54 protein-coding genes (2 of these 54 only partly in view) are annotated in these 57,066 nt (G+C 69.2%); 39 read left to right on the top strand and 15 right to left on the bottom strand.

The window, feature by feature from the left end; genetic code table 11:
• A protein-coding gene (locus FB475_RS34440; RefSeq protein ID WP_185759566.1) for an SAM-dependent methyltransferase crosses the window boundary here: on the bottom strand, positions 1-448 show its 5' portion. It extends 572 nt beyond the left edge of the window; 448 of the gene's 1,020 nt are visible here — the first part of the coding sequence; it begins with the start codon at positions 446-448; its stop codon lies off the left edge, out of view.
• 131 nt (positions 449-579) lie between these two features.
• Here FB475_RS34440 and ilvD point away from each other — a divergent pair, with 131 nt between their 5' ends.
• Positions 580-2,430 (top strand): dihydroxy-acid dehydratase, encoded by a 1,851-nt coding sequence (ilvD, locus tag FB475_RS34435; RefSeq protein WP_141862365.1) that lies wholly within the window; start codon positions 580-582, stop codon positions 2,428-2,430.
• On the opposite strand, the gene FB475_RS34430 is transcribed toward ilvD, so the two are convergent.
• Genes FB475_RS34430 through FB475_RS34420 form a run of 3 tightly spaced genes read right to left on the bottom strand, consistent with a single transcriptional unit; the run spans position 2,427 to position 3,686 of the window.
• Positions 2,427-2,729, bottom strand: a complete 303-nt coding sequence (locus tag FB475_RS34430) for a type II toxin-antitoxin system PemK/MazF family toxin (RefSeq protein WP_141862363.1) — start codon at positions 2,727-2,729, stop codon at positions 2,427-2,429. The genes ilvD and FB475_RS34430 overlap by 4 nt on opposite strands.
• A gap of 9 nt (positions 2,730-2,738) precedes the next feature.
• A complete protein-coding gene (locus FB475_RS34425; protein ID WP_141862361.1) occupies positions 2,739-2,972 on the bottom strand; it encodes a ribbon-helix-helix domain-containing protein in 234 nt (77 codons plus the stop codon).
• Positions 2,973-3,014: 42 nt separating this feature from the next.
• Entirely contained in the window at positions 3,015-3,686 is a 672-nt protein-coding gene (locus FB475_RS34420) for an LON peptidase substrate-binding domain-containing protein (protein ID WP_141862359.1), read from the bottom strand.
• Positions 3,687-3,787: 101 nt separating this feature from the next.
• Here FB475_RS34420 and hisD point away from each other — a divergent pair, with 101 nt between their 5' ends.
• From hisD to hisH, 4 genes are read left to right on the top strand one after another with little or no spacing between them, the layout of a single operon-like run.
• Positions 3,788-5,101 carry a histidinol dehydrogenase gene (gene hisD / locus FB475_RS34415; protein WP_141862357.1) on the top strand — a complete coding sequence of 438 codons (1,314 nt, stop codon included), beginning with the start codon at positions 3,788-3,790 and terminating at the stop codon, positions 5,099-5,101.
• Complete coding sequence (locus tag FB475_RS34410) at positions 5,101-6,219, top strand: histidinol-phosphate transaminase (protein WP_141862355.1); 1,119 nt, start codon at positions 5,101-5,103, stop codon at positions 6,217-6,219. Before hisD ends, FB475_RS34410 begins: the two co-directional genes overlap by 1 nt.
• A complete protein-coding gene (gene hisB / locus FB475_RS34405; protein ID WP_141862353.1) occupies positions 6,216-6,815 on the top strand; it encodes an imidazoleglycerol-phosphate dehydratase HisB in 600 nt (199 codons plus the stop codon). The genes FB475_RS34410 and hisB overlap by 4 nt, the downstream gene beginning before the upstream one ends.
• Entirely contained in the window at positions 6,812-7,453 is a 642-nt protein-coding gene (gene hisH / locus FB475_RS34400) for an imidazole glycerol phosphate synthase subunit HisH (RefSeq protein WP_141862351.1), read from the top strand. The genes hisB and hisH overlap by 4 nt, the downstream gene beginning before the upstream one ends.
• Here hisH and FB475_RS34395 read toward each other — a convergent pair.
• Both FB475_RS34395 and FB475_RS34390 read right to left on the bottom strand, forming a co-directional pair.
• Entirely contained in the window at positions 7,450-7,863 is a 414-nt protein-coding gene (locus FB475_RS34395; RefSeq protein ID WP_141862348.1) for a ferritin-like domain-containing protein, read from the bottom strand. The two genes, hisH and FB475_RS34395, sit on opposite strands and share 4 nt — an antisense overlap.
• Complete coding sequence (locus FB475_RS34390; RefSeq protein ID WP_141862346.1) at positions 7,860-8,417, bottom strand: cell division protein FtsK; 558 nt, start codon at positions 8,415-8,417, stop codon at positions 7,860-7,862. Before FB475_RS34390 ends, FB475_RS34395 begins: the two co-directional genes overlap by 4 nt.
• Before the next feature lie 149 nt (positions 8,418-8,566).
• Between FB475_RS34390 and rimP the strand changes: the two genes are divergently transcribed.
• From rimP to FB475_RS34350, 8 genes are all read left to right on the top strand, one after another.
• Entirely contained in the window at positions 8,567-9,088 is a 522-nt protein-coding gene (gene rimP, locus FB475_RS34385; RefSeq protein ID WP_141862344.1) for a ribosome maturation factor RimP, read from the top strand.
• Between the two features lies 1 nt (position 9,089).
• A complete protein-coding gene (nusA, locus tag FB475_RS34380) occupies positions 9,090-10,082 on the top strand; it encodes a transcription termination factor NusA (RefSeq protein ID WP_141862342.1) in 993 nt (330 codons plus the stop codon).
• Complete coding sequence (locus FB475_RS34375; protein WP_420359241.1) at positions 10,083-10,457, top strand: YlxR family protein; 375 nt, start codon at positions 10,083-10,085, stop codon at positions 10,455-10,457.
• Between the two features lie 136 nt (positions 10,458-10,593).
• A complete protein-coding gene (gene infB, locus FB475_RS34370; protein ID WP_141862340.1) occupies positions 10,594-13,776 on the top strand; it encodes a translation initiation factor IF-2 in 3,183 nt (1,060 codons plus the stop codon).
• Positions 13,777-13,872: 96 nt separating this feature from the next.
• Entirely contained in the window at positions 13,873-14,328 is a 456-nt protein-coding gene (rbfA, locus tag FB475_RS34365) for a 30S ribosome-binding factor RbfA (protein ID WP_141862338.1), read from the top strand.
• A 1-nt stretch (position 14,329) separates the two neighbouring features.
• Entirely contained in the window at positions 14,330-15,220 is an 891-nt protein-coding gene (truB, locus tag FB475_RS34360; RefSeq protein WP_141862336.1) for a tRNA pseudouridine(55) synthase TruB, read from the top strand.
• Between the two features lie 33 nt (positions 15,221-15,253).
• On the top strand, positions 15,254-16,096 hold the full coding sequence (locus FB475_RS34355) for an LLM class flavin-dependent oxidoreductase (protein ID WP_141862334.1): 843 nt from the start codon (positions 15,254-15,256) through the stop codon (positions 16,094-16,096).
• Between the two features lie 20 nt (positions 16,097-16,116).
• Positions 16,117-17,013, top strand: coding sequence for an NAD-dependent protein deacetylase (locus FB475_RS34350; protein ID WP_185759565.1), 897 nt, complete (start codon positions 16,117-16,119; stop codon positions 17,011-17,013).
• Positions 17,014-17,053: 40 nt separating this feature from the next.
• On the opposite strand, the gene FB475_RS34345 is transcribed toward FB475_RS34350, so the two are convergent.
• The gene (locus tag FB475_RS34345) at positions 17,054-18,058 is read right to left on the bottom strand and encodes an SGNH/GDSL hydrolase family protein (RefSeq protein ID WP_141862332.1); all 1,005 of its coding nucleotides are present in this window, start codon (positions 18,056-18,058) and stop codon (positions 17,054-17,056) included.
• A 129-nt stretch (positions 18,059-18,187) separates the two neighbouring features.
• Between FB475_RS34345 and FB475_RS34340 the strand changes: the two genes are divergently transcribed.
• The 4 genes from FB475_RS34340 (at position 18,188) to FB475_RS34325 (ending at position 23,347) form a co-directional block, all read left to right on the top strand.
• Complete coding sequence (locus FB475_RS34340) at positions 18,188-19,159, top strand: bifunctional riboflavin kinase/FAD synthetase (protein WP_141862330.1); 972 nt, start codon at positions 18,188-18,190, stop codon at positions 19,157-19,159.
• 116 nt (positions 19,160-19,275) lie between these two features.
• On the top strand, positions 19,276-19,548 hold the full coding sequence (gene rpsO, locus FB475_RS34335) for a 30S ribosomal protein S15 (RefSeq protein ID WP_337678231.1): 273 nt from the start codon (positions 19,276-19,278) through the stop codon (positions 19,546-19,548).
• Positions 19,549-19,826: 278 nt separating this feature from the next.
• Complete coding sequence (locus tag FB475_RS34330; RefSeq protein WP_141862326.1) at positions 19,827-22,037, top strand: polyribonucleotide nucleotidyltransferase; 2,211 nt, start codon at positions 19,827-19,829, stop codon at positions 22,035-22,037.
• Positions 22,034-23,347 carry a M16 family metallopeptidase gene (locus FB475_RS34325; protein WP_141862324.1) on the top strand — a complete coding sequence of 438 codons (1,314 nt, stop codon included), beginning with the start codon at positions 22,034-22,036 and terminating at the stop codon, positions 23,345-23,347. Before FB475_RS34330 ends, FB475_RS34325 begins: the two co-directional genes overlap by 4 nt.
• Here the strand turns inward: FB475_RS34325 and FB475_RS34320 are convergent.
• Positions 23,337-24,209, bottom strand: a complete 873-nt coding sequence (locus FB475_RS34320) for a LysR family transcriptional regulator (protein ID WP_141862322.1) — start codon at positions 24,207-24,209, stop codon at positions 23,337-23,339. The genes FB475_RS34325 and FB475_RS34320 overlap by 11 nt on opposite strands.
• 79 nt (positions 24,210-24,288) lie before the next feature.
• On the opposite strand from FB475_RS34320, the gene FB475_RS34315 reads away from it, so the two are divergent.
• A complete protein-coding gene (locus FB475_RS34315; RefSeq protein WP_238332620.1) occupies positions 24,289-25,467 on the top strand; it encodes an MFS transporter in 1,179 nt (392 codons plus the stop codon).
• Here the strand turns inward: FB475_RS34315 and FB475_RS34310 are convergent.
• Positions 25,445-26,566 carry a cytochrome P450 gene (locus FB475_RS34310; protein WP_141862320.1) on the bottom strand — a complete coding sequence of 374 codons (1,122 nt, stop codon included), beginning with the start codon at positions 26,564-26,566 and terminating at the stop codon, positions 25,445-25,447. The two genes, FB475_RS34315 and FB475_RS34310, sit on opposite strands and share 23 nt — an antisense overlap.
• On the bottom strand, positions 26,563-27,189 hold the full coding sequence (locus FB475_RS34305; protein WP_141862318.1) for a hypothetical protein: 627 nt from the start codon (positions 27,187-27,189) through the stop codon (positions 26,563-26,565). Before FB475_RS34305 ends, FB475_RS34310 begins: the two co-directional genes overlap by 4 nt.
• A 78-nt stretch (positions 27,190-27,267) precedes the next feature.
• Between FB475_RS34305 and FB475_RS34300 the strand changes: the two genes are divergently transcribed.
• From FB475_RS34300 to FB475_RS34245, 12 genes are all read left to right on the top strand, one after another.
• A complete protein-coding gene (locus FB475_RS34300; RefSeq protein ID WP_202878679.1) occupies positions 27,268-27,885 on the top strand; it encodes a TetR/AcrR family transcriptional regulator in 618 nt (205 codons plus the stop codon).
• Positions 27,886-27,910: 25 nt separating this feature from the next.
• Complete coding sequence (locus tag FB475_RS34295; RefSeq protein ID WP_185759564.1) at positions 27,911-29,662, top strand: ABC transporter ATP-binding protein; 1,752 nt, start codon at positions 27,911-27,913, stop codon at positions 29,660-29,662.
• Positions 29,659-31,386: an ABC transporter ATP-binding protein gene (locus tag FB475_RS34290; RefSeq protein WP_141862314.1), complete on the top strand. Its 1,728-nt coding sequence runs from the start codon at positions 29,659-29,661 to the stop codon at positions 31,384-31,386. Before FB475_RS34295 ends, FB475_RS34290 begins: the two co-directional genes overlap by 4 nt.
• 270 nt (positions 31,387-31,656) lie before the next feature.
• Entirely contained in the window at positions 31,657-33,237 is a 1,581-nt protein-coding gene (locus tag FB475_RS34285; RefSeq protein ID WP_238332619.1) for a peptide ABC transporter substrate-binding protein, read from the top strand.
• Positions 33,234-34,160, top strand: a complete 927-nt coding sequence (locus FB475_RS34280; RefSeq protein ID WP_141862310.1) for an ABC transporter permease — start codon at positions 33,234-33,236, stop codon at positions 34,158-34,160. Before FB475_RS34285 ends, FB475_RS34280 begins: the two co-directional genes overlap by 4 nt.
• Positions 34,153-35,046, top strand: a complete 894-nt coding sequence (locus FB475_RS34275; RefSeq protein WP_141862308.1) for an ABC transporter permease — start codon at positions 34,153-34,155, stop codon at positions 35,044-35,046. The genes FB475_RS34280 and FB475_RS34275 overlap by 8 nt, the downstream gene beginning before the upstream one ends.
• Positions 35,043-36,038, top strand: coding sequence for an ABC transporter ATP-binding protein (locus FB475_RS34270; RefSeq protein WP_185759563.1), 996 nt, complete (start codon positions 35,043-35,045; stop codon positions 36,036-36,038). The genes FB475_RS34275 and FB475_RS34270 overlap by 4 nt, the downstream gene beginning before the upstream one ends.
• Positions 36,035-37,027, top strand: coding sequence for an ABC transporter ATP-binding protein (locus FB475_RS34265; protein WP_141862306.1), 993 nt, complete (start codon positions 36,035-36,037; stop codon positions 37,025-37,027). Before FB475_RS34270 ends, FB475_RS34265 begins: the two co-directional genes overlap by 4 nt.
• A gap of 24 nt (positions 37,028-37,051) precedes the next feature.
• Positions 37,052-38,863, top strand: coding sequence for a hypothetical protein (locus FB475_RS34260; RefSeq protein ID WP_141862304.1), 1,812 nt, complete (start codon positions 37,052-37,054; stop codon positions 38,861-38,863).
• A gap of 37 nt (positions 38,864-38,900) precedes the next feature.
• Positions 38,901-39,647: a 4-hydroxy-tetrahydrodipicolinate reductase gene (gene dapB, locus FB475_RS34255; protein ID WP_202878678.1), complete on the top strand. Its 747-nt coding sequence runs from the start codon at positions 38,901-38,903 to the stop codon at positions 39,645-39,647.
• A gap of 1 nt (position 39,648) precedes the next feature.
• Positions 39,649-40,092 (top strand): hypothetical protein, encoded by a 444-nt coding sequence (locus FB475_RS34250; protein WP_141862300.1) that lies wholly within the window; start codon positions 39,649-39,651, stop codon positions 40,090-40,092.
• A 102-nt stretch (positions 40,093-40,194) separates the two neighbouring features.
• Positions 40,195-42,666 (top strand): ATP-binding protein, encoded by a 2,472-nt coding sequence (locus tag FB475_RS34245; protein ID WP_141862298.1) that lies wholly within the window; start codon positions 40,195-40,197, stop codon positions 42,664-42,666.
• A 371-nt stretch (positions 42,667-43,037) separates the two neighbouring features.
• Here the strand turns inward: FB475_RS34245 and FB475_RS34240 are convergent, their stop codons facing one another.
• The 3 genes from FB475_RS34240 to FB475_RS34230 all read right to left on the bottom strand — a co-directional run bounded on the left by FB475_RS34240 (position 43,038) and on the right by FB475_RS34230 (position 46,647).
• Positions 43,038-44,735: an alpha/beta hydrolase gene (locus FB475_RS34240; RefSeq protein ID WP_141862296.1), complete on the bottom strand. Its 1,698-nt coding sequence runs from the start codon at positions 44,733-44,735 to the stop codon at positions 43,038-43,040.
• A gap of 103 nt (positions 44,736-44,838) precedes the next feature.
• A complete protein-coding gene (locus FB475_RS34235; protein WP_238332618.1) occupies positions 44,839-45,441 on the bottom strand; it encodes a GNAT family N-acetyltransferase in 603 nt (200 codons plus the stop codon).
• A gap of 18 nt (positions 45,442-45,459) precedes the next feature.
• The gene (locus FB475_RS34230) at positions 45,460-46,647 is read right to left on the bottom strand and encodes a DUF418 domain-containing protein (protein ID WP_238332617.1); all 1,188 of its coding nucleotides are present in this window, start codon (positions 46,645-46,647) and stop codon (positions 45,460-45,462) included.
• A gap of 165 nt (positions 46,648-46,812) precedes the next feature.
• Between FB475_RS34230 and paaA the strand changes: the two genes are divergently transcribed.
• Genes paaA through paaE form a run of 5 tightly spaced genes read left to right on the top strand, consistent with a single transcriptional unit; the run spans position 46,813 to position 50,312 of the window.
• On the top strand, positions 46,813-47,736 hold the full coding sequence (gene paaA, locus FB475_RS34225) for a 1,2-phenylacetyl-CoA epoxidase subunit PaaA (RefSeq protein ID WP_141862292.1): 924 nt from the start codon (positions 46,813-46,815) through the stop codon (positions 47,734-47,736).
• On the top strand, positions 47,733-48,014 hold the full coding sequence (gene paaB / locus FB475_RS34220; RefSeq protein ID WP_141862290.1) for a 1,2-phenylacetyl-CoA epoxidase subunit PaaB: 282 nt from the start codon (positions 47,733-47,735) through the stop codon (positions 48,012-48,014). The genes paaA and paaB overlap by 4 nt, the downstream gene beginning before the upstream one ends.
• On the top strand, positions 48,011-48,745 hold the full coding sequence (gene paaC / locus FB475_RS34215) for a 1,2-phenylacetyl-CoA epoxidase subunit PaaC (RefSeq protein WP_141862288.1): 735 nt from the start codon (positions 48,011-48,013) through the stop codon (positions 48,743-48,745). Before paaB ends, paaC begins: the two co-directional genes overlap by 4 nt.
• Positions 48,739-49,227, top strand: a complete 489-nt coding sequence (paaD, locus tag FB475_RS34210; protein ID WP_141862286.1) for a 1,2-phenylacetyl-CoA epoxidase subunit PaaD — start codon at positions 48,739-48,741, stop codon at positions 49,225-49,227. The genes paaC and paaD overlap by 7 nt, the downstream gene beginning before the upstream one ends.
• On the top strand, positions 49,227-50,312 hold the full coding sequence (gene paaE, locus FB475_RS34205; RefSeq protein ID WP_141862284.1) for a 1,2-phenylacetyl-CoA epoxidase subunit PaaE: 1,086 nt from the start codon (positions 49,227-49,229) through the stop codon (positions 50,310-50,312). The genes paaD and paaE overlap by 1 nt, the downstream gene beginning before the upstream one ends.
• A 68-nt stretch (positions 50,313-50,380) precedes the next feature.
• Here paaE and argG read toward each other — a convergent pair whose 3' ends face one another.
• Positions 50,381-51,814 carry an argininosuccinate synthase gene (gene argG / locus FB475_RS34200; RefSeq protein ID WP_141862282.1) on the bottom strand — a complete coding sequence of 478 codons (1,434 nt, stop codon included), beginning with the start codon at positions 51,812-51,814 and terminating at the stop codon, positions 50,381-50,383.
• Positions 51,815-51,934: 120 nt separating this feature from the next.
• On the opposite strand from argG, the gene FB475_RS34195 reads away from it, so the two are divergent.
• The 4 genes from FB475_RS34195 (at position 51,935) to FB475_RS34180 (ending at position 56,609) form a co-directional block, all read left to right on the top strand.
• Positions 51,935-52,729 (top strand): metal-dependent hydrolase, encoded by a 795-nt coding sequence (locus tag FB475_RS34195; RefSeq protein ID WP_238332616.1) that lies wholly within the window; start codon positions 51,935-51,937, stop codon positions 52,727-52,729.
• A gap of 197 nt (positions 52,730-52,926) precedes the next feature.
• The gene (gene dapA, locus FB475_RS34190; RefSeq protein WP_141862280.1) at positions 52,927-53,853 is read left to right on the top strand and encodes a 4-hydroxy-tetrahydrodipicolinate synthase; all 927 of its coding nucleotides are present in this window, start codon (positions 52,927-52,929) and stop codon (positions 53,851-53,853) included.
• The gene (locus tag FB475_RS34185) at positions 53,850-55,544 is read left to right on the top strand and encodes a ribonuclease J (protein ID WP_141862278.1); all 1,695 of its coding nucleotides are present in this window, start codon (positions 53,850-53,852) and stop codon (positions 55,542-55,544) included. Before dapA ends, FB475_RS34185 begins: the two co-directional genes overlap by 4 nt.
• Positions 55,545-55,577: 33 nt before the next feature.
• On the top strand, positions 55,578-56,609 hold the full coding sequence (locus tag FB475_RS34180; protein ID WP_141862277.1) for a LacI family DNA-binding transcriptional regulator: 1,032 nt from the start codon (positions 55,578-55,580) through the stop codon (positions 56,607-56,609).
• Here the strand turns inward: FB475_RS34180 and FB475_RS34175 are convergent.
• Positions 56,563-57,066, bottom strand: partial view of a hypothetical protein gene (locus tag FB475_RS34175; RefSeq protein ID WP_141862275.1) — the 3' portion only. 348 nt of this gene lie beyond the right edge of the window; only the last 504 of its 852 coding nucleotides appear in the window; the start codon falls outside the window, past its right edge; it ends in the stop codon at positions 56,563-56,565. The genes FB475_RS34180 and FB475_RS34175 overlap by 47 nt on opposite strands.

The raw sequence follows: 57,066 nt of genomic DNA, 5'->3' as shown, positions 1-57,066 counted from the left end.
TGTGGGTCGAGTTGCCGCCGGACGAGCGCGCGATCAGCAGCGCGTCGGCTTCGGACAGCGGCAGCGGGCCGGCCTCGGCGGTCGCCGGAACCAGCCGCGTCGTCAGCTCGATCCGGTCGAGCAACTCGTCGAGGCCGACCCATGCGTCGTCGGCGGACAGTGCCGCGAACTCCGCCGTCAATCGAACCGTCTCGTCGGTCCGGTCGACCACGCCGTACGCCTCGAGCACGTCGACGATGTCCGCGACGCGTTCCGGCGCGAGGCCGGAGTAGGTCGCCAGTTCGCCGACCGAGCGCGGTTCGATCAGGTACGCCGTCCAGCCCTTGTCGCGTACGACGGTCAGCAGGCGTACGACGTACGCGCCCTCAGCCCACGCCTGGAGAGTGCTCCGCGCTGAGCCGGCCGACGCGAAGCGGGCGAGCGGATCGGTGTCGCCAGTGGAGGTCACGCGGCCAAGATACGGCGGCGGGGTGGCACTGCCGCATCCGTCATCCGGGACCGGCGTACCGCTATCCGGACCCGCGTGGCAGTATCGATCAGGTATCAAGAGATACGTACTAGCCGCAAGGAGATGTCGTCGTGCCTGCTCTGAGGTCCCGTACTGTCACCCACGGCCGCAACATGGCGGGCGCCCGCGCGCTCATGCAGGCCTCGGGGGTAGCCCGGGAGGACTTCGGGAAGCCGATCATCGCGGTGGCGAACAGCTTCACCGAGTTCGTCCCCGGTCACACCCATCTGGCCCCGGTCGGCCGGATCGTGTCCGCGGCGATCCACGCGGCCGGCGGGATCGCCCGCGAGTTCAACACGATCGCCGTCGACGACGGGATCGCGATGGGCCACGGCGGCATGCTCTACAGCCTCCCGTCCCGGGACCTGATCGCGGACTCGGTCGAGTACATGGTCGAGGCGCACTGCGCGGACGCGCTGGTCTGCATCTCGAACTGCGACAAAATCACTCCCGGCATGCTGAACGCCGCGCTCCGGCTGAACATCCCGACCGTGTTCGTCTCCGGCGGCCCGATGGAGGCCGGCCGGGCGACGCTCGTCGACGGTACGGTCCGCAAGCTCGACCTGATCGACGCGATGTCCGAGGCCGTCAACGAGAACGTCTCCGACGCCGACATCCTGCGGATCGAGGAGAACGCCTGCCCGACCTGCGGTTCCTGTTCGGGCATGTTCACCGCGAACTCGATGAACTGCCTGACCGAGGCGATCGGCCTGTCGCTGCCCGGCAACGGGTCCGTACTGGCCACCCACACCGCCCGCCGCGCGCTGTACGAGAAGGCCGGCGAGACCGTCGTACGGCTGGCCCACCGGTACTACGACAACGACGACGAGACCGTGCTGCCGCGGTCGATCGCCTCGAAGGAGGCGTTCGGTAACGCGATGGCGCTCGACATCGCGATGGGCGGCTCGACCAACACGATCCTGCACCTGCTGGCCGCCGCGCAGGAGGCCGAGGTCGACTTCGACCTGGACGACATCAACGCGGTCTCCCGCCGGGTCCCGTGCCTGGCGAAGGTCGCGCCGAACGTCGCCCCGCAGGGCACGTACTACATGGAGGACGTGCACCGCGCCGGCGGCATCCCCGCGATCCTCGGCGAGCTGTACCGGGCCGGCCTGCTGAACCAGAACATCCACACCGTGCACAGCGACTCGATCGACGAGTGGCTGAAGACGTGGGACCTGCGCGGCGGCTCGCCGTCGCCGGAGGCCGTCGAGCTGTGGCACGCGGCGCCGGGCTGCAAGCGGTCGGCGACCGCGTTCTCGCAGTCGGAGCGTTGGGACACGCTGGACACCGACGCGGCGAACGGCTGCATCCGGGACCGCGAGCACGCCTACTCCAAGGACGGCGGTCTCGCCGTCCTGAAGGGCAACCTGGCCGTCGACGGCTGTGTGGTGAAGACGGCCGGCGTGGACGAGTCGATCTGGACGTTCGAGGGTCCGGCCGTGGTGTGCGAGTCCCAGGAGCAGGCCGTCGAGAAGATCCTCACCAAGCAGATCCAGCCCGGCGACGTCGTCGTGATCCGGTACGAGGGCCCGAAGGGCGGGCCCGGGATGCAGGAGATGCTGTACCCGACCTCGTACCTGAAGGGCCGCGGTCTCGGCAAGGTCTGCGCACTGATCACCGACGGCCGGTTCTCCGGCGGTACGTCGGGACTCTCGATCGGGCATGCCTCGCCCGAGGCGGCCTCCGGCGGGACGATCGCCCTGGTCCAGGACGGCGACCGGATCAAGATCGACATCCCGAACCGCTCGATCGAACTGCTGGTCTCCGACGAGGAGCTGGCCGCTCGCGATGCGGCGCTGAACGGCGTCTACGCCCCGCAGAACCGCGACCGCAAGGTGTCCAGCGCGCTGAAGACGTACGCGGCGATGGCGACGAGCGCCGACAAGGGCGCGGTTCGCGACCTGTCCAAGCTGGGTTAGAGCTCGAGGTCGAACGCCAGGTTGATCGCCTCGGCCAGGGCAGGTTCCTGGTCGGGGTGGAGGTACCCGATGAGCCGGCCCAGCTGGCTCCTCGGGATGGTCTGGATGTTGTCGCAGGAGATCGCGCTCGGGTGATCCAGACCGTTGTCCGGGCCGACCAGTACTTCGGTCGACAGGCCGCGGATCGTGCTGGTGATCGGCGCGACCGTGACGTTGGTCAGCCGCGGGCGGATGAGTTCGCGGGTCAGCACCACCACGGGCCGGGGTTTGTCGAGCCGGGCGATGTGCAGTGGACGCACGGTGTCGACTCAGTCGAGATCGAGGACTGTGCCGGACGCTGCTGGAGCCAGGCCGTCGAGGTCGTCGTACCCGCCGTGCTCGCTCAGGATGGCGAGGTCGCGCGCGGCGAGTTCGCGGCGGCGCTCGCGTTCCATCGCCCGGGCGACCACGGACGCCCGGCTCGTCGCCTTGTCGGTGGCGACCAGCTCGTCCATGAAGTCGACCAGCTCGTCCGGCAGCCGAACGGTGATCTGTTTGCTCATACCAAAACCATACCGCTGTGGGATTCGTTGCGGTAGGGCTGCTCAGTTGGGGGAGAGGGCCGACCAGGTGATCAGGTCGGTGGCCGGCAGCGAGGGGAGCGCCTTGATCGCGGCCAGTTCGTTGTCGAGGAGGCCGACCAGTTGAGCCAGCCGGGTGGTGGCGTCCGGGGCTTCGAGGAGTTTCTGGCGGTCGGGCGTCATCAGCTTCATCGCGGCCGACATCAGGTACGACAGTGTGCTGGGGTTGTCCGGGAGGTCGCCGAGGTGCAGGCCGGGCCGGCTGATCTCGCTGACCGCCTCGGCGTACTTGCGGAACCGTTCCAGCGCGATCGTTGCCGTGCCCAACGGGTCGTCGCCGAGGTCGTCGGCCAGCCATTCGACGTCCGCGACCAGGTAGTCGCCGCTGCCGTCCAGCTCGGTCACCTTGAACCGGCGGTTGCCGGTCAGCGTCACCTCGATCGGGCCCTCGTCGTCGGCGTCCACCGCGATCTCGGAGATCGTCGCCGCACAGCCGGTCCCGTACAGCGACCGGAACACCCGCTCACCCAGCTCGTACCCGTCGCGCACCGCGAGGGCGCCGCAGACCAGTTCACCGCCGTTCTCGACCAGGTCGCGGACCACCGCTCGCCCTTGCACGTCGGTCACCGGAATCGCCAGCACCAGCCCGGGAAAGATCACCGTGTCGACAGTGAGCAACGGCAGGCGGGAGTCCATGCGGTCGAGCCTAGGGCATGGCCGCCGGGCTGACCTGCCGTGACGGGCCAGCCTGTGGATAGCGGGTCAGCGGCGCCGGGTGCGACCACTAGACTGAGCGCATGATTCGCCGCGTCGACCTGCGGGGCCGAGTGGCAGCTGGAGAGGTGCTGAACCTCCAAGCCCTGGTCCCCCGAGCCGTGTTCGACGTCGAGGCCGCCCTCGACGTCGTCCGACCGATCTGCCTGGACGTCCGCCATCGCGGCCTCGAGGCGATCAGGGAGTACGGCGAGAAGTTCGACCATGTGCGTGTCGACGACGTGCGGGTGCCCGCGGAGGCGCTGAAGACGGCGTTGGAGGAGCTCGACCCGGAGGTGCGCAGCGCCTTCGAGGAGTCGATCCGCCGGGTCCGTGAGGTCAGCCAGGACGAGCTCACCGCCGACATCGCCTCCGAGCCCGCTCCCGGCGGGCGGGTGACGCAGCGGTTCGTCCCGGTGCAACGCGTCGGGCTGTACGTTCCCGGCGGTCGCGCGCCGCTGGCGTCCAGCGTGGTCATGAACGTCGTACCGGCCCAGGTGGCCGGCGTACCGTCGCTCGCGGTGGCATCCCCGCCACAGAAGGAGTTCGGCGGTCTGCCGCACCCGACGGTGCTGGCGGTCTGTGAGCTGCTGGGCATCGACGAGGTGTACGCGATGGGCGGCGCGCAGGCGATCGCCGGGTTCGCGTACGGCTTCGAGGGTTGCCAGAAGGTCAACCTGATCACCGGCCCCGGCAACATCTACGTGGTCGCCGCCAAGCGATTCCTGCTGGGCGAGGTCGGCATCGACTCGGAGGCCGGCCCGACCGAGATCGCGATCCTCGCCGACGACACCGCGGTCCCGAAGCACGTCGCCGCGGACCTGATCAGCCAGGCCGAGCACGACCCGATGGCCGCCAGTGTGCTGGTGACACCGTCGGAGGTGCTGGCCGCCGCAGTGGAAGCCGAGCTTCCGGTCCAGGTCGCGAAGACCAAGCACGCCGACCGCGTCACCGAGGCGCTGTCCGGTCAGCAGTCCGCCGTCGTCCTGGTGGACGACCTCGACCAGGGCACGGCTGTCGTGAACGCGTACGCCGCCGAGCACCTGGAGATCCAGACCGCCGACGCCGAGGAGCGCGCCGGTCAGATCACCAACGCCGGCGCGATCTTCGTCGGCAGCTGGTCGCCGGTCTCGCTCGGCGACTACTGCGCCGGTTCGAACCATGTGCTCCCGACCGCCGGTTGCGCCTGCCACTCGTCCGGCTTGTCCGTGCGCAGCTTCCTGAAGGCCGTGCACGTCGTCAACTACTCCCGCGATGCGTTGCAGGAGGTCGCCGGGCACGTACTCGCGCTCGCGCACGCCGAGGACCTGCCGGCCCACGGCGCCGCAGTCTCGTCGCGATTCCCAGGGGAGAGCTGATGGGCCGCTTCGACGGGCTGCCGATCCGCGAGGAGCTGAAGAGCTTCGAGCCGTACGGCGCCCCGCAGCTCGACGTCCCGGTGCTGCTGAACGTCAACGAGAACCCGTACCCGCCGAGCGAGGAGACGGTCGCCGACGTGGCCGCCTCGGTGGCGGCAGCAGCCCGTGGCATGAACCGGTACCCGGACCGCGAGTTCCTCGACCTGCGCGCGGACCTCGCGGCGTACCTGGCCCGCGAGTCCGGCGCGCGGCTGGAGCCGGAGCAGCTGTGGGCCGCCAACGGGTCCAACGAGGTGATGCTGCACATCCTGCAGGCGTTCGGCGGCCCCGGCCGTACGGCGCTGTCGTTCGCCCCGACCTACTCGATGTACCCGGAGTACGCCCGCGACACGAACACCGCCTGGGTCACCGGCCGCCGCGCCGAGGACTTCACGCTCGACCGGAGCAAGGCGATCGCCGCGATCTCCCGGCACCGCCCGTCGGTCGTGTTGCTCGCCTCGCCCAACAACCCGACCGGTACGGCGCTGCCGATCGACGTGACCGAGGCGATCGTCGCGCAGGCCGCCTCGCTCGGGTCGGTCGTGGTGGTCGACGAGGCGTACGCCGAGTTCCGCCGGGCCGGGACGCCCAGCGCCGTCTCGTTGCTGCCGTCGTACCCGAACCTGGCCGTCTCCCGGACGATGTCGAAGGCGTTCGCGATGGCCGGCGGCCGGGTCGGATACCTTGCCGCCAGCAAGCAGTTCGTGGACGCGCTGCGGATCGTCCGGCTGCCGTACCATCTGTCCGCGGTCACCCAGGCGACCGCCCGCGCGGCGCTGCGGCACTCCGACGAGCTGCTCGGCCGGGTGGAGCAGCTCCGCGCCGAACGTGACGAGACCGTCGGCTGGCTCCGGGCCCTGGGCCTGCGCGCGGTCGACTCGGACGCGAACTTCGTGCTGTTCGGGACGTTCGCGGACCGGCACGCGGTGTGGCAGGCGTTGCTCGACGACGGCGTACTGATCCGTGAGACCGGGCCGGACGGCTGGCTCCGGGTCTCGATCGGCACCAGCGAGGAGATGGCGGCGTTCCGCGCCTGTATGGAACGCATCCTCAAGACAGACACGGGAAGGCACTCATGACGCGCACCGCGCGGATCGACCGCGAGACCAGTGAGTCCAAGGTCCTGGTCGAGCTGAACCTCGACGGCGAGGGCCGGGCCGACATCTCCACCGGTGTCGGCTTCTACGACCACATGCTGAACGCGCTGGCCAAGCACGCGCTGCTCGACCTGCACGTGAACACGGTCGGCGACCTTGAGATCGACGCGCACCACACCGTCGAGGACACCGCGATCGGGATCGGCCAGGCGCTGCGCGAGGCACTGGGTGACAAGCGCGGCATCCGGCGGTTCGGCGACGCGACCGTGCCGCTGGACGAGGCGCTAGTGCACTGCACGGTCGACCTGTCCGGCCGGCCGTACTGCGTGCACACCGGCGAGCCGGACGGCCAGGTGTACGCGATCATCGGCGGCGACTACGCCGGCTCGCTGACCCAGCACGTGTTCGAGACGCTGGCGTTCAACGCGGCGATCTGCGTACACATCCGGGTGCTGTCGGGCCGCGACCCGCACCACATCGTCGAGGCTCAGTTCAAGGCGTTCGCCCGGGCACTGCGGGCGGCCGCCGAGCTGGACCCGCGGCAGCCGGGCATCCCGTCCACCAAGGGCGCCCTGTGAAGAAGCGGGTCGTCCTGCTCGACTACGGTTCGGGCAACATCAGGTCGGGGGAGCGGGCACTGCAGCGGGTCGGCGCCGACGTGACGGTGACCGCGGACTTCGACGAGGCCTGCAACGCCGACGGTCTGCTCGTGCCGGGCGTCGGTGCGTTCGAAGCCTGCATGACCGGTCTGAAGGCGGTCCGCGGTGACGTCGCGGTCGACCGGCGGCTGACCGGTGGCCGCCCGGTGCTCGGGATCTGCGTCGGCATGCAGATCCTGTTCGGTCGCGGAATCGAGCACGGCGTCGAGACCGAGGGCTGCGAGCAGTGGCCCGGCACGGTCGAGCGGCTGCAGCCCGGGGACGCCCAACCCGTTCCGCACATGGGTTGGAACACGGTCGAGGTACCGTCCGGCAGCAAGCTGTTCGAGGGCATCGAGAAGGAACGCTTCTACTTCGTGCACTCGTACGGCGTCCGCACCTGGCAGCTGGACGACGCGCGCGAGTCGGTCGCTCCGCTGGTGACCTGGACGACGTACGGCGGCGACAGGTTCGTCGCCGCGGTGGAGAACGGCCCACTGTCCGCGACCCAGTTCCACCCGGAGAAGTCCGGCGACGCGGGCGCCACCCTGCTGGAGAACTGGGTCCGCTCGCTCTAGGAGACGGCGCCGGGGAGTGCCGTCGGGGCGCCGCCCCAGGTGAGTTGGTTGGTGGAGGCGGCGAGGAGGGCGTCGATCGCGAACGTGCGGACTGCCGGTTGTTCGGCGGCCTCGACGAGGTCGCCGTACACGGCCGCGATCCGGCGTTCGACGTAGAGGATGAGTGCGGCGGCGGTCGCGCCGTTCGTGACCGCCCGCGGCAGGTCGTAGGCCGGGTCGGCCGCGACCGGGGTCTGTCCGGCGGCGACGATCAGCGCGCTGAGGTGGTCGCGGTTGTTGCGGTGCGCCCCGAACAGGTCGGTGGCCTCCTTGAACCGCACGCCGTTGAACTTGCCGCCCGCCACACCGACGCCGTACAGCGCGGCGTGTTCACCGGCGAGAGCGGCCTGCAGGGCGTCGAGTTGATTCATGACGCCGCCTTGTTCTTGGCCGGGGTCAGGGCATAGCCGAGCTGGGTCTCGGAGGCGGCGATCTCGGCGAGCAGGCGGGCCGGCGCACCGGACAGCTTGGCCGCGGCCGCGACATGCGCGGTCGCGGCGGCCCGTTCCTGCTTGGCGATGGTGGCGAGCGCGACCTGCGAGCTCGCGAGCGCGACCGCGGTGGCGGGCTGGGCCGACACGCCCGGCGTCTCCTTGAGCTTCGCGAGATGCGTCACGTGGTACTTCGCGCCGGCCGCGAGCTGCACCCGGAGCGCCGGGAACTTCCGGCTCGCGGTTGTGTAGAGCTGGGACAATTGAGTCACCTGGGTCGCCGCGGCACTGAGCGCGGCGACGACAGCCGGGTCGGCCGCCGGCGTCTCCGTGGCCGGGCCCGGCGACGTCGTCGTACCGTTCACGGCGCCCTTGGTGCCCGACGGGCCGGAACCGGCCGACGGGTCGTCCTTGCAACCGGCCAGCACGGCCGCACCAGGGACGAGGACGGCGGTCGCGACGACGGCACGACGGGTGAGGCGGCGTTCAGGCACGCCGGAACGATACCTGGTGACACGCCGCGAACCGGCCCGGGCCGAGCCGGTGAGCGGGATCCGGACACCGGCCGGATAGGGTGGGCTACTGCTCTCGGTGAGACGGCCGGGAGCAAACGGGTGCACAACTGGAGAGAGGCAGGTCAACTGTGAGCAGAAGGACCGATCACACGGACACCACGAGCCTCGAGAACTTCCTGCGGCCGATCGTCGAGCAGTTCGGGTGCGACCTGGAGGCCGCGGACATCGCGCCGGCCGGCCGCCGCCGGTTGCTGCGCGTGCTGGTCGACCGCGACGGCGGGATCAGCCTCGACGACATCGCCGAGGTCACCCGGGCGATCTCCAAGGCGCTCGACGCCGACGACATCATGGGCGAGGGCGCGTACACGCTGGAGGTCTCCAGCCCCGGCGTGGACCGGCCGCTCACCCTTCCCCGGCACTGGCGACGCAACCGCGACCGTCTCGTCAAGGTCACCCTGACGGCCGGCGGGACGCTCACCGGCCGGATCAAGTCCGCCTCCGACGAGGCGGCCGAACTGGACATCGACGGCAAGCGGCAGACCGTCGGGTACGCCGACGTGGCCAAGGCCAAGGTCCAGATCGAGTTCAACCGGGCTGCCGGCAACGACGAACCTGAAACACCTGCCGACGGCACGGTGGAGGAGAACTGACATGGACATCGACATGGCCGTGCTGCGGTCACTGGAACGGGAGAAGGACATCTCCCTGGACGTGGTGGTGGAGGCGATCGAGCAGGCGCTGCTGGTCGCCTACCACCGCACCGAGGGCGCGCAGCAGCACGCCCGGGCCGAGTTGGACCGCAAGACCGGGCACGTGACGGTCTACGCGCGCGAGCTGGCCGAGGACGGCACGCTGGCCCGCGAGTACGACGACACCCCGCACGACTTCGGCCGGATCGCCGCGACAACCGCGAAGCAGATCATCCTGCAGCGGCTGCGCGACGCCGAGGACGAGGTCCGGTACGGCGAGTTCTCCGGCAAGGAGGGCGACATCGTCTCCGGAGTCGTCCAGCAGGGCCGCGACCCTCGGTCGGTGATGGTCGACCTGGGCAAGATCGAGGCCGTGCTGCCGGCCCCCGAGCAGGTGCCCGGGGAGCAGTACGAACACGGCTCCCGGCTGCGGGTGTACGTGGTCGGCGTCCGGAAGGGCTTCAAGGGTCCGCAGATCACGGTCAGCCGGACGCACCCGAACCTGGTGAAGAAGCTGTTCGCGCTCGAGGTCCCGGAGATCGCCGACGGCACGGTCGAGATCACCGCGATCGCCCGGGAGGCCGGTCACCGCACGAAGATCGCCGTCCGGACCCTCAACCCGTCCGTGAACGGCAAGGGCGCCTGCATCGGGCCGATGGGTCAGCGCGTGCGCAACATCATGCACGAGCTGCACGGCGAGAAGATCGACATCATCGACCACAGCGACGACCCGGCGACCTTCGTCGGGAATGCGCTGTCCCCGGCGCAGGTTACGTCTGTCGAGGTGATCGACGCCGCGGCCCGTGCCGCGCGTGTCGTCGTACCCGACTACCAGCTGTCGCTCGCGATCGGCAAGGAAGGCCAGAACGCGCGGCTCGCGGCCCGGCTCACCGGCTGGCGGATCGACATCCGGCCGGATACCGATGTGACCCCTGAGGCAGAGAAGGTAGACTAGGTGCTCGGTCGGTCGACTGAGTCGCAACCACACCCTGAGGATCACCTGACAGTGACTGCAGCCGCGCGCCCAGGCAAGCCTGCGGAGCGTACCTGCATCGGGTGCCGGAAGCGGAGCAGTCCGGCTGACCTGCTGCGGATGACGGCTTCCGGAGGACACGTGCTTCCGGATCCCGCTCGTCGGGCACCTGGGCGAGGGGCGCACCTGCACCCCACGACCGAGTGCTTCGAGCTCGCCGTCCGGCGCAAGGCGTTCCCACGGGCCTTCAAGGTCCCGGGTCCGCTGGACGTGACCGGACTGCGCGAGTACGTCGCGCAGCGTGATAAGCAAGAAGCAGTACACACGGCGGCCAACCGGCCGTCCGCGGCGGTCTGACCGGACCGTCGTGACCGACATGAAGGCGGGTCATCGACTCATGACCACTCGATGAGTGTCTACCGATGAGTGCAAAGCGATGAGCACGTACGTCAACTAACGGTCCGCGCCCCAGGCTCGGACCAGAGGGAGAGTAGTGGCAAAGGTCCGGGTCTACGAGCTCGCGAAGGAGCTCGGAGTTACCAGCAAGGTCGTTCTGACCAGACTGAACGACATGGGCGAGTTCGTCCGGTCGGCATCCTCGACGATCGAGGCGCCGGTGGTTCGAAGGTTGGCGGAGGAGTTCGAGAAGAACCCGCCGAAGAAGCGCGCGGCCAAGAAGGCCGCCGCCAGCACGTCCGCGGCACCGCAGGCGACCGCACCGGTCGCCCCCGCGGCCCCCAGGCCGGCCCAGCCGGCCACCCCGAAGGCTCCGGCCGAGCGTCCCGCTCCGGCCGCCGAGCCGGTCACGCCTGCCGAGACCACCCCGGCTCCGGCAGCTAGGGCGGAGACCCCCGAGGTGACCGCGCCGGCACCGGCCCGTCCGGGTCCGCGGCCAGGTCCCAAGCCGGGTCCGCGGCAGGAGACCACGCCGGCCGAGTCCGCTCCGGCGGCCGCGGCTCCGGTGGAGTCCCCGGCTGCTCCGGCGACACCGGCCTTCGAGGCTCCGGCCGCACGGGCCGAGTCGCAGGAGGCCCCTGAGGCCCGTCGTAGCGACGCCCCGCGGCCGGGTGCGAGCCCGCGTCCGGGTGGTCAGAGCCCGCGTCCGGCGGTGCCGGGTGCGAGCCCGCGTCCGGGCGGCCAGGGTGCCGGCCCGCGTCCGGGTGCCGGTCCGCGTCCCGGCGAGGGTTCCGGCGCGCGCCCCGGTGGTTCGGCGCGTTCCGACGCGCCGCGGCCGGGTGCTCCCCGTCCGGGTGCCCCGCGTCCCGGCGCTCCCCGTCCGGGTGGCGCTCCGGGTGGTGCGCCGCGTCCGGGCAACAACCCGTTCAGCTCGACCCAGGGCATGGGGCGCGGACCGCGCCCCGGCCCGGGTGGTGGCGGTTCCGACCGGCGGGGCCCGAGCCCGGCCGGTGCGACGCCGCGCCCGCCGCAGGGCCGCTCCGGCGGACCCGGTGGTCCGGGTGGTGGCAGTGACCGGCCGCGTCCGGCCGGCGGCGGCGTTCCGGGTGCTCCGCGCCCGAACCCGGCGATGATGCCGAAGTCCTCGGCCGGTACCTTCACCGGTCGCCCCGGTGGCGGCTCCGGTGGTCCGGGTGGCGGTCGTGGTGGCGGTGGCGGTCGTCCGGGCGGTGCCCCGGGTGCCGGTCCGCGCGGCGGCGGCGGTGGCGGCTTCCGTCCCGGTGGCGGCGGCCCGAGCGGTCCTCCCGGTGGCGGCGGTGGCCGTCCGGGTCCGGGCAACCGGGGCCGGGGCGGGACCCAGGGTGCCTTCGGGCGTCCGGGTGGTCCGGCTCGTCGTGGCCGCAAGTCCAAGCGCGCCAAGCGCCAGGAATTCGACAACATGCAGGCCCCGGCGGTCGGTGGTGTCCGCGTCAAGCACGGTGACGGCGAGGTCGTGAGGCTCCCGCGTGGTGCCTCGCTGACGGACTTCGCCGAGAAGGTCGGAGTCGACCCGGCGTCGCTGGTCCAGGTGCTGTTCCACCTCGGTGAGATGGTCACCGCGACCCAGTCGGTGAACGAGGAGACGCTCGAGCTGCTCGGTACCGAGCTGAACTACGACGTCCAGATCGTCTCGCCGGAGGACGAGGACCGCGAGCTGCTGCAGTCGTTCGACATCGAGTTCGGTGCCGACGAGGGCGGCGAGGGCGACCTCGCTCCGCGGCCGCCGGTGGTGACCGTGATGGGTCACGTCGACCACGGTAAGACCAAGCTGCTGGACGCGATCCGGATGGCGAACGTCGTGGCCGACGAGGCCGGCGGCATCACCCAGCACATCGGTGCGTACCAGGTGACGACCGAGGTGGACGGCGAGCAGCGGGCCATCACCTTCGTCGACACCCCGGGTCACGAGGCGTTCACCGCCATGCGTGCCCGTGGTGCGCAGGCCACCGACATCGTGATCCTGGTGGTCGCGGCCGACGACGGCGTGATGCCGCAGACGATCGAGGCGCTGAACCACGCCCGCGCGGCGGGTGTCCCGATCGTGGTCGCGGTGAACAAGATCGACGTCCCGGCGGCGGACCCGGCCAAGGTGCGCGGTCAGCTGACCGAGTACGGCCTGGTGCCCGAGGAGTACGGCGGCGACACGATGTTCATCGACGTGTCGGCCAAGTCCCGGATCAACATCGACGGCCTGCTCGAGGGCGTCGTGCTGACCGCGGACGCGGCGCTGGACCTGCGCGCCAACCCGCACATGCACGCCGAGGGCATCGCGATCGAGGCGAACCTCGACAAGGGCCGTGGTCCGGTGGCGACCGTGCTGGTGCAGCGCGGAACGCTCCGGGTCGGCGACTCGATGGTGGTCGGTCCGGCGTACGGCCGGGTCCGGGCCATGCTCGACGAGCACGGCAACAACGTCGAGGAGGCGACCCCGTCGCGTCCGGTCCTGGTGCTCGGTCTGACCGCCGTACCAGGTGCGGGTGACAAGTTCCTGGTCGTCGACGACGACCGCCGGGCCCGGCAGATCGCCGAGAAGCGGGAAGCCCGTGCCCGGGCGGCGGCCAACGCCAAGCGTCGCGTCCGTCGTACCCTCGAGGACTTCATGGCCTCGATGGAGAAGGGCGAGACCCAGGAGCTGCTGCTCATCCTCAAGGGCGACGTGTCGGGTTCGGTCGAGGCGCTGGAAGACGCCCTGGTCCGGATCGAGGTCGGCGACGAGGTGTCGTTGCGGATCATCGACCGCGGTGTCGGTGCGATCAACGAGAACGACGTCAACCTGGCCATCGCGTCGAACGCCGTCATCATCGGCTTCAACGTGCGGCCGGCGGGCAAGGCCGGTGACCTGGCCGAGCGCGAGGGCGTGGATGTCCGGTACTACTCGGTCATCTACTCGGCGATCGACGACATCGAGGCGGCCCTGAAGGGCATGCTGAAGCCGATCTACGAGGAGGTCACCCTCGGCCAGGCGGAGATCCGGGAGATCTTCCGCTCCTCGAAGGTGGGCAACATCGCCGGTTGCTGGGTGACCAGCGGCCTGATCAGGCGCAACGCCAAGGTCCGGTTGATCCGGGACGGTGCCGTGGTCGTCGACAACACCGAGCTGTCGTCGCTGAAGAGGTTCAAGGACGACGCGTCCGAGGTCCGCGAGGGCTTCGAGTGCGGTCTGACCATCAACAACTTCAACGACATCAAGATCGGCGACGTCGTCGAGGCGTTCGAGCTGCGCGAGAAGCCGCGCAGCTGACGTAGGCGGTGACCCGGCGCGGGTCACCGAGGAGTAGCGTCCGGAGAGACTGCGGTCTCTCCGGACGTTGTTCATGAATGAGGGAGTTGAGCCCTGATGGGTGAAGCAAGGGCGAAGCAGCTGGCCGACCGGATCCAGGTGCTCGTCGCGGAGCTGCTGGAGCGCCGGGTCAAGGACCCGCGGCTCGGGTTCGTCACGGTCACCGACGCGCGGCTGACCGGCGACCTGCGCGAGGCCAGCGTCTGGTACACGGTGTACGGCGACGAGCAGGAGCGGGCGAACACGGCCGCCGCGCTGGAGTCGGCGAAGGGCCTGATCCGCAGCGAGGTCGGCAAGGCGCTGGGCCTGCGGCACACCCCGAGCGTGGCGTTCTTCCTGGACGCCGTACCGGAGAACGCCGGCCAGATCGAGGAGCTGCTGGCCAAGGCCCGCGAGGCCGACGCCGAGGTGGCCAAGGCCGCCGCGGGCGCCAAGCCGGCCGGCGACGCCGACCCGTACAAGCGGCCGCACGACGACGCCGACGCGCCGGCCGACGAGGACGAGCAGGACTGACTTGACCCCGGACTTCACGCCGGCGTCGGACGGGATCGTCGTCGTCGACAAGCCGGCAGGCCTGACCTCGCACACCGTGGTCGCCCGGATCCGCAAGCTGGCCGGTACCCGCAAGGTCGGGCACGCCGGCACGTTGGACCCGATGGCGACCGGTGTGCTGATCGTCGGCATCAACCGCGCCACCAGGCTGCTCGGGCACCTGCAACTGGCCGACAAGTCGTACGACGCGACGATCCGGCTCGGTGCCACCACGACCACCGACGACGCCGAGGGCGAGGTCCTCGAGATCGCGCCGGTCGGCGGCGTCACGGCGGCGGCGATTTCGGCCGCGGTGGAGGGCTTTCGTGGTGAGATCTCGCAGGTGCCGTCGAAGGTGTCCGCGATCAAGGTCGACGGCCGGCGCGCGTACGAGCGGGTCCGGGCCGGCGAGGAGGTCGCGCTGAAGGCCCGCACGGTCACCGTCTCCCGGTACGACATCCTCGACGTCCGGCCGGACGCCGACGGGATCTCGGTCGACGTCTCGGTGGACTGCTCCAGCGGTACCTACATCCGCGCGCTGGCCCGGGACCTCGGCGCCGAGCTCGGCATCGGCGGTCACCTGACCGCGCTGCGCCGTACCAGGGTCGGCTCGTTCGACCTTTCGGTGGCGCATTCGCTGGAGTCGCTGGCGAAGTCGTTCGACTGGTTGCCGATCGCGGACGTTGCCGCCGGCACCTTTCCGCGGTACGACGTGGACGAAGCGCAAGCCGCCGCGATCCGCACCGGCCGCCCGCTGCCGGGGCTGAACCTGGCGCCCGGTCAAACCGCCATGTTCGACCCCACCGGTACGTTCCTGGCGCTCTACGAACCCCACGGACCGCTGGCGAAACCGACGGCTGTCTTCGTCGCCTGAAATTGTCGGTGGCGCCCGTTAGCGTCCGGTGGCATGAAATACGGGTTCGTAATGGCGTACGGCGATGCGCGCGACGCGGCCGAGCTGGCCCCGCTCGCGGAGAGCCACGGCTGGGACGGGTTCTTCGTCTGGGAGTCGATCTGGGGGATCGACGCCTGGGTGATGCTCGGCGCCGCGGCGATGACGACCGAGCGGATCCGGCTGGGCACCATGCTCACACCCCTGCCGCGGCGAAAACCGTGGGACGTCGCGGGCCAGGTCTCCACGGTCGACAACCTCAGCGGCGGGCGGGTGATCCTCTCGGTCGGGCTCGGTGTGTCAGGGGAGGATCGGTTCTGGCTGTTCGAGGATGATCCCGGGCGCAAGGTGCGCGCGGAGCTGATGGACGAGTCGCTCGAGATGCTGCCGCACCTGTGGCGCGACGAGCCGTTCGAGTTCTCCGGCAAGCACTACAGCTCTCGCAAGGTCGCCGAGCTGAATCCGCCCGCGCCGCCGCCACCGGTGCAGCAGCCGCGCGTCCCGACCTGGGTGGTCGGCGGCTGGCCGCGGCCGAAGTCGATGCGCCGCGCCGCGCTGCAGGACGGGTGGCTCCCGGCGTACGTCGGCGACGGTGAGGTGACGCCTGAGGTGGTCGCCCAAGGCGTCGAGTGGATCCGCACCGAGCGCGAGAAACACGGTCTGACCATGGACGGGTACGACGTGGTCGCCGAAGGGATGACCGCCGCCGATGACCCGAAGGCCGCCGACACGGTCCGTCCGTGGGCCGACGCGGGCGCCACCTGGTGGATCGACGCCGACTGGTCCTCACTCGACCAAGCCGTCACCCGCCCGGCCGCCGAGCGCCGCCTGCGATCCGGCCCACCCCGCGTCGATTGACCTGCCCGTACCCTGGAGGCGTGCGTTCTCGTCCGACGTTGGAGTGGGCTCCGGGCCCTGAGGTGCTGGCGCTGGAGCCGGGGGCGACGGACGTCGGCCCGGTCGCGGAGGTCGTGGCGGCCGGCGGCGTCGTCGTTCTGAGTGGAGCCGGGATCTCGACCGAGTCGGGCATCCCCGACTATCGCGGCGAGACCGGCAGCCTGCGGACGCATACGCCGATGACGTACGGCGACTTCCAGGGCAGCGAGGAAGCTCGCCAGCGGTACTGGGCACGCAGCCACCTGGGCTGGCGGACGATCGCGCGCGCCGCCCCGAACGACGGCCACCGCGCCGTCGCCGCGCTCCAGGCCCGCGGCTACCTGAGCGGGATCATCACCCAGAACGTCGACGGTCTGCACCAGGCCGCCGGCGCCCGCGACGTGATCGAGCTGCACGGCAACCTGGACCGCATCATCTGCCTCGACTGCGGTACGACGTCCGCTCGCGAGGTGCTCGACCGCCGGCTGCGCGCCGCGAACCAGGCGTTCACGGCCGAGGCGACCCGGATCAACCCGGACGGCGACGTCGAGCTCCCGGACGACGTGGTCCGGACGTTCAGGGTGGTCCCGTGCACGGTCTGCGGCGGCGTACTCAAGCCGGACGTGGTGTTCTTCGGCGAGAACGTCCCGAAGAGCCGGGTGGAGCGCTGCTACCAGCTGGTCGACGACGCGAACGCCGTCCTCGTCCTGGGCTCGTCGCTGACCGTGATGTCGGGCTTCCGCTTCGTCCGGCACGCCGCCAAGGCCGGTACGCCGGTGCTGATCGTCAACCAGGGCCTGACCCGCGGCGACCCGTACGCGATGTACCGGGTGAACCTGCCGCTCGGCCGGGCGCTGACCGAACTGCTGGAAGAAACCACCGGGCCGAGCCACGCGTGAGGTGGCCCGGCCCGGAGTCCGCAGTACGGATTGGAAAGGGTCAGCGTTGCGCGCTGGTCCGTACGCGGTTCAGGGAGGCCCCGAGGGCCTGGGGTGACGCTGCGGCCTGCTTCGCCAGCGCCCGGGCCATGGTGGCCCAGGCGGCCTGCTCGGCGGCCGTGACGACCGGCGGCTGGCCGGTCAGCGTCTTGTAGGTGAGGGCGGCCATCCCGGCCTCGCCCTCGAAGCGCGGGTGGTAGTTCAGCGCCCGCAGCAGGTTGATGTCCTTGCCCTGGATCCAGGCCTGCCCGTCCGGCGCGCAGGCGTCGTGCCCGGTGGAGGGGTTGAAGGTGTCGACGTACGTCGCTCCGCCGGCCGCGGCCGCTCCGGCGACGGCGGCGTTCAGCGCCTGCTCGATCGAGTACAGGTAGCCGTAGTCGCCGTCTGCGAACGGAAGGATCGACGGGCAGGTGCCGTGCTCCGGCGCGATCTTCGGGTACCCGACGAGCACGATCGTGGCTCGCGGCGAGCGCGCCCGGATGCCCTGGACGACGGTCGTGATCCGGGTCTGGGTCTGCTGGATCTTCGCCAGCAGCGTGTCGACGCCGTCGACCGTGAAGTGCGCCTTGCACGGCGCTCCGGTCGGGTCCGAGGCGCGCAGCCCCGGGCAGGTGCCGATGATGTCGCCGAAGACGCCGAAATCGTTCCCGCCGATGCCGAGCGTCACCAGGTCGGTGTCGGCGGTCAGCGCGTTGAACTGCGGGGCCGCCGTACCGAGGACCGTGCTCTGCGGCTGGGTCATGTTCGTGGTGTCGGCCCCGCCGCAGCTCACGTCGGTGAACCGGTAGACGTGCAGTGCGGCGGCGAGCTGCTTGGGGTAGTTGCTGTACGAGCGGGCGCACCCGAGTGACAGCAGGTCCTCCACCGGCACGAACGGAGCCGAGGTGTACGAGTCGCCGAGCGCGACGTACTTGGTGAACCGCGGCGTGGCCGACGCCTCGGTAACAGGAACGGTGCCGAGCAGTGTGAACACCGCGCAAGCGGCAACCAGACGGCGTAGCTTCATGAGACCTCCCCGAGCTCAGCAGTGCCACAGCGTGGCGCGGCCCACGATAAGTTGAGTCACTGCCCGATTACAAGGGGTGATCGGCCACCTGGTTGAAGCAATCGGCCCCGGACATGGAATCCTGCTCTCATGCGTGTCTGGCACGGATTGGACCAGGTGAGCGCCGAGGATCCCGGGTTCGGGCCGACGGTCGTCACGATCGGCAACTTCGACGGCGTGCACCGCGGTCACCAGGAGGTGCTCGCGCACGCCCGCGCGCGGGCGGCCGAGCTGGGCGGCCTGCCGGTGGTCGCGATGACGTTCGACCCGCACCCGATGCGGGTGCTGCGGCCGGACCACGCGCCGCTGATGCTGAGCGACCCGGAGCAGCGGGCGGAGCTGCTCGGCAAGGCCGGCGCCGACGCGGTGCTGATCCTTCCGTTCACCACGGAGGTGTCGCACTGGTCGCCGGAGGAGTTCATCGAGCGCACGCTGGTGAACGCCCTGCACGCGAAGGCGATCGTCGTCGGTGAGAACTTCCGCTTCGGTCACAAGGCCGCGGGTCACGTCGACACCCTGGTCCAGGCGGGAGCGCAGTACGGCTTCCAGGTCGAGGGGCTGAGCCTGGCGGGGGATCAGCAGCCGTGGTCGTCGACGTACGTTCGCCAGAAGCTGGCCGACGGTGACGTCGAGGCGGCCGCGGAGGCGCTCGGCCGCCCGCTGCGAGTGACCGGCGTGGTCGTCGAGGGTGACAAGCGCGGCCGCGAGCTCGGGTACCCGACCGCGAACATTCCGGCCGACCCGGGCGCGGCGGTCCCGCAGGACGGCGTGTACGCCGGCTGGCTCACGGTGCTCACACCCGCGCCCGGCGCCCCGGCGTACCCCGATCCGCTGCCGGCCGCGATCAGCGTCGGGACGAACCCGACCTTCGACGGCCTCGACCGGCGGGTGGAGTCGTACGTCCTGGACCGCGACGACCTCGAGCTGTACGGCGCCAAGGTCGCGATCGACTTCGTCGCCCGGCTCCGCGGCACCCAGATCCGCTTCGACAGCATCGACGAGCTGCTCGTCCAGATGAAGGCCGACGTCGACGGTGCGCGACGCACGCTTGATGCTGATTAGGGTGACGCGTCCACGGACTGATACGCTGGCTGCTGCCGTCTGAACGGCCGCGGATCGAGAGTGCTCGGGTGAAGAATGCCCCGGTGCGCCGCGCAACGGAAATCGAGAGGATGCCTGTGTCAGCTGTTGACGCTGCTACGAAGAAGAAGATCATGGGCGAGTACGCCCTGTCCGAGGGTGACACCGGGTCCCCCGAGGTCCAGGTCGCGCTGCTGACCCACCGGATCAGCCACCTGACCGAGCACCTCAAGGAGCACAAGCACGACCACCACAGCCGTCGTGGCCTGCTGCTGCTCGTCGGTCAGCGCCGCCGGCTGCTGAACTACCTGGCGAAGAAGGACATCAACCGCTACCGGTCCCTGATCGAGCGGCTCGGCCTCCGCCGATGACGTCGCGAGGAGCGGCCCCCGAGACCCGGGTGGCCGCTCCTGGCGTATCCGCGTCCTGACGGCGCGGACCACAACCGAATACCGCAACTGAATACTGGAAGACGAACGAGGCGACGCGAAGCGCGTGGCGGGAGGACGACCGGTCCTCGGTAGTGGCTTTCGGGTACCAGGTGGTACCCGCGGGCCTCGATCGAAGACCGGCACCCCGGAAGCTCGCGCCTCGCAGTCGTCACACTGTGAGAGAGGGGTATCCCGTGTCGGGATCCACAAGTGCGCCGATGGACGGCGCCGAATTCGCTGAGGCCGTCATCGACAACGGCAGCTTCGGCACCCGCACCATTCGCTTCGAGACGGGCCGTCTGGCCCAGCAGGCCGCCGGCTCCGCCGCGGCGTACCTCGACGGCGACACGATGGTGCTGTCGGCCACCACGGCCAGCAAGAAGCCCAAGGACCAGTTCGACTTCTTCCCGCTGACGGTGGACGTCGAGGAGCGGATGTACGCCGCGGGCCGGATCCCCGGCTCGTTCTTCCGCCGCGAGGGCCGGCCCTCCGAAGAGGCCATCCTGACCTGCCGGCTGATCGACCGCCCGCTGCGGCCGTCGTTCGTGTCCGGCCTGCGCAACGAGATCCAGGTCGTCATCACGGTCCTGGCGCTGAACCCGGACAAGCTGTACGACGTGCTCGCGATCAACGCGGCCTCGATGTCGACCCAGCTGGCCGGCCTGCCGTTCTCCGGCCCGATCGGCGGCGTCCGCGTCGCGCTGATCAACGGCCAGTGGGTGGCGTTCCCGACCCACACCGAGCTCGAGGACGCGGTCTTCGACATGGTGGTCGCCGGCCGGGTGACCGAGTCCGGTGACGTCGCGATCATGATGGTCGAGGCCGAGTCCACCCCGGGCACGTTCGAGAAGGTCGCGGCCGGAACCCAGGCGCCGACCGAGGAGATCGTCGCCGAGGGCCTCGAGGCCTCCAAGGCGTTCATCAAGACCCTGGTCGAGGCGCAGGCCGACCTGGCCGCGCGGGCCGCGAAGCCGACCGGTGAGTTCCCGGTCTTCCCGGACTACGCCGACGACGCGTTCGCCGCGGTCGAGGCCGCCGCGAGCGAGGAACTGGCGCAGGCGCTGACCATCGCCGGCAAGCACGAGCGCGAGGACGCCACCGACGCGGTCAAGGCCGCGACCGTGGAGAAGCTTGCCGCCGACTTCGAGGGTCGTGAGAAGGAGCTGTCCGCAGCCTTCCGCTCGCTGACCAAGAAGCTGGTCCGGCAGCGCGTGCTCAAGGAGAAGGTCCGGATCGACGGCCGCGGGCTGACCGACATCCGGCCGCTGAAGGCGCAGATCGGCGTGCTCCCGCGGGTGCACGGCTCGGCGCTGTTCGAGCGCGGCGAGACCCAGATCCTGGGTGTCACCACGCTGAACATGCTCCGGATGGAGCAGCAGCTGGACACGCTCTCCCCGGAGACCCGCAAGCGGTACATGCACAACTACAACTTCCCGCCGTACTCGACCGGTGAGACCGGCCGGGTGGGTTCGCCGAAGCGCCGCGAGATCGGTCACGGCGCGCTGGCCGAGCGGGCGCTGGTGCCGGTGCTGCCGTCCCGGGAGGACTTCCCGTACGCGCTGCGTCAGGTGTCCGAGGCGCTCGGTTCGAACGGTTCGACCTCGATGGGTTCGGTCTGCGCCTCGACGCTGTCGCTGCTGAACGCGGGTGTCCCGCTGAAGGCGCCGGTCGCCGGTATCGCGATGGGCCTGATCTCCGGTGAGGTCGACGGCAAGGAGGAGTTCGTCGCGCTGACCGACATCCTCGGCGCCGAGGACGCGTTCGGCGACATGGACTTCAAGGTCGCCGGTACGAAGGACTTCGTCACCGCGCTGCAGCTGGACACCAAGCTGGACGGCATCCCGGCCAGCGTCCTCGCGGGTGCGCTGAAGCAGGCCAAGGACGCGCGGCTGACGATCCTGGACGTGATGGCCAAGGCCATCGACGCGCCGGGTGAGATGAGCGAATTCGCGCCGCGGGTGATCTCGGTCAAGGTCCCGGTCGACAAGATCGGCGAGGTCATCGGCCCGAAGGGCAAGATGATCAACCAGATCACCGAGGACACCGGCGCCGACATCTCGATCGAGGACGACGGCACGGTGTACATCGGCGCGACCGACGGCCCGTCGGCCGAGGCCGCCCGGGCCGCGATCAACGCGATCGCGAACCCGACCATGCCGGAGAAGGGTGAGCGCTACCTGGGCACGGTCGTGAAGACGACCAACTTCGGTGCGTTCATCAGCCTGCTGCCGGGTAAGGACGGCCTGCTGCACATCAGCAAGCTGCGTCCGCTGGCCGGTGGCAAGCGGGTCGAGGCCGTCGAGGACGTGCTGTCGGTCGGCCAGAAGCTGCAGGTCGAGATCGCCGAGATCGACGACCGGGGCAAGCTGTCGCTGATCCCGGTGATCGAGGGCTCGGACGAGAAGAAGGACGAGCCCGCGGCAGAGTGACTCGAGCAATCACGAGTACCCTGCTGAGCCCGGAGGAGGGCGGTCCGGTCAAACGGACCGTCCTGCCCTCCGGGCTCCGGGTTCTCTCCCAGTCGGTACCGGGCTTCCGCTCGGTCACTTTCGGGCTCTGGGTCGGCGTGGGTTCCCGCGACGAGCCGGAGCAGCTGGCCGGTGCGACGCACTTCCTCGAACACCTGCTGTTCAAGGGCACTGAGCGTCGCGACGCGCTGGAGATCTCCGCCGCGATCGACGCGGTCGGCGGGGAGATGAACGCGTTCACCGGCAAGGAGTACACCTGCTACTACGCGCGGGTGCTCGACACCGACCTGCCGCTGGCGGTGGACGTGATCTGCGACATGATCACCTCCGCCACGCTCACCGACACCGACGTGGAGAGTGAGCGCGACGTCATCGACGAAGAGATCGCGATGCACGCCGACGAGACGTCGGACCACATCCACGACCTGTTCGCCGAACAGCTCTGGGGCAAGTCACCGCTCGGCCGCTCCATCACCGGTACGCCGGAATCGGTCGCCGGGCTGTCCCGCCGGCAGGTCGTCGGCTGGTACCGGCGCCGCTACAAGCCGTCGAACATCGTCGTCTCGGTGGCCGGCAACGTCGACCACGCCGACGTCGTACGGCTGGTGCGCAAGGCGTTCGAGCGGCACTGGGTGACGGCGGAGGCCGAGCCTGCCGCGGTCCGGCGTGGTTCGAGCCGGCGGGTTCCGACGTACGGCGGGGTGCGGGTGCATCACCGCGACGTCGAGCAAGCGCATCTCGTTCTCGGCATGCCCGGGCTGGTGCGCAGCGACGACCGCCGGTACATCGCCGGCGTCCTGCACGGGATCGTCGGCGGCGGGATGTCGTCGCGGTTGTTCCAGGAGGTGCGGGAGAAGCGCGGCCTGGCGTACTCGGTGTTCACGTTCGGTTCGGCGTACGCCGACTCCGGCATGGTCGGCGTCTACGCCGGATGCCTGCCGAAGAAGGCGCCCGAGGTCCTGGACGTGATCCGCGGCGAACTCGAAGCGATTGCCCAGGGCAACATCACCCCGGACGAACTGCTCCGCGGCAAGGGGCAGATGCGCGGGTCGGTGGTGATGGGCCTGGAGGACACCGGCGCGAAGATGACCCGGATCGCGAAGGCCGAGCTCGTGTACGGCGAACTACCGACCGTCGACGAGATCCTGCACCGGATCGACTCGGTCACGCTCGACGACGTGACCCAACTCGCCGCGGAGCTCTACGCGGGTACGCCCGCGCTCACCGTGATGGGCCCGTTCAAAGAGGACACCACGGCGTTCAGTCTGTGAGGCCGAGCAACGCCAGGAACGCGGCCGCCGCGGGGGAGCGGCCCGTTGCGCTCCAGACGACGTATTCGACCCGGCCAGGCGCGTCCTTGATCTCCACGGTGGCGACGCCGGGCAGTTGTGGTGCGTAGGTCGAGGCGAACAGCGCGACGGCAAGTCTCTCGCTGACCAGCCGGGCCATGAGTTCGGCCGTGCTGACCTCGAACGCGACGTCGCGGACGAGCCCCGCCGCTTCGAAGGCCTGGTCGCTCTGCAGGCGTCCGGCTGTGCGGGGCGGTAGGTCCGCGAACGGTTCGCTCGCCAGCCGCTTCAGGGTGACCGACGGTTTGCCGGCCAGCGGGTGGTCGGGTGGTACGACCGCGACCAGGCGGTCGCGGGCGAGTTCACGGGCTTCGACGCCGCGCGGCTGAATGCTGGTGGGCAGGCCGAGGAACGCCACGTCGAGGAGGCCTTCCTTGACCTGGTCGGCGAGTTTCTCGCTGGCGCCGACGCGCATCGAGATCCGTACGTCGGGGTAGTCGCGCCGGAAGTCCCGCAGCGCGGCGGGGATGTCGACGGCTGCCACCGTCGGGATCAGGCCGACGGCGAGCCGGCCGCGGACCAGACCGACCGCCGCGGATGCTTCCGCTGCGGCGCGCTCGGCCGCGTCCAGGCACTGCCGTGCGGCCGGGAGGAACGCCGTACCGGCCGTTGTCAGCGCGACGCGCCGGCTGGTGCGGTCGAAGAGGCGGACGCCGAGTTCGCGTTCCAGTTTCGCGATCTGGTGGCTGAGCGCCGACTGGACCACGAGACAGCGGTCGGCGGCGCGGGTGAAGCTGTTCGTCTCGGCGACCGCGAGGACGTACCGGAGTTGCTGGAGTTCCATGGATCTATCTTGAATCATGATCGATGCGTTGACGAACATGTGTTGGACTCATCGATAGTCACGGCCGGAAACTGCTTGAGTGACTACTGAATCTCTCGAGCGCACGTCGACGGCGCGCTCCTGGCTGGGCGTCGCCGCGATCACCGCCAGCCTGTTCGTTTTCCTGACCACCGAGCTGATGCCGGTCGGCCTGCTCACCCCGCTGAGCAGCAGCCTGGACGTCCCGGTCGGCGTGGCCGGCCTGATGGTGACGCTGTACGGCGTCTCGGCCGGTCTCGGCGTACCGTTCATCGTCGCGTGGAGCCGGCGGGTCAACCGCCGCGTGCTGCTGTCGGTCCTGTTGTCGGTGCTGACCGTCGGGAACCTGGTGACCTCGATCGCGCCGAACTTCCCGCTGATGCTGGCGACCCGGCTGTGCATGGGGTTCGCGAGCGGGGTGTTCTGGGCGATCGGCGTCAGCATGGCGATGCGGCTGGTAGCGCCACGCGACGCGGGACGGGCGGCCGCGACCGTCATGTCCGGGATCTCGGTCGCCGCCGTGGTCGGTATCCCGCTCGGGATCTTCCTCGAGAGCCGGACCGACTGGCGGACGACGTTCCTGATCTGGTCAGGGTTGAGCCTGCTCGTGCTGATCGCGGTGGTTGCGGCGATTCCTTCGCTGCCGTCGGACAATGCGGTGCCGGTGCGTGAGGTGTTCGCGTTGCCGGGACGGAATGTGCGGCTCCGGCTCGTGATGGTGATGGTGATGCTGTTCGTGCTCGGGCACTTCGGCGCCTACACGTTCGTACGGCCTTATCTGGAAGGGGAATCGTCGTCGAGTCCGGCGTTCATCACCGCGATCCTGATGGCGTACGGTGCGGCCGGTGCCGTCGGCAACTTCATCGGCGGACGCGTGGTGCGGTGGAACGTTCGCTCCGGCTTCATCCTCGGTTGCACCGGTGTCGCTGTGGCTCTGCTGTTGTTGCTCGTCGCCGGCAGTTCCCCGGTCGGTCAGGTTCTCACGCTGATCCTGTGGGGCATGTCGTTCGGCGTGGTCCAGCTGTCCCAGGTGAACCTCACCCAAGCCGCCGCACCCGACACCTTCGAAGCGGCCATGTCCCTCAACACGATGGCCTACAACACCTCCATTGCCCTGGGCGCCCTCTTCGCCGGTCTGTTCGCCGACCACACCGGCATCAGCAGCGTCCTGTACTTCGGTATCGCGCTGACGGCTGCGTCGCTGGTGGTCACGCTGGTCACCGGGCGGCGGACAGCTTGATCGGCAGGGTCTGGTAGCCGCGCAGTACCAGTCGATCGCGCCGCGTCGGCTCGCCGTTCGCGGTGATGGTGAAGCGGCGGAGGCGGTCGAAGGCGATGGTCGCCTCGAGCCGGGCGAGGCTGTTGCCGAGGCAGATGTGCGCGCCGGCACCGAAGCTCAGCGGCTTGTTGTTCGGGCGCCCCGGATCGAATCGGTCCGGGTCCGGGAAGCGTTCGGGGTCGCGGTTCGCGGCGCCGAGCAGTAGGACCAGATCGCTGCCGGCGGGGATCGGCGTACCCGCGATCGTCCCGTTCTCCCGTGCGACGCGGGTGGTGACCTGCACCGGGGAGTCGTACCGCAGGACCTCCTCGACGAAGGCCGCATCCGTCGGCAGGTCCGGTTGCCGGAGCAGGAGCTGGAGGCCGTTGCCGAGCAGGTCGGTGGTGGTCTCGAAGCCGGCTACGAGCAGCAGGATCAGGTTGGCGAGCAATTCTTCGTCCGACAAGCGTTCACGTGCGGCGACCAGCGCGGCGATCAGGCCGACGGGTGGCGGATCCGCGATCAGGTGTGCGAAGTACGCCCCCAGCTCGCGGGCCGCCGCGTCGGCGGCAGCGTCCGAGTCGCCGGTGAGTTCCAGTGCCGTCGTCAGGTCTGCGGCGAGCGGGCGGAAGCGGTGCCGGTCCGAGGCCGGTACGCCGAGCAGCTCGCAGATCACCGTCACCGGCAGCTGGAACGCGAACTCGTCCATGAAATCCACCTCAGCCGGGAGGTCGCCGAGCAAGTCGTCGACCGCGGCCGCGATGGCCGGTCGCAGTTCGGCGACCCGGCGCGGGGTGAAGACCTGTGAGATCAGCGAGCGCATCCGGCCGTGGTCGGGTGGATTCGTCCGCAGGATCGAGCGTTGCATCAACTCCAGCGACGGTTGGCTCGACGGCTGGCTCGGGATCTCGAACGCGGGGTTGCGGAGTACCTCGTTCGCCGCGGCGTAGCCGACGACCAGGAAGATGCCGTCGGCAACCGGTAGCAGCGGGCCGAGACGATGCGCGGCGGCGTACAGCGGGAACGGGTCGGCGCGGCCCGCGGGGGAGAGCAGGTCCTGGAGGAGTTCGGCGGCATTCATGCCCGGCGGCCCAGGAGCACGTAGCCGACCGTGTAGAGCGTGGCGCCGGCGACCTCGAAGATCTGGATCAGTCCGAAGCGTGGGCCGGACGTGAAGATGAAGAGACCGCCGACGGTGTATGCGACCGCTCCGACGCCGAGGAGTACACCGTGCAGGGTGAGTCCGCGTCTGCTCAGCGCCCGCCCGAGCCAAACGTACCCGAGCGGGAAGATCAGCAGCGCCGGGAAGACGATCAACGCCGCCGGGGTGTTCAGGTCGGCCGGCTCGTGCACCATGCTCGGCGCGTACTCCGCGCGGACCGGATTGTGCGAGCCGTCGAAGACGATCAGCGCGAACCAGAACAACGTCCCGGCCATCGCGGCGTACCAGGACCGGAGGTCGCGACGTTCCTTGCTCAGGGCAATCATGCTGGCCAGGCAGGCCACCTGCAGGCCGAGGCCGGCCGCCTGGATGTCGTGTGTCAGCCCGTACCGCTCGCCGACGGCCGCGATACTCCAGCCGTCCCGGGCCGGATGCAGCAGAGTGCCGAGCCAGAACAACGGTCCGCCGGTGAAGGCGGTCAGCCGAGCGGTGTTGCGGAGCTGCCGGCGCAGGCCTGTCGGCGCGGATTCGGTGGTGGTCATGGTCGATCTACTTTCACTAGAGTGTTCCTCTAGCGAACCACTAGAGCACTGCTCTAGTCAATTGGTATGCTGCGGTCCATGGCACGACGTGCGGAACAGACCCAGGCCAACCGGCAGCGCATGCGAGAGGCAGCGCTAGCGCTGTTCACCACCCGCGGCTACTCCGCAACCTCGATGCAGGCCATCGCCGACGAAGCGGGCATGGCCGTCCAGACGCTGTACTTCACCTTCAAGACCAAACGCGCGCTACTGGGCGAGTTGCTGGACGTCGCGGTAGCCGGCGACGACGAACCGATCCCGAACCTCGAACGCCCTCAGGTCCGAGCCGCGCTCGATAACCCGGACCCCGTAGCCCAACTCCACGAACAGGCCCGCCTGGCCCGCGAGGTCTACGAACGCGTCGCCCCGATCCTCCAGGTCATCTCCCACGCCGCAACCGCCGACCCGGAAATCCACGACCTCTGGGAAACCAACAACGCCCAACGCGCCATCGTCATGGAACGAATGACCACCGCCCTCGCCACCAAATCCGCCCTCCGCGATGGCCTGGACGTAGCCACAGCAACCGACATCACCCTCGCCCTCCTGAGCCCAGAGCTCTACCACCTACTCACTGCTCGCCGCGGCTGGCCCCCGACCCGCTGGGAACAATGGACCGCCAACGCCCTCGTAACCCAACTCCTCCCACCGGGATAGTGCCTGGATGTTGTTGACTGGGCCCGTGACCGGGCTTCGGGGGTTCGCGGGGGTGGCTTGGCGGGCAGGTCGCGGGCTGTCGGTGTTGGTGGTCACGACGATTTCCTTGTCGGCGGCCGCGCCGGTCGTGCTGGCAGTGGCGCTCGGGCGGGTTGTTGCGGGATTGGGGAGTCAGCGCGCGGTTGGTTGGGCGTTGCTGGCTGCTGGATGTCTGCTGCTGCAGTGGTTGGCCGGGGCGTTGCAGCGTGCGGCCGCTGTGGCGCTGGGGGAGCGGGTCGACGGCCTGCTGCGGCAGGAGTTGATGCGGGCCGTGGCGGGGCCTGAGGGTGTGCGGCGGTTGGAGGATGCCGGCACGGCGAACCTCGTCGAGGTTGGGCGCGAGACGTTGCGGGGGGACTGGGCCCGGCCGGGGCGGTTGGTGTCGACCGTTGGAGGATTGGCTACCGGGCGGATCGTTCTGGTGGCGGCTGGGGTGAGTTTGGCTGGGTTCCACTGGTGGCTCGGCGCGGGTTTGCTGATCGCCGGCGTGTGGGCGGCGTACGAGGACAAGGTCGCGTCCCGTGCCGAGGCCGGACATCACTACGGGACCACCGAGTCCGCCCGCCGGATGCGGTACTTCAACGATCTCGGTACGACGCCACCTGCCGCGAAGGAGATCCGCTTGTTCGGGCTCCCGGAGTACGTCGTCACCCGCCACGGCGAGACGTGGACCGCGACCATGCGCCGCGTACTCCACCGCCCAGGGCGACGGCCGCTACTGGCCACGGTCTTCCTCGGCGTCGTCGTCCTGGGCGGTATCACCCTGGTGATCCACGCGGCCCTGACCCACCACCTCTCCGCCGGTGTCACCGCGACGTACGTCCAGATGTTCATGGTCGCCCTAGCAGGCATCCAGCAGTCGTCGTGGTCGGGTCTGCAGGCGGAGCTCGCGTTGGCAACCCTCCACCGGTACGACGACGCACTCAAGGCGCTCATCACCGACAGGCAGCAGGCGGGAAGAGGCGGTCGTTCCGCTGCTGGGATGCCTCGGCGGGAGATTGCCTTCCGTGGAGTGGGGTTTAGCTATCCGGGGACCGAGAAACAGGTCTTGCGGGGGCTTGACCTCGTGGTGCCGGCGGGGCGGGCGGTGGCGGTGGTGGGGGCCAATGGGGCGGGGAAGACGAGTCTCGTCAAGTTGCTGTGTGGGTTGTACGAGCCTACTGACGGGGAGATCCTGGTTGACGGCGTTGAGTTGAAGGACCTCGAGCTGTGGCAGCGGCGGTTGGCAGTGGTATTTCAGGGGCCCGTTCGGTTGCCGATGTCGGCGTCTGAGAACGTTCGCTTCGGTCGCCCCGCCGGGTCGGCTGATGCGGCGGCGGAGCGGGCGGGGGCGGCCGGCGTCATCGAAAGCTTGCCGCAGAGGTGGGACACCGTTCTGTCGGCGGAGTTCGACGGTGGGGTTGAGTTGTCCGGCGGGGAGTGGCAGCGGGTGGCGCTTGCGCGGGCCATGTACGCCGTCGAGCACGGGGCATCAGTACTGATCCTGGACGAACCGGCGGCACATCTGGACGCGCGTTCCGAGGCCGAGCTCTACCGGCGGTTCCTCGATCTCACGGACGGGTTGACCACGATCGTGATCTCGCATCGGTTCTCCACTGTGCGACAGGCGTCCACGATCGTCGTACTGGACGAAGGCCGCGTGATCGAGCAGGGCTCCCACGACGAGCTGCTCGAACGCGACGGCACCTACGCACACATGTTCCGCTTGCAGGCAGCACGTTTCGGGGAGCCGACGTGAAGACAGCCCGGCTACTGATCGGGCTCGGGTGGGAGATCGGCCCGGGCCTGTTCCTGGTGTATACCGCGGTCACGATGTCGAGCTTCGTCAGCCCGTTGCTGTTCGCGCTCGGGTTGCGGCCGCTCGTCGACGGAGTGATCGAGAGCGACCAGCACCGGATGATTGCCGGAGGCATCGAAGTCGCCGTCGCACTCACGGTGGTGCTGATCGCCCCGATCGGCTACCGCTGGGCAACGGTCCGGATGCGTGAACGCTCCAGCTTCGTCTCCGAACGCCGGATCCTCCGACTCGCCACCAACGCCCCACAGGTCGAGCACTTCGAGCGCCCCGAGTTCCTCGACCGCCTGCAATCGCTGCGCCGCGACGCCGCCGGACTCGGCGACAGCGTGACGCTCCCGTTCATCGCACCACTTGTCGTCGCGCAACTCGCCGTCAGCACAGTCCTGCTCGCCAACCTCAGACCTGTGCTCGCTCTCCTCCCGCTGATCGCGATCCCAGCGCTTTGGCTCAGCCGCTGCGCCGAACAGCTCCGTCGTCGTGCCGAGCTGGAAGCTGCTCCGCACCGCCGCCTGGCCGAGCAACTGTTCACGCTGTCGGTGTCGCCCGCGGCGGCGCAGGAAATCCACGTCGCGTCGGTCAGCCAAGAACTCGTTGCCGAGCACAGCCGAGCCACCAAGAACGCCAACCGCATCACCCACACAGCCCTCTTCACCTCGGCGGTCATCGGCTCGATCGGCTGGTCCCTGTTTCCGGTCGCGTACGCAGCCGCGCTCCTGCTCGTCCTCCATGACTCCGCTGCGACCGCGGGCGATGTCGCACTGGCGATCGCCCTGGCCGGCGCCGTCATCGCCGCGGCGACCAGGATCCTCGACCTCGCGGGTTCCGTACTGCGAATCCGCACGACCGCCGAGCACTACTTCTGGTTGTCCGAGCAAGCCCACCGCGAACCAGGAACCGAACCCGTACCCCACCGCCTCACCCACGGCATCGAACTGAGGAACGTCACCTTCTCCTACGGCGACCGCCCGGTCCTGGCGGGCATCGACCTGCACCTCGAAGCAGGCCGCACGATCGCGATCGTCGGCGAGAACGGCGCCGGCAAGTCCACGCTCGTCAAGCTGCTCACCGGCATGTACCGCCCGCAGTCCGGCGAGATCCTCGTCGACGGCGTGGACCTCGCCGCGCTGGACCTCACGCAGTACCGGCAGAAGCTGAGTGCCGGGTTCCAGGACTTCGTCCGGTACCAGCTGACGGTACGAGAAGCAGTAGCCGTCGGCGGTCTGACCGAGCCCGCCGACCGGACAACCCAGGCCATCGCGAAGGCTGAGGCAACCTTCGTCGACACGCTGCCCCAAGGCCTCGATACTCAGCTGGGCAGCGACGGTGTCGAGCTGTCCGGCGGTCAGTGGCAGAAGCTCGCGATCGCCCGCGCCCTGGTCCGGCCGGCACCGCTCCTGATGATCCTCGACGAGCCGAGCGCCTCGCTCGACCCGCAAACCGAGGCGGCCTTGTTCGACCGTCTCGCCACCGAGGCGCGAGCAGGCCGAGCCGACGGCCGGATCACGGTGCTGATCTCGCATCGGTTCTCGACGGTACGTTCCGCGGACCTGATCGTCGTCCTCGAGAACGGTCGCGTGACCGAGCAGGGTACGCACGAGGAGCTCCTCGATCGTGGCGGAACGTATGCGGAGCTCTACGGTCTGCAAGCGGGTGGGTATAGCTGAATGTGCAACTGTGAGCAGTTCTAGATATCGCTTGTCATCTGATGACTTAGCCGGGCTGATCTGATTAAGTGGAGGGTTGCGCAGCTGTGACCGGCCGGTCGTCTGAGGTCTTGGCAAAGTAACGCCTACGTTACGCGCCGCCGCTTTGTGTCTGACAACGTTGACATGCGCAGTTTCGACCAGCAACCATGACGCTTGATCCGCCCGCCTAGCGGCCCTCCCGCCGAGGAAGTTGGTAAGACTGTGCGACGTCTGACTGGGGTTGTGGGGGTGGCACTCGGCTTGGCGCTGGTGCTCGCCTCCTGTGGGGATGGCAAGAGCAGCAGTGGAGGCGGCTCCGGGGGCAAGAGCGAGATCATCGCGATCGCTGCCGACCCGCTGGACTACATCAACCCGCTGAACGACAACGGCACCGCGGGGATCGGCGTCTCGATGGCGATCTTCGCGCCGCTGGTGACCACCGACCCGGACACCGGCAAGCTGCAGAACGTGATGGCTGACTCGGTCACGCCGGACAAGAACAGCCAGACCTGGACGATCAAGCTGAAGGCCGGCAACACCTTCCAGAACGGGCAGCCGCTGACCGCGAAGGACTACGTGGACAGCTGGAACATGACCGCGGAGGGCTCGAACGGCTGGAAGAACAACGGCTTCTTCTCCAAGGTCGAGGGGTACGACGCGCTGAACCCGCCGACCCCGGACGGCGCCACGCCGAAGCCGACCGCGGTGAAGACGATGAGCGGCCTGAAGCTGATCGACAACCTGACGTTCTCGGTCAAGCTCAAGGTCCCGTTCTCGCAGTTCGGGCTCACCCTGCAGTACCTGGGCCTCGCGCCGCTGCCCGAAGAGGTGCGCAAGAACCCGGACGCGTACAAGCGCAAGCCGATCGGCAACGGCCCGTACAAGCTGGACGGTGCCTGGAACGCCGGTGATGACCTCAAGCTGGCAAAGTGGGACGGCTACAAGGGCCCGCAGATCCCGGAGGCCGACCACATCACGTACCGGTTCATCCCGAACGCGGACACGGCGTACAACGAGTTCCTGGCCGGCAACGTGGACTTCACCGACGTCCCGTCGACCAAGGTGAAGAGCTTCAAGACCGACGCGCCCGACCAGTGGGTGACCAGCGTCAGTTCCGGCGCGAACTACCTGGTGATCCCGGCCTGGGACGCCCGGTTCAAGAACCCGAAGCTGCGGTACGCGATCTCCGAGGCGATCGACCGCAAGGCGTTCGCCGACCTGGTCGGGCTGGCCGAGCCGGCCAAGGGCCTGGTCGCGCCGGACATGCAGGGGTACCGCGCCGACGCCTGCAAGACCTGTGACTTCGACGCGGGCAAGGCCAAGCAGCTGCTCCAGGAGGCCGGGGGCTTCCCCGGGGTGCTGAACATCAACTACAACACCACCTCCGCGACCGGGCAGATCTTCGCCGAGGCGATCGGCAACATGCTCCGGCAGAACCTCGGGCTGAAGGTGAAGTACACCGGCAAGCAGGGATCGGAGATCACTGAGCTCGCCGACTCGCACAAGCTGGACGGGCTGCGGTTCAGCGGCTGGGGTCACGACTACCCGTCGATCGAGGACTACCTGACGCCGATGTTCAAGTCCAACGGCGACGCGAACTTCGCGCACTACTCGAACCCGGCGCTGGACGCCGTGCTGGCCAAGGGCGACGCCGAGCCGGACCCGGACAAGGCGATCAAGCTGTACCAGCAGGCCGAGGACATCGCGCTCACGGACATGCCGCTGATCCCGCTGTACACCAAGTCGAACGCGTATCTGCACTCGGACAAGATCCAGCCACGCGTCTCGAAGTACACCGGCGTCTCGGCAATCTGGTCGACGTTCAAGTGATCCGTTTCGTCCTTCGCCGCGTCCTCGCGGCGATCCCGATCGGCCTGGTCGTCACGCTGGGGGTCTTCGCGCTCGTGTTCGCGATGCCCGGAGACCCGCTGCGTGAACTGGCCGGCGACAAACCGATCCCGGCGGCGGTACTGGCGGCGAAGCGCGCCCAGTTCCACCTCGACGATCCCTTCATCGTGCAGTACCTGCTGAGCATGAAGGACATCCTCACCGGGCATTTCGGCACCACGTTCGCGGGTGCCGACATCGCCGACCAGTTGCGGCTGCGGATCCCGGTGACGCTGAAGCTGGCGTCGATGAGCCTGGTGTTCCAGTGGATCTTCGGCCTGCTGTTCGGCCTGTACGCCGGGTTCCGCCGGAACGGAGTCGTCGACAGGATGTTGCTGCTGGCAACACTCGTGGTGCTGGCGGTGCCAGGCCTGGTGCTCTACTTCACCGGGCAGTACCTGTTCGGTGTCGAACTGAAATGGCTCCCGGTGTCGGGGGTCCGTGACGGCTGGCCGACCGCGTACCTGTTGCCGGCGCTGTGTATCGGCATCTCCGGGTTCGCCGGCCTGGCCCGGCTGACCCGGACGTCGATCGTCGACACCACCGGCTCGGACTTCGTCAAGACCGCCCGGGCCAAGGGCCTCGGCGAGCAACGGATCCTGTGGCGGCACGTGCTGCCGAACGCCTTGCTGCCGGTCGTCACGCTGATGGGCATCGACCTGGCCGGGATCTTCGCCGGCGCCGTGCTTGCGGAGAGCATCTTCAACCTGCCGGGCCTCGGCCAGTTCATGTTCCAGGCGATCAAGCTCAAGGAGGGTGGCGTCGTGGTGCTGTTGTCCACGCTCGCGTTCCTGATGTTCATCCTGATCAACCTGATCGTCGACGTGGTCTACGGCGCGATCGACCCGAGGGTGCGCAATGTCTGAGACTCAGCAGGTGTTCGGGGCCGAAGCACAGGACCTCGAAGGCCGGACCCTGTCGAACCGCGAGCTGCTCTGGGCGTTGCTGCGCAAACCGCAGTTCGACATCTGCCTCGTGCTGGTCGTGGTGTTCTTCGCGATGGCCGCGGTGCCGCGGCTGTTCACGTCGATCGATCCACGGTTCTGCGAGCTCACCAAGAGCCAGCACGGCCGTGAACCGGGGCACCCGTTCGGGTTCGACATCCAGGGCTGCGACTACTTCGCGAACGTGATCTACGGCGCGCGCCCGTCGGTGCTGGTCAGCCTGGTCGCCGGGTTCGGCGGGTTCGCGGTGGCGGGTCTGCTCGGCCTGCTGGCCGGCTACTTCCCGGGCGCGGTGGACACGATCATCTCCCGGGTGGCCGACGTCCTGTTCGCGCTGCCGGGGCTGATCGCACTGATCGTGATCCTGAACTCGGTGCCGAACCGCAGTATCTGGATCATCGTCGCGATCATCCTGGTCACCGCGTGGCCGCAGGGGATGCGGATCATGCGGTCGACGGTCTTCTCGGTCCGCAACCGCGAATACGTGCTGGCCGCGCGTTCGATCGGGGTGCCGCCGCTGCGGATCCTGCGCAAGCACGTGTTCCCGAACGCGATGGCCCCACTGCTCGCGATGACCACGCTCGGCATCGGCGGTCTGATCGGGCTGGAGGCGGTACTGACGTTCCTCGGGGTCGGGCTGCAGCCGCCGTCGATCTCCTGGGGATCGCAGTTCGGCGTCGCGACCTCGTACCGGGAGACGCCGCACCTGTTCGTCTGGCCCGCGATCTTCATCTCGACGATGACGATCTCGTTCATGATCATCGGCGACTCGATCCGGGACGCCCTCGACCCGAAGTTGATGCGATGAGTGGCGACGTGCTGTTGAAGGTGGACAACCTCAGCGTGGAGTTCGATACGCCGCACGGCGCGGTGCGAGCTGTCGACGGGGTGTCCTGGCAGGTGCGGGCCGGTGAGACGCTCGCGATCCTGGGCGAGTCCGGCTCCGGCAAGAGCGTCTCCACCCAGGCGCTGACCGGGATCCTGGAGATGCCGCCGGGCCGGATCGTCTCCGGTACAGCGGAGTACCGCGGCGTGGACCTGATCTCGATGACCACCAAGGAGCGCCGCAAGATCGTCGGCGACCGGATCACGATGGTGTTCCAGGACTCGCTGTCCGCGCTCAACCCGGTGCAGTCGGTCGGTACCCAGATCGCGGAGTGCTTCCGGGTGCACCGCGGGATGTCGAAGCGGGACGCGATGACCAGGGCCGCCGAGATGCTCGACCGGGTGCGGATCCCGGCCGCGGCGAAGCGGGTCCGGGACTACCCGCACGAGTTCTCCGGCGGGATGCGGCAGCGGGTGATGCTGGCGATGGCGCTCGCGCTCGACCCCGACGTCTTGATCGCCGACGAGCCGACCACCGCGCTGGACGTGACCGTACAGGCGCAGATCCTGGAGCTGATCGCGGAGCTGCAGGCCGAGCGCGAGATGGGCGTCGTCCTGATCACGCACGACCTCGGCGTGGTCTCCGACGTCGCCGACAACGTCGTGGTGATGTACGCCGGCCACGTCGTCGAGCGGGCCGCGACGGCGCAGGCGCTGGAACACCCCGTCCACCCTTATACCGAAGGCCTGCTCGGCTCGATGCCGTCGGCCGACCTGAAGGGCCGCGAGCTGCCGACGATCCCGGGTACGCCGCCGTCGCTGCGCGCGATCCCGTCCGGTTGCGCGTTCCGGACCCGCTGCCCGATCGCGATCGACGACTGCGCACGCGAAGTACCGCCGCTGCTCACCGTGGCACCGGGGCGCGACGCCGCCTGTATCCGGCGTACGTCGCTTGCCGCCAAGGAGGCTGTATGAACGAGTTGCTGGTGGCAACGAATGTCGTCAAGCACTACGACATCAGCCCGGCGCTGAGCTTCGGGACCAAAACGGTCGTCCGCGCGGTCGACGGCGTCGACCTGACGCTGCGCAAGGGCGAGTCGCTCGGCATCGTCGGCGAGTCCGGGTGCGGCAAGTCGACGCTGGTCCGGCTGCTCGCGGCGCTGGAGAAGCCGACCGGCGGACAGATCGCGTACGACGGCGTCGACGTCAGCAAGCTCCGCGGCCGCGCACTGCGCAGGTGGCGGCGGAACGTCCAGGTCGTCTTCCAGGACCCGTACTCCAGCCTGAACCCGCGGATGCGGGTCGGCGAGATCGTCGGCGAGCCACTCCAGGTGCACCCGGACGTCGCGCGCGGGATCGACATCCGCAAGCGGGTCCGGGAACTGCTCGAGCTGGTCGGGTTGCGGCCGGAGGACGAGACGAAGTTCCCGCACCAGTTCTCCGGCGGTCAGCGGCAGCGGATCGGTATCGCGCGCGCGATCGCGCTGAATCCCGATGTCCTGCTCTGCGACGAGCCGGTGTCGGCGCTCGACCTGTCCGTCCAGGCGCAGGTGGTGAACCTGCTGATGCGGCTGCAGCGGGAGCTCGGTCTGAGCATCATCTTCGTGGCTCACGACCTGTCCGTGGTCCGGCACGTCTCGGATCGGGTCGCGGTGATGTACCTCGGCAAGGTCGCCGAACTCGGCGAGCACCAGCAGGTGTACGACGCACCCGCGCACCCGTACACGCAGGCGCTGCTGTCCGCGGAGCCCGGTCTGGCCCGTCAGGGCCGGCAGCGGATCGTGCTCGCCGGTGACCCGCCGTCGCCGGTGCTGCCGCCGTCCGGCTGCCGTTTCCACACCCGCTGCCTGCGCGCCGAGGCCAAGTGCAGCAGCGACGTACCGGAGCTCCGCGAGATCCCGTCCGGACAGATCGTCGCGTGTCACTTCGCCGAGGACGCGCAGACGGCTTACTCCACGGCCTGACGTCGATGGCCTAGGGTGGCGGCCGTGGCTACGGTTTCCTCGGCAGGCAGGCGGTTCGCGCTGCTCGCCGGGGTGACCGTCGTGGCAGCCGCCCTGGCCGCATGGTGGATCCTGAGTGCGGGACGGGCCGCCAACGAGGGGTTCGACATCACCGACGAGGGCTACTACCTGCTCTCGTACCGCTGGTGGGACAGCAATCCGCTCGCGTTGACGGGCGTGCAGTACATCTACGGCCCGATCTTCGAGTGGCTCGGGTACGACATCGTCAAGCTCCGATTCTTCCGGCTGTTCACGGTCGTCGCAGTCCACGTGATCTTCGGTTACAGCTTCATGCGCTGGCTCCGCGGCCGGCGCCCGGCGCTGCCGCCGACGCGGCTCTTCGAGGTCGGCGGTACGGCGGTCGTTCTCGCCGCGGGCGGCATGTGTTATGCGTGGCTCCCGCAGTCACCGGGATACAACGATGTCGTCCTGCTCGGCGCGCTGACGCTGGTGTCCTGCGTGCTGTGGATGGCCGCCGCGGTCGATCGCGGTACGCCGGTACCGTTCTGGATCTTCGTGGTCTTCGGCCTGGTGATCGGCGTGATGCTGCTCGCCAAGTGGACGTCGGTCGTGGTGATCGGGCTGATCGTGATCACCGCGGTGATCGTCCTGGCCGGACAGTCCTGGCGATCCGTTGCCTGCGGCATCCTTTACGCCCTCGCCGGGATCGCGCTCACTGCGCTGGTGGTCCAGCTGTTCGTGGTGCACCTGAGCGTCGCCGTCCCGGGCATCCTCAAGGTCAACAAGTTCATCGCCGGTACGTCGTACACGCCGTCCCAGCTCCTGCACCTGTACTGGTCGAGCACGGTGAACCTCCTCGGACGGACACTGGCTGCGCACGGCCTGCTGCTGCTCGCGACCGCGGTCGCCGTCATCGCCCGCTGGCGCCCGCTCCGCATTGCCGCCGCGGTCCTCGCGCTGGTCGCCTTGATCCTGTCCGTACGCCACGTGATCGTCGACAACGGCGCGCTCGGCGGTTCGCAGCACATCCAGATGTACGCCGAGACGCTCCTGGCCGCCGTACTCGTAGCCGTCGTGGCCGCCGCCGGTGCCGTCATCGGGGGCCGGGTCGGCGTGACGCCCTGCTCCCGGCTGGGCCGCGAGAACACCCGGAGTTGGGTGATCCTCACGCTGCTCGTGCTGCTGCCGCTGGTGCAGGCCTTCGGGACGAACACCCCGCTGTACACGATCGGTTTCAACGCCTTCGCGGCGTGGGCCGCGGTGATGATCGCCGTACTGACCGGCATCTGGGCCACGCCGGTCGTCGCCCGCCTGATGCTCGCGATCGTGCTCACGGGATCGCTCGTCGCGACGTCGGTGATCGCCTACACCGGGCTGTTCCACTACCCGTACCGCTCGGTCGGTCACTCGCAGCTGACCGCGGCCGCGACGTTGCCGCCGTTGAAGGGCCTGTACCTGTCCGCACCCGCCGAGCGGAACTTCGGCCGGCTGGCCGCGGTGCTGAAGCCGTACACCGAGCCGCCCGGACGCCCGATACTCGCCCTCGACAAGATGGCCGGCCTGGTCCTGATGCTCGGCGGCCGCCCGCTCGGCGAGGCCTGGATCGCGCCGAAGGAACGGAGCCGGACGGTCGCGGGCATCGAGGAGGTCTGCCGGCAGAACCGCCCGGCGCGGCCGCCGCTGATCATCCTGAACCGGGAGATCTCCGACCTGGAGGTGAACGCGCTGCGCGGCTGCGGCGTCGACTTCCGCACCGGCTACGTGCAACTGGCGCCGGCCAAGCAGACCATCGGTTTACAGGTGTGGGTACCGAAGAGCGAGCGGGCGGCCGGATGAGATCCTGGTGCCCTCGAACCGATGAGGAAGGCTGCGGATGATCAAGGTCGGTGTGCTGGGGGCCAAGGGCAGGATGGGCGCTCAGACGTGCCTCGCGGTCGAGGAGGCCGCCGACTGCGACCTGGTCGCGCAGCTCGACCAGGGCGATTCGCTGGACGCGCTGACCGAGGCCGGTGCCGAGGTCGTGGTCGACTTCACCCGCCCCGAGGTCGTGATGGACAACCTCGCCTGGTGCATCGAGCACGGCATCCACGCCGTCGTCGGCACCACCGGTTTCGACGCCGAACGGCTCGCAGTCCTGCAGACGCAGCTGGCCGCGTCGCCGACGACCGGCGTCCTGATCGCCCCGAACTTCTCCATCGGCGCCGTGCTGATGATGCAGTTCTCCGCCAAGGCCGCGAAGTACTACGAGTCCGTCGAGATCATCGAGCTGCACCACCCCGACAAGGTGGACGCCCCGTCCGGTACGGCCCGCCGTACGGCGGAACTGATCGCGGCCGCGCGCCGCGACGCCGAGTCCGGGCCGATCCCGGACGCCACCACCACCGCGCTGGACGGCGCGCGCGGCGCGGACGTCGAAGGGATCCGGGTGCACGGCGTCCGGCTCCGCGGGCTGATCGCACACCAGGAGGTGCTGTTCGGCGACGAGGGCGAGACGCTGACCATCCGGCACGACTCGATGTCCCGGGTCTCGTTCATGGCCGGCGTGCTGCTCGGTGTCCGGACCATCGCGACCGCGCCCGGGCTGACGGTCGGTCTCGAGCAGTTCATGGACCTCACCTGAGATGAGAGCCAAGCAGACCGCTTTCGTGCTGGCGGTCGTGTTCGTCGCGTACGCCGCGCTGATCGGCTACCGCGGCGTCCTGCTGATCAAGGTCGGTACGACGGTCTCGGTCGTGCTCGGACTCGCGGTCCTGGTGATCCCCGTCATCGGCGCGTACCTGGTTTGGCGGGAGATCCAGTTCGGCCGGCGGACCGAAGTACTGGCCAAGGAACTGGAGGCCGTGGGCGGCCTGCCGGTCGACGATCTGCCTCGCCGGCCGTCCGGCCGGATCGACCGCGCGGCCGCGGACGAGGCCTTCGGGCGGTACCGGGCGGAGGCCGAGGCGGCGCCCGACGACTGGCGGGTGTGGTTCCGGTTGTCGACCGCATACGACGCCGCGGGCGACCGGAAACGGGCCCGCGCGGCGATGCGCACAGCGATCGGCCGGCACGATTCGAAGTCCTGACTTCGCCGGGAAGCCTGACAACACGAGTGATTCGGGCTATTTTCAGGTACATGGCGTGGCAGCCGCCACGTCAAGGGGTCGGAGACTGGGTGGGGCCGTCCTGTGCCGTCAGATGGAGCTCGCCGAGGATCGGACGATGCGCAGGAGGGCGGATTCGGCGGGCTACTGCGTCGGCACCGGCGAGAGGCCGGGCTGTCGCAGGAGGGACTCGCCGAGCTCGCCGGTCTGAGCGTCGACGCGATCGCGGCGTTGGAGCGAGGTCGCCGGCGTGCGCCGCGAGCGCACACGCTGCGGCTGCTCGCCGACGCGTTGCGGTTGGCCGAACCGGACCGTCAACGGCTCACCGCCGCAGCCCGTAGAGAGACCGACTCCGCCCGGCTGCCGCTGCGCCGGCCGCCGGCACCGACCAGCGAAGTCGTCGGCCGCGGCACCGAGCTGACCGCGACGACTCGCCTGCTGGCACAGCGAATCACTCGTTTGCTTACGCTCACCGGTCCGGGCGGGGTCGGCAAGACCCGGCTCATGCAAGCCGTGATGAGCGAAGTCGCGGACAGCTTCCCGGACGGCGTCTGCTGGGTCCCACTCGCTCCGCTGACCAATCCCGACAGCGTCCTGCCGACACTGGCCGCGTCGCTCGGTGTGCAGGCACAGCAGGTCGACGAGATCGCGGAGCAGATCGGCCGCAGCGGCATGCTGCTGGCGTTCGACAACTGCTCGCACATGGTCGCGGCCGTCGGCTCGATCTGCGCGACCCTGCTGGAGCGCTGCCCGAACCTGTCGATCCTTGTGTCCAGCCGCGAACTGCTGCGGCTACCCGGCGAGAGCGTGTACGTGGTGCCTTCGCTGAGCCTGCCGTACGACGAGGACCACCTGGAGGCATCCGAGGCGGTGCGGCTGTTCGTCGAGCGGGCGATCGCCCGCGGCTACGACCCGACCGGGCAGCTCGACCAGGTCGCGCGCGTCGTCCGCCGGCTCGAAGGGATGCCGCTGGCGATCGAGCTGGCCGCGGCGCGGACGAACGTGATGACGATCGAGGAACTGGCCGGCGAACTCGAGGTCTCGTTCGGCATCCTGGCCGGCGGTGCGCGGACCGCGTCACCGCGGCAGGCGTCGATGTACGGCGCGATCGAATGGAGTCACGCGCTGCTCACTCCGGCCGAGCGGGAGCTGTTCGCGCAGCTGTCGGTGTTCGCCGGCGGTTGGACGCTCGGTGCGGCGACGAGCGTACTGTCCGGCGTCACGTCGCGGGTCGAGGCCCTCGACCTGATCGGCCGGCTCGCGGACAAGTCGCTGATCAAGGTTGTCCGGCGCGGTGGCGTCGCGCGGTACTACATGCTCGCGGTGATCCGTGAGTTCGCCGCCGACCGCCTGCGGTCCATGGGTGAGACGGACGCCGCGGCCGAGCGGCACGCGCGGTACTACCTGAGCCTCGCCGAGGAAGCCGAAGGCCACTTGCGTGGTCCTGAGCAAGGGGAGTGGCTGGACCGGTTGCAGGTCGAGCTGGCCAACCTGCGGGTCGCGATGGCGTGGTCGCTGCGGACCAACTCGGTCGAGGCGGCGCTGCGGCTGGCCGGCGGGCTGTGGCTGTTCTGCTCGTTACGCGGTCACTACGCCGAGGGGAGTCAGTGGCTCGAGCGCGCGTTGCAGCTGGGCAAGTCGGCACCGCCCGAGCTCGCGGCCGCCCGCGCGAAGGCGAACCTCGGTGCCGGCACACTCGCGTTCCTGCAGTGCGAGTACGACACCGCGACCGATCGGCTGCAGACCGCGCTGACGCAGTACAAGGAGCTCGGCGACAAGGCCGGTACGGCGCTCGTCCTGCAGCGACTCGGGGGAGTGGCGCGCGAACGCGGGGATTACGACGCGGCCGAGGACCTGCACTGCGAGAGCTACGACCTGTTCGAGAGCCTCGGCGACCGCACGGGCATGGCCTGGGCCCACAACCACCTCGGCTTCGTCGCGTGGTTGCGGGGCGATCTCGAGATCGCCGCCCGCCGCTGCCGGCGCGCCCGGGACAGCTTCCGGGTCGTCGGCGACGGCGAAGGACTCGCCTGGTCGCTGATCAACCTCGGCGCGATCGCGCAGTACGACGGTGACCTGGTCGAGGCCGAGGACCTGCTGCAGGAGAGCCTCGCGCTGTCCCAACGGCTCGGTTACCGCGAAGGTGTCGCCTGGTCGCTGAACCAGCTCGGCATCGTCGAACGCCGCCGCGGGCTGACCGAGCGCGCCGTCCACCTGCTCGACGAGAGCCTCGCCGAACATCGGGACCTGGGCGATCGGTGGCGGTCGGCCAGTGTGCTCGAGGAGCTCGCCGCGGTCGCCCAGCAACGCGGCCGCAGCGAGTACGCCGCGTTCCTGCTCGGAGCCGCCGACGAAGTCCGGGAAGTGATCCAGGCGCCGGTGCCGCGGATCGAACAGGCCGACCGCGAGGCCACGCTGGCCGCGGTCGAAGCGGCCATCGAACGAAGAACGTTCCGGGCCGCGTGGTCGGCCGGACGGGCCGCGCCGCTGGCGGCCGTCGCGGACGGTTACCCGCCCGGAACCGGGTCCGAGGATCGCACCCGCGACCCGCTCTGACCGCGGTGGTGCCTCGCGGAGCACCACGACCTGGGGGATCGACGATGCCCCGCGAGGGATCTGAGAGCGCGCGCTGCGTGACCCGGCCGGCTGTGTTCTGTCTGGGACCCTCTGTCTGGCCCCCCAGCCAGTCCCCCCACCCAAATTCTGCACAGCCGGCCGAAGCCACGCCTGGCATTGACCGTCATCGAGCCCTCCCAGTCGACGCTCGGTCTCCGCGCTGACATCAAGGTTGCCGTCATTACGCTGTGTCGCACAGGGACGCAACCCTGACATCGCCCTGACAACTATGTCCTGACAACGAAAGCACTACCAGGAATTCGCCGAGCGTGATCGGGATCTATCGGTATGTCAGCGAATTACCGCTGCTTTTACGGCAGATATCCGGAAACAGCCTTTGTGAATCCGGCGATCTTTTGCAACGGAGCACCGGCCGCCTCGTCCAGGCCCGGTACTTCGGGACTCGGCGCGGGGATGCCTTCGCCCTTGCAGCTCGCGTCCGTGGCCGGCGCGACGCCGGTGGTGAGGAACGTGTTGACGATCCGGTCCGCGCACTTGTTCACGCCGCCGTAGACGCCGTGGTCGCCTTCGCCGGTGACCGTCAGCAGACGCGAGCCGGCGTATTGGCTGTGCGCCTCGACCGCGAGCCCGTAGTTCGTCGCCGGGTCGTGCACGGACTGCACCATCAGCGTTGTGGGCAATCCTCTGCCGGTCGGTGTCGGCATCGTCAGGTTCGGGCGCTTCCAGTAGAAGCAGGGGTTCTCGGTCATCGTCCAGCCGACCAGCGGGTAGTGCGGACCGAGCCGCGCCGCGAGCTGTTCGCCGTACTCACGTCCCTGCGGCCACGGGGTGTCGTTGCAGGTGATCGCGGTGAAGGTGGCGTCCTCGGAGTCGTAGTCGCCGAGCATCCGCAGGCCGATCGGTGTGCGGTGCGCGCGCTCGACGAGCTGCTGCTGACGTGCCGGCGGGAGCGCGTCGACACGGCGCTGCGCGGCCCGTGGTCCGCCTTTTGCCTGGGCCGCGGAAAGGTCCCGGAGAAAGAGCAGATCGGCGGCCAGGGAATGGAAGTCGAGCTTGGAGTACATATCGCCGGTGACCATCTGGTCCAGGATGTTCTCGTCGTACGTCACCTTGACCGCGCCGTCCAGGAACTCCTCGGTCGCGGGTTGCGCCTTGAGGCTGCGCCGTAACCGTTCGTACACCCGGATCACGGCGCCGGGCGTCGACCCGAGCTGCAGCACGTCGTCGTACTTCGCCGCCCAGGGCGCGAAGTCCTCACGGAACCGGCGCTCGAAGGCCTGCGGCTGCGCGACGAACGTGTCGAGCCAGGTCCCGGTGAAGTCCGTGTTCGAGTCCAGCACGAAGCGGCCGACGTGCTCGGGGAAGTAGGTCTGGTAGTACGCCCCGAGCCAGGTGCCGCCGGAGTACCCGACGTAGTCGATCTTGTCGAATCCGAGCAGTTGCCGGATCAGGTCCATGTCCTGCACGGTCTGCGCGGTGGTGATGTACGGGAGCAGACCGCGGGACTGCCGGTCGCAGTACGGCTGGGTCAGCTCGGACGCCTCGGCGATCAGATCGCGGGTGCCGGGATCGCGGTCGCGGGCGTCCATCGTGTAGCCGGGCGCACCGTCGCAGCTCACGCTCGTACTGCCGCCGGTACCGCGTGGGTCGAACCCGATCGCGAGGAAGTTCTTCGCCAGCGGCGCCTGGCTCGCAAGGTACGGCGCCATGCCGAGTCCGGCCCCGCCCGGTCCACCCGGGTTGCCGAAGACGACGCGGGTCGGCTTGCCCTTCACCGGGGCGACCTTGCTGACCGCGATCTGGAGGTCGTTCCCGGAGTACTGGTTGGCCCAGTCGCGCGGGACGGTGATCTTCGTGCAGTACGTGCGGAACTCTTCGTCACCACACTTGGTCCACTGCGGTCTCTGCTTCAGGTACTTCGAGGCCACCCGATGCGGCTTGTCGACGACAGTCGCCGATTGCATCGAGGCGGTCGCCCCGGACCCGGGGACGACCAGCACAACAGCAGCAGATATCCCCAGGCCCACGGCCAGGGTGAGGTACTTCATGCAGACTCCAGCGGACGCAGCACGTGATCGGACCGTGACAATCTGTCATGCCCGCCGGATGTGGTCGAACACCACCCCCGGCCCGTCGCGGATCTGCTGTCTGCTACTGCTCGCCCGGGTCGGTGTGGAGGCGGATCTGCTTGATGCGGATGGACTCGTCGCCGTAGAGGTCGAGTTCGCGGTGGGCGCCGTCGGGGGCCCAGCCGGCTTCGGTGTAGAAGGCTCGGAGGACGTCGTCAGTGGAATTGACCCAGACCGTCACCCGGCTGAAGCCGTCGGCGCGGACGGTGTCGACGACGGCGTTCAGGAGCCGGGAGCCGTGGCCGGCGCGGGTCGCCTCCGGGCTGACTGCCAGTTCCGCGATCAAGGCGTCCCGCTGCTGGTCGGCGTCCGGGTCGTCCGACGGTGTGATGGCCGCGAAGCCGACCAGCGTCCGGCCGGCCAGCGCGACCATCACCCGGTTGCGTGCCTCGCCCGGGGCGAGCAGCGCGGCCCGCCACTGGGCCGCGAACTGCGCCGGGTTGAGATCGGCGAGTACTTGGGCGGGCAGCAGCCCGGCGTACGCCGCCCGCCAGGCTGCGACCTGGATCTCGCCGATCTCGTTCGCCTCGGCCGGGAGCGCGAGCCGGACACTCGTCTCGGCGACCGGGGATTCGGCCGAGAGATCCGAGAGGTTCGCAGGTTCCGGTACGCCGAAGTCGCTCATGACCGCCATCTTCCCAACTCAGTAGACGAGCCTGCGCAGCAGGGTCTCGGCTGGTCCGCGGTACGACCGCTTGCTCATCGCGTAGGCACCGAGCACCGAGACGATCCACACCCCGATCGCGACCAGCGCTGCCGTGTACGCCGTACTCCCGAACCGCAGGTCCAGCGTGAACGGGGCGAGCAGCGCCATCCACGCCACCGACTGGAACAGGTACCCCGACAGCGATCGCTGGCCGAGCGCGGAGATCGCCCGGACCGGCAGCGACTGCTTGCGGATCCGCGCCACCAGCAGACCGAACAGCGCGACGTACCCAGGTCCGCCGAACATGCCGGACACGTGGGACAGCAGGCTTGCCGAATCCACGGCGGCCTGGTCGACGTGGATCCAGCCGGCCCCGATCAGCGCGAGGGGGAGACCGCCGACGAACGTCAGGCCAAGGCAGACTGCGGCGACCCGGGTCAGCAGTGTCTTGTGGGCGGCCGGGTTCTCCAGCAGTTGTTTGCGGGCCGCCCAGATGCCGAGCCAGACGATGATGATGAACGGCAGCACGCTCGCCAGGTGCAGCGGGTACTCGTGCAGCCGGCCGACCAGGCTGCCGACGTACGACGTGGCTGCCAGCGACGGGTTCGGGGAGTTCGTGAGTGCGTGTGCGGGACCTGTGCTGCCGATGATCGAGGCGACGGCCTTGGCTGCGACGAACAAGGTCTCGAGGCCCATGAACGCCCACAGCGCCAGCACGATCCGGTGGAACTTGTCGCCGCGGTTGATCAGGACGAGCGTGCAGACGATGCCGACGACACCGTACGCACCGAGGAAGTCGCCGAAGTACAGCAGCGTCGCGTGCGCCAGGCCGAACCCGATCAGCCAGGCGTTGCGCTTGACCAGGACCCGCCGTACGGCGGACGTACTCGCCCCGGCCGACCGCTGCCGGCGGGCCAGCTGGACCAGGCCGTAGCCGAACATCACCGCGAAGACCGGGTACGCGCGGGCGTCGACGAAGGTCAGCTTGAGGAAGTTCAGGATGCGCTCGAAGCCGTGCGGCGCGCTCTCCACGCCGGGTTGGCCGGCGAACGCGAAGTTGGCGCTGTTCGCGAGGCCGATCAGCAGCAGCATCGCGCCGCGGATCAGGTCCGGCGCGAGCGCTCGCTCGCGGCCGGTGACCGGACCTCTGTGGTCGGATTTCGGTGTTGCCAGGGTGGTGGTCACGGGAGCCTCCGGGGAAACTGTTCAGCCATTGAACGGATAACTCCATCCTGGTTCCGGGCGGCCCGGCGGCCCAGTGCGGCAAACCCACTTCCCGGGGTGGGCGTAGCTCCACCTTTGTGACACCTGTTGTTGATTCTGGCAAAAAGTGTCACATATGCTGTCGGCATGGACAGCTTCCAGGCGACGATCGACGCCGACGGCCGGATCGAGCCGCGGGACGCGATGCCCGAGGGGTACCGCAAGACCCTGATCCGGCAGATCGCGCAGCACGCGCACTCCGAGATCATCGGCATGCAGCCGGAGGGCAACTGGATCAGCCGCGCGCCGTCGCTGCGCCGCAAGGCGATCCTGATGGCCAAGGTGCAGGACGAGGCCGGCCACGGGCTGTACCTGTACGCCGCCGCCGAGACCCTCGGGGTGGATCGCGCCGACCTGCTCGACCTGCTGCACAGCGGGAAGCAGAAGTACTCCAGCATCTTCAACTACCCGACGCTGACCTGGGCCGACATCGGCGCGATCGGCTGGCTGGTCGACGGCGCCGCGATCGTCAACCAGGTGCCGTTGTGCCGTTGCTCGTACGGTCCGTACGCGCGGGCGATGGTCCGGGTCTGCAAGGAGGAGTCGTTCCACCAGCGGCAGGGGTTCGAGATCCTGCACACGTTGTGCAACGGCACCGAGGCGCAGAAGGCGATGGCGCAGGACGCGCTGAACCGCTGGTGGTGGCCGTCGCTGATGATGTTCGGCCCGCCGGACTCGGCGTCCACGCATTCGGAGCAGTCGATGGCGTGGGGGATCAAGCGGCACAGCAACGACGAGTTGCGGCAGCGGTTCGTCGACATGACCGTGCCGCAGGCCGACGTCCTCGGGATCCGGGTGCCGGACGACGGGCTCGCGTACGACGCGGAGACCGGGCACTACCGGTTCACCGAGCCGGACTACGCGGAGCTGTACGAGGTTGTCAAAGGCAACGGTCCGTGCAACCAGCAGCGGCTGGCCCATCGGGTGAAGGCCCATGAGGACGGCGCCTGGGTGCGGGAGGCTGCTGCTGCCTATGCGGCCAAGCAGGCTTCGAAGGTTGGTGCGGCATGAGCGTCGAGCCGTTGTGGGAGGTGTTCGTGCGGTCGCGTCGCGGACTGTCGCATACGCACGTCGGTAGTCTGCACGCCGCCGACGCGACGATGGCGTTGCGGAACGCGCGGGACGTGTACACCCGGCGCCAGGAAGGCGTGTCGATCTGGGTGGTACGGGCGGCCGACATCACCGCGTCCTCGCCGGACGAGAAGGACGAGTTCTTCGACCCGGCCGGCGACAAGGTCTACCGGCACCCGACGTTCTACCAGGTGCCGGAGGGTGTTGAGCACCTGTGAACGACCTCTTCGTCTACGCGCTCCGGCTCGGTGACGACGCACTGATCGCCGCGCAGCGGACCGGCGAGTGGATCGCGGCTGCGCCGCAGCTCGAGGAAGACGTTGCCCTGGGCAACATCGGGCTGGACCAGCTCGGGCAGGCCCGGTCGCTGCTGCAGTACGCCGGCTCGCTGGACGGGCGCACCGAGGACGAGCTCGCGTACTTCCGGGACGAGCGCGAATTCCTCAACCTGCAGCTGTGCGAATTGCCGAACGGCGACTTCGCGTTCGCGATGGCCCGGTTGCTGTACTTCGCGACGTACCAGCATCTGCTGTACGACGAACTCCGGTCGAGTGCCGACGAGACGCTCGCCGGGGTCGCGGGGAAGGCGGTCAAGGAGGTCGCGTACCACGTCGACCACGCAACCCAGTGGGTGCTCCGGCTCGGCGACGGCACCGACGAAAGCCACCGCCGCATGCAAGCCGCTCTTGACGCTCTCTGGCCCTACACGGCCGAGATGTTCGAACCAGACCCCCTGGTGGAGCGCCTGCCCGTAGCCGTCAACCCCGCGGCGCTGCAGGACGAATGGAACCACCGAGTTCTGGGAATCATCGACGAGTCCACCTGCGAGCGACCGTCGTCCAGCTATCAGCACACCGGCGGCCGCGAAGGACGCCATACCGAACACCTCGGCTACCTGCTGGCAGAAATGCAGCACATCGCGAGATCCCATCCGGGTGCGACATGGTGACCGACACCGAGATCCTCGAGGCGGTCGGCGACGTCCCCGACCCCGAGGTACCCGTTCTCACCATCGCGGACCTGGGCATCCTCCGCGGCCTCCGGCACGAAGCTGAGCAGGTGGTGGTAACCATTACCCCCACCTACTCCGGCTGTCCCGCCATGGACCTGATCCGCCACGAGGTCGAGTTGACGCTCGACCATCTCGGTGTGACCGGCCGCGTAGAGACAGTGCTGTCACCGGCGTGGACGACAGACTGGATGACTGAAGCCGGCAAGGCCAAGCTGAAGGACTACCGCATCGCCCCACCTCCCGCCGCTCGACACCGGTCCCGGGCCAACACTCCGGTCCTCCTGCAGTTGAGCATCCGCTGCCCGTTGTGCGGCTCGCCCAACACGACAGAACTCAGCCGCTTCGGCTCCACCTCGTGCAAAGCCCTCTGGCGCTGTAACGACTGCAAAGAACCCTTCGACCACTTCAAGGCGATCTGATGACGACCATCGCCCCGAGGCGCCGCGCCACCTTCCACCACCTGAAGGTGGCCGCGATCGACGCGATCACCGACGACGCGGTCGCGATCACCTTCGCCGTCCCACCGGAGTTGACCGACGAGTACGAGTTCGCCGCCGGCCAGCACCTGACGATCCGCCGGACCGGAGATGAGGTCCGCCGCAGCTATTCGATCTGCTCGCCGGCTGGTTCCGGCGTGCTGCGGATCGGCGTCAAGCGGATCCCCGGCGGCGAGTTCTCGGCGTACGCCGCCCACGACCTCAAGGTCGGGGACGAACTCGAGGTGATGACCCCGCTCGGCCGGTTCGGTACGACGCTCGACGCCGGCAACGCCAAGCACTACGCGTTCGTCGCCGCTGGCAGCGGTATCACGCCCGTACTCTCGCTGATCGCGACGATCCTGTCGGTCGAGCCGGCCAGCCGCGTGACGCTGCTGTACGGCAACCGGACCGCGGGGTCGGTGATGTTCGCCGACGAACTCGCCGATCTGAAGGACCGGTACGCCGAGCGCTTCCACCTCGTCCACGTACTGTCCCGCGAGACGACCGAGGTGGAACTGTTCAGCGGGCGGATCGACAGCGACCGGCTGCGCCGGATGTTCGCGACGATCCTGCCGCTGGACTCGGTCGACGAGTGGTTCCTGTGCGGGCCGTACGCGATGGTCGTCGGTGCTCAGGAGCTGCTGCTGACCGAGGGCGTCGCGCGCGAACACGTCCACGCCGAACTGTTCCACGTCGGTGACGAGGCGCCGAAGGCACCGGTCGAGGAGACAGCCGCGGACGAGGATGCGGCGCAGGTGACCGTGATCCTCGACGGCCGGCGCTCGACGTTCCCGCTGGGTGAGCACTCGAAGGCGGTCCTCGACGCCACCCTCGCCGTCCGCTCCGACGCGCCGTTCGCGTGCAAAGGCGGTGTCTGCGGCACCTGCCGAGCCAAGGTCCTCGACGGCAACGTCCGCATGGACACCAACTGGGCCCTCGAACCCGACGAGATCCGCGCCGGCTACGTCCTCACCTGCCAGTCGCACCCGACCACGCCAACAGTCACGCTCGACTTCGACGCCTAGCGTGCCCAGTCGCGGGTCGCGGTCGCATCTCACGGGATGCCGTTAACCGCGGCCCACGGCTGAAGATTTCAGTCGGTGCCGGACTCCATCGCGGCGCGGTCGAGGAGTTCATCTTCCTCGGTGGCTTCGCCGCGGGAGGCGATGGCTTCGGCGCCACCCTTGGGGAGTTCGCCGATCAGGTCGGTGGACGACGCCAGCGCCGCGTTGGACGAGCCGAACATGCCGAGTCCGGCGTACTGCTCGAGCTTCGCGCGCGAGTCCGCGATGTCCAGGTTCCGCATCGTCAGCTGGCCGATCCGGTCGACCGGGCCGAACGCCGAGTCCTCGATCCGCTCCATCGACAGCTTGTCCGGGTGGTAGCTCAGCGCCGGGCCGGTGGTGTCGAGGATCGAGTAGTCCTCACCGCGCCGCAGCCGGAGCGTGACCTCGCCGGTGACCGCCGTACCGACCCAGCGCTGCAGCGACTCCCGGAGCATCAGCGACTGTGGGTCCAGCCAACGACCTTCGTACATCAGCCGGCCCAGCTTGCGGCCCTCGGTGTGGTAGCTCGCGAGCGTGTCCTCGTTGTGGATCGCGTTCACCAGCCGCTCGTACGCCGCGTGCAGCAGCGCCATCCCCGGCGCCTCGTAGATACCCCGCGACTTCGCCTCGATGACCCGGTTCTCGATCTGGTCGGACATACCGAGCCCGTGCCGGCCGCCGATCGCGTTCGCCTCCAGGACGAGGTCGACCGCGGAGCCGAACTCCTTGCCGTTGATCGTCACCGGCCGGCCCTGGACGAACCCGATCGTGACGTCCTCGGCCGGGATCTCGATCGACGGGTCCCAGTGCGCGACCCCCATGATCGGCTCGACCGTCTCCAGCCCGGTGTCGAGGTGCTCGAGCGTCTTCGCCTCGTGGGTGGCGCCCCAGATGTTCGCGTCGGTGGAGTACGCCTTCTCGGTGCTGTCCCGGTACGGCAGGCCGTGCGCGACCAGCCACTCCGACATTTCCTTCCGGCCGCCGAGCTCGTGCACGAACTGCGCGTCCAGCCACGGCTTGTAGATCCGCAGCTGCGGGTTCGCGAGCAGGCCGTACCGGTAGAAGCGCTCGATGTCGTTGCCCTTGAACGTCGACCCGTCGCCCCAGATCTGCACGTCGTCGTCGAGCATCGCCTTGACCAGTAGCGTGCCGGTCACCGCGCGGCCGATCGGGGTGGTGTTGAAGTACGTCCGCCCGCCGGACCGGATGTGGAACGCGCCGCACGCGAGCGCCGCGAGCCCTTCCTCGACCAGCGCCGCGCGGCAGTCCACCAGCCGGGTGATCTCCGCGCCGTACGCCGTCGCACGCTCGGGCACCGAGGCGATGTCGGGCTCGTCGTACTGCCCGATATCAGCCGTGTACGTGCACGGCACCGCCCCCTTGTCCCGCATCCACGCAACCGCAACCGAGGTGTCGAGACCCCCCGAGAACGCGATCCCGACCCGCTCACCGACCGGCAAAGAAGTAAGTACCTTGGACACAGGAAGAGTATGCACCGCCCTGAATGATTATGCAAAGTAAGCGACGTTCTGCGTGGCTGGTGGGGTTGATGGGACTGGTGGGGGAGGATTCACGCCGACTGGGAGGGAGTGGGGCGCCGGATGATGGGGCGGTCGCATGCGTTGTCGGGGTGGTGTGCGGGGCTGGCGGTGGCGCCGTTGGTGGGCTTGACCTCGGTGGCCGAGATGGTGCCGTTCGCCGCGGCGACGGCTGGGTATGCGTTGCTGCCGGACTTGGATCACCAGGGCGCGAGCGCCGCACGGCTGCTCGGACCGATCACGCGGTTGGTGTCAGGAGCCGTACGAGCGTTCTCGGGCGTGCTGTACCGCCTGACGAAGGGCCCGCGGGACGAGGAAGGCACGGGCAAGCATCGCCACGCCACCCACACCCTGGTGGCCGCCGTACTCCTCGGCTTCCTGGCAGCAAGCCTCGGCGACCGCGGGAAGTGGGCCGTGCTCGCCGTAGCCGTCACCGGCTTCGTGCTGGCCGCCGACGTACTCGGCGACTGGGTCGTCCTCGCGGTGCTCGCCGCGGCCGGCTGGTCCGTCACCGGCGTAGGCCCCGGCCCATCGGTAGCGGACGCCGTACAAGCAGGGCTGACCCAGATCGGCGGCTGGATCGGCGCCGCAGTAGCGGTCGGTATGTTCGTCCACTGCCTCGGCGACAGCCTCACCCGCTCCGGATGCCCCTGGCTCTGGCCACTGCCGATCCGCGGCGAGACCTGGTACGAGATCCGCCTCCCGAGGCCGCTCCGTTTCAGCACCGGCCATTGGTTCGAGCATGTGGTCATCGTGCCGATCCTCACCGTCGGCGGCGTACTGCTCCTGCCCGGGGCCGTCCAACTCCTGCAACACCTCTTCGACGCAACGACCGTCTGGCTGGCCGGTCAATCCTGAAAATTGCTACGGATTGCGATGACTGAAGCACAGAGAGTATTTACAGAAGTTTTTCCGGACTTTTTTGATGGAAGCTGTAACGACTACGGGGCGCGGCCCGATAGGACGAGTGAGCCTGGTGGCTGCCCGGACCCCCGAGCGGACAGCCACCAGGCCTACCCATTTCTTGAGGGGTCGGGAGCGGTAATCTGAGGCACATGTCCTCGCCAGCATCCACGCCCTCGCCGACATCGTCCGAGGCGCTGCCTTTCGGCCGTCTGACGACCGCGATGATCACCCCGTTCCGGCCCGACGGCTCCCTCGACCTGGACGCGGTGCAGAAGGTCGCGACGTACCTCGTCGACGGCGGCAACGACGCCCTGGTGCTGAACGGGACCACCGGCGAGGCGCCGACCACCTCGGACCAGGAGAAGGTCCAGATCATCCGGGCGGTCCGCGAGGCCGTCGGCGACCGGGCCAAGCTCGTCGCCGGGGTCGGTACCAACGACACCGCGCACACGATCGAGTGCGCCAAGCAGGCCGAGGCCGCAGGCGCGGACGGCCTGCTCGTCGTCACGCCGTACTACAACAAGCCTCCGCAGGACGGGCTGCGCGCGCACTTCACCGCGGTCGCCGACGCCACCGGCCTGCCGAACATGCTGTACGACATCCCCGGCCGCGCCGGCGTCGAGATCAAGTCCGAGACGCTGATCGCGCTCGCCGCGCACCCGCGGATCGTCGCGGTCAAGGACGCCAAGGGCGACCTGGCCGGGACCACCAAGGTGCTGGCGAACACCGATCTGTTCTACTACTGCGGTGCCGACGAGTTGAACCTCGCCTCGCTGGCGATCGGTGCGGTCGGTATCGCGAGCGTCGTGGCGCATGTCGCGAGCCGGGAGTACCGGCAGCTGATCGACGCCGTGGTGGCCGGCGATCTCGCCCAGGCACAGGACATTGATCGACGGCTGGTGCCCGCCGTCGAGACGATCATGACGAAGACCCAGGGCGCCATCATGGTGAAGGCCGCGCTGAAGCTGGCCGGCGTCATCGAGCACGCGACCCTCCGGTTGCCGCTGGTCGAGGCGACGGCCGAGCAGACGGACTGGCTCACCACCGACCTCAAACAGGCAGGACTGATTGCATGAGCCATCCCCATCCAGATCTCGACGCGCCCGGACCACTGGCTCCGGGCGCTTTGCGGGTCATCCCGCTCGGCGGCCTCGGCGAGGTCGGCCGGAATATGACCGTGTTCGAGTACGACGGCAAGTTGCTGATCGTGGACTGCGGCGTACTGTTCCCGGACGAGAACCAGCCCGGCGTGGACCTGATCCTGCCGGACTTCGAGCCGATCCGGGACCGCCTCGCCGACGTCGTCGCGGTGGTCCTGACCCACGGCCACGAGGACCACATCGGCGGGTTGCCCTACCTGCTGCGTGAGCGGGGCGACATCCCGGTGATCGGGTCGCAGCTCACGCTCGCGCTGCTCGAGGGCAAGCTGAAGGAGCACCGGCACCGCAACGTGCCGCAGCAGACCGTGGTCGAGGGCGAGAAGCTCCAGATCGGGCCGTTCGTCTGCGAGTTCGTCGCGGTCAACCACTCGATCCCGGACGCGCTCGCGGTCGCGATCAAGACCCCGGCCGGCGTCGTGCTGCACACCGGCGACTTCAAGATGGACCAGCTGCCGCTGGACAACCGGATCACCGACCTGCGCGCGTTCGCGCGGCTCGGTGAGGAGGGTGTCGACCTGTTCATGGTCGACTCGACGAACTCCGAGGTGCCCGGCTTCACCACCCACGAGCGCGACATCGCGCCGGTGCTCGACCGGGTCTTCACCAAGGCGAAGAACCAGCGCATCATCGTGGCCTGTTTCGCCTCGCACGTGCACCGCGTCCAGCAGGTGATGGACGCCGCCGTGAAGCACCGTCGCAAGGTGGCCTACGTCGGCCGCTCGATGGTCCGCAACATGGGCGTCGCCCGCGACCTCGGCTTCCTGAACGTGCCCGGCGACACGCTGATCGACATGCGTGACCTGGACAACTACCCGCCGGAGCAGGTGGTGCTGGTGTCGACCGGTTCGCAGGGCGAGCCGATGTCGGCGCTGTCCCGGATCGCCGCCAACGACCACAACGTCGTCCACCTGCAGCCGGGCGACACCGTCGTGCTGGCCTCCTCGCTGATCCCCGGCAACGAGAACTCGGTGTACCGGGTGATCAACGGGCTGATCCGGCACGGCGCGAACGTGATCCACAAGGGCAACGCGCTGGTGCACGTGTCCGGGCACGCGAGCGCGGGCGAGTTGCTGTACTGCTACAACATCGTCAAGCCGCGCAACGTGATGCCGGTGCACGGCGAAGTACGGCACCTGCACGCGAACGCGGACCTCGCGGTGCAGACCGGCGTACCGCGGGAGAACGTGGTCGTGGTCGAGGACGGCGTGGTGGTCGACCTGATCGACCGCAAGGCCGTGGTGGCCGGCAAGGTCGAGTGCGGGTACGTGTTCGTGGACGGCTCGACCGTCGGCGACATCACCGAGACCTCGCTCAAGGACCGCCGGATCCTCGGTGACGAGGGATTCATCTCGGTGATCGCGGTGATGGACTCGGTGACCGGCAAGCTGACCGCCGGACCGGAGATCCAGGCCCGCGGGTTCGCCGAGGACGACTCCGTGTTCGACGACCTGAAACCGCGGATCGAGGCCGAGATCGAGAAGGCGATCGGCGGCGGCGTCGACGACATGTTCCAGCTCCAGCAGGTGATCCGCCGGGTGGTCGGCAAGTGGGTCAGCGACACCCACCGCCGTCGCCCGATGATCATTCCCGTGGTCGTCGAAAGCTAGTACCCTCGGCGCGAGCGAACGAAGGGGCCGGCGATGAGTGTCAGCGGGGTGAACGGGACGGGCCAGCGCCGGCCCACGATGAAGGAGGTCGCCGCCCGGGCCGGGGTCGCGTTGAAGACCGTGTCCCGGGTGGTGAACGAGGAACCCAACGTCAGCCCCGAGCTGACCGCCAAGGTGCAGGCGGCGATCAAGGAGCTGAACTACACCCCGAACGAGTCGGCCCGGATGCTGCGGCGCGGCAGGACCGGCACGATCGCGGTGGTGATCCGCGACATCGGCGACCCGTTCTTCGCCTCGCTCGGCCGCGCCGTCGAGCTGTGGGCGCGGTCGTCCGGTTCGGTGGTGATGATCGGGCTGACCGACGAGGACCCCGAGCGCGAGCGGGACGTCTGCCTGGAGTTCGTTGCCCGGCGCCCCGATGCGCTGATCATGGCACCGATCGGCGAGACCCAGGAGTACCTGGCCCCACACGTCGACGCCGGGATGGCCGTGGTCACGATCGACCGGCCGGCGCACGGGATCGAGGCCGACGCCGTACTCGCGGACAACGCGGGCGGGATCGACCAGGCGATCGACCACCTGGTCCGGCAGGGGCACCGCCGGATCGCCTATCTCGGTGACGACGAACGGATCTTCACCGCCCGCGAGCGCGTGGTCGCCTACCGGGCGGCGATGGCCCGGCACCGGATCGAGGTCGACGAGGACCTCGTCCACCTGTCCGAGCCGACCACCGAGGGCATCGGCATCACGCTGTCGGCCGTCCTGGATCGCCCCGATCCGGCGACGGCGTTGCTGTCGGCAAACAACATGACCACCGCCGAGGTACTGCGTGGTCTCGCGGGCCGCCGGGACCGGGTCGCGCTGGTGTCGTTCGACGACCTGCAGCTCGGCGACCTGCTCAGCCCCGGACTGACCGCGGTCGCGCAGTCAGCGGACGTGATGGCTCGGACGGCGATCCAGCTGATGACCGAGCGCCTCCCGGAACCCCACCGCCCCGGCCGCACGGTCCGCGTCCCGGTCAAGCTGACGATCCGCGGTTCGGGAGAGATCCCTCCGCCGAGCTGACCGGCTGCTCCGGCTCCCCGAACCGTGCCAGTGCCAGGGCGCCTGCGACCGCGAGGACGAATCCGGCGATCGCCGGCACTGTGTAGCCGTGGCGTGCGTGGTCGCCGAGCAGCAGCAGCCCGACGAGCGCGGGCAGCACGGTCTCGCCGATGACCAGCATCGCGGTGGCCGTCGTGACCCCGCCGCGCTGCAGAGCCGCGGCGTAGCACAGCATCGCGAGCGCGCCGGCAGCGATGGCGGTGTAGGTGGCGGACTCGGTGAGGAGGTCCGCGGGGCGCAGGCTGGGGATGATCCGGCCCGAGACGGCGACCACCCCGAAACCGAGACCACCGATCAGGCCGAGCAGCGGTCCGTGCAGACGACGCGGTACCAGCTGGATCGATAGCCGCGCCAGGGCAAGCAAGACGACGGCAGCACCGAGTGCCCACCTGAAACCGTGACCGACAACCGGACTGCC

It is taken from the genome of Kribbella jejuensis (assembly GCF_006715085.1).
Classification (GTDB): Bacteria; Actinomycetota; Actinomycetes; order Propionibacteriales; family Kribbellaceae; genus Kribbella; species Kribbella jejuensis.
The sequence above is the reverse complement of the archived record's forward strand: the minus strand, read 5'-3'. Positions and strand labels throughout refer to the sequence as shown.

Excerpts from the sequence above, each read along its gene's own strand:
- FB475_RS34425 (WP_141862361.1), bottom strand. The coding sequence starts at position 2,972 with ATGAGCAAACAGATCACCGTTCGGCTGCCGGACGAGCTGGTCGACTTC.
- FB475_RS34420 (WP_141862359.1), bottom strand. The coding sequence starts at position 3,686 with ATGGACTCCCGCCTGCCGTTGCTCACTGTCGACACGGTGATCTTTCCC.
- hisD (WP_141862357.1), top strand. The coding sequence starts at position 3,788 with ATGATTCGCCGCGTCGACCTGCGGGGCCGAGTGGCAGCTGGAGAGGTG.
- FB475_RS34410 (WP_141862355.1), top strand. The coding sequence starts at position 5,101 with ATGGGCCGCTTCGACGGGCTGCCGATCCGCGAGGAGCTGAAGAGCTTC.
- hisB (WP_141862353.1), top strand. The coding sequence starts at position 6,216 with ATGACGCGCACCGCGCGGATCGACCGCGAGACCAGTGAGTCCAAGGTC.
- FB475_RS34395 (WP_141862348.1), bottom strand. The coding sequence starts at position 7,863 with ATGAATCAACTCGACGCCCTGCAGGCCGCTCTCGCCGGTGAACACGCC.
- nusA (WP_141862342.1), top strand. The coding sequence starts at position 9,090 with ATGGACATCGACATGGCCGTGCTGCGGTCACTGGAACGGGAGAAGGAC.
- rbfA (WP_141862338.1), top strand. The coding sequence starts at position 13,873 with ATGGGTGAAGCAAGGGCGAAGCAGCTGGCCGACCGGATCCAGGTGCTC.
- FB475_RS34355 (WP_141862334.1), top strand. The coding sequence starts at position 15,254 with ATGAAATACGGGTTCGTAATGGCGTACGGCGATGCGCGCGACGCGGCC.
- FB475_RS34345 (WP_141862332.1), bottom strand. The coding sequence starts at position 18,058 with ATGAAGCTACGCCGTCTGGTTGCCGCTTGCGCGGTGTTCACACTGCTC.
- FB475_RS34340 (WP_141862330.1), top strand. The coding sequence starts at position 18,188 with ATGCGTGTCTGGCACGGATTGGACCAGGTGAGCGCCGAGGATCCCGGG.
- FB475_RS34330 (WP_141862326.1), top strand. The coding sequence starts at position 19,827 with ATGGACGGCGCCGAATTCGCTGAGGCCGTCATCGACAACGGCAGCTTC.
- FB475_RS34320 (WP_141862322.1), bottom strand. The coding sequence starts at position 24,209 with ATGGAACTCCAGCAACTCCGGTACGTCCTCGCGGTCGCCGAGACGAAC.
- FB475_RS34310 (WP_141862320.1), bottom strand. The coding sequence starts at position 26,566 with ATGAATGCCGCCGAACTCCTCCAGGACCTGCTCTCCCCCGCGGGCCGC.
- FB475_RS34305 (WP_141862318.1), bottom strand. The coding sequence starts at position 27,189 with ATGACCACCACCGAATCCGCGCCGACAGGCCTGCGCCGGCAGCTCCGC.
- FB475_RS34300 (WP_202878679.1), top strand. The coding sequence starts at position 27,268 with ATGGCACGACGTGCGGAACAGACCCAGGCCAACCGGCAGCGCATGCGA.
- FB475_RS34275 (WP_141862308.1), top strand. The coding sequence starts at position 34,153 with ATGTCTGAGACTCAGCAGGTGTTCGGGGCCGAAGCACAGGACCTCGAA.
- FB475_RS34270 (WP_185759563.1), top strand. The coding sequence starts at position 35,043 with ATGAGTGGCGACGTGCTGTTGAAGGTGGACAACCTCAGCGTGGAGTTC.
- FB475_RS34265 (WP_141862306.1), top strand. The coding sequence starts at position 36,035 with ATGAACGAGTTGCTGGTGGCAACGAATGTCGTCAAGCACTACGACATC.
- dapB (WP_202878678.1), top strand. The coding sequence starts at position 38,901 with ATGATCAAGGTCGGTGTGCTGGGGGCCAAGGGCAGGATGGGCGCTCAG.
- FB475_RS34250 (WP_141862300.1), top strand. The coding sequence starts at position 39,649 with ATGAGAGCCAAGCAGACCGCTTTCGTGCTGGCGGTCGTGTTCGTCGCG.
- FB475_RS34240 (WP_141862296.1), bottom strand. The coding sequence starts at position 44,735 with ATGAAGTACCTCACCCTGGCCGTGGGCCTGGGGATATCTGCTGCTGTT.
- FB475_RS34235 (WP_238332618.1), bottom strand. The coding sequence starts at position 45,441 with ATGAGCGACTTCGGCGTACCGGAACCTGCGAACCTCTCGGATCTCTCG.
- paaA (WP_141862292.1), top strand. The coding sequence starts at position 46,813 with ATGGACAGCTTCCAGGCGACGATCGACGCCGACGGCCGGATCGAGCCG.
- paaB (WP_141862290.1), top strand. The coding sequence starts at position 47,733 with ATGAGCGTCGAGCCGTTGTGGGAGGTGTTCGTGCGGTCGCGTCGCGGA.
- paaD (WP_141862286.1), top strand. The coding sequence starts at position 48,739 with ATGGTGACCGACACCGAGATCCTCGAGGCGGTCGGCGACGTCCCCGAC.
- paaE (WP_141862284.1), top strand. The coding sequence starts at position 49,227 with ATGACGACCATCGCCCCGAGGCGCCGCGCCACCTTCCACCACCTGAAG.
- FB475_RS34195 (WP_238332616.1), top strand. The coding sequence starts at position 51,935 with ATGATGGGGCGGTCGCATGCGTTGTCGGGGTGGTGTGCGGGGCTGGCG.
- dapA (WP_141862280.1), top strand. The coding sequence starts at position 52,927 with ATGTCCTCGCCAGCATCCACGCCCTCGCCGACATCGTCCGAGGCGCTG.
- FB475_RS34185 (WP_141862278.1), top strand. The coding sequence starts at position 53,850 with ATGAGCCATCCCCATCCAGATCTCGACGCGCCCGGACCACTGGCTCCG.
- FB475_RS34180 (WP_141862277.1), top strand. The coding sequence starts at position 55,578 with ATGAGTGTCAGCGGGGTGAACGGGACGGGCCAGCGCCGGCCCACGATG.